Below are 44,016 nucleotides of genomic sequence, written 5' to 3'. Positions count from 1 at the left end.
GGCGGCACCACGGGCACGGCGGGCGCCGCGGGCGGGTTCGACGCGCGCGGCGGCGGGACGTTGGTGTTCGGGCGCGGCGGCGGGGACGAGCCGCTCACGGGCGCGCGCGAGGGGCGCGGCGGCGCCGGGACGCTGCCTCCCGGGCGGGGCGGAAGGGGGCGAGGCGGCGCCCCGTCCACGCTCCCCGCGGCACCGGCGACGCCCGAGACGCCGGGAGGGGGCCCGTCGATCCCGTTCGAGGTTTGCGTCGCCGTGGAATCTTCAATCCCGCGGGGAGGTGTCTCGTTCATCGGCTGTCGGCTCCGTGCAGAGACTCGCCCATCCGGATCGGGCCGCCCTGGATCCCCCAGGGGCGGGCCTTGCCCGGCTCGACGAAGATGACGGCGGTCGAGCCGAGATGGAACATGCCGATCTCGTCCCCGCGCTTGACGACGTAGCCCGGCTCGAGCCGGTGCTCGCCGTACGGGACGTCGCGCGCGTCGATCCCGCTCACCGTGATTCGACCGACGATCATCGCGGCCACCATCACCACGGTCACGCGCCCGTACGCCTCCGTGTCGATGCAGATCGCGACGCGGCGGTTCACCGAGAAGAGCTTCGGCACGTGCATCTCGCCGATCGAGTTCACGGGGAAGTACTCGCCGGGGAACGAGCGCACGAGCGAGATCGTGCCGCCGGCGGGAGCGTGCACGCGGTGGTAGTCGCGCGGGCTCAGGTAGACGATGGCGAACTGCCCGCCCTCGTAGCGGCGCGCGTCCTCGGCGTCGCCGACGAGGTCGAGGGCGGAGTAGTCCTTGCCCTTGACGCGGAAGACGCCGTCTCGCTCGATGATCCCGAACGAGTCGATGCGACCGTCGGCGGGGCTCACGAGGGCGTCCTCGTCGGGGCAGAGGGGGCGGGCGCCGTCACGCAAGGGACGCGTGAAGAAGGCGTCGAAGCACGAGAAGCCCCCGTCGGGGGTCACGGCTTCGGCCATGTCGACGCGATAGGCGCGGGCGTAGATCCCGACCACCGCGGACGTGACCGCTTGGGGCATCGGGAGGTCGCAGAGCCGGCCTACGGCTCGGGTGATGCGCTCGCGCGGGAGCACACGCAGGATCTGGGCGGCAGCGTACGTAGCGATCATCGTCGAGATCGGAAAAAGTCGGCCTGGCGGAGCTTAGGCACCGGGCGGGATTAGGGTCAACGGCGGAGCGCGACCGCTGGACCGGTTTTCACGGGGTTTCACTCGTACGACCCTGCTGCCCGACGCACGGCTGGGTACGCTCGGGCGGCTGGCTCGTGAGGCGCGCGTGTGTTCGGACCAACATGACGGCCCGGCTCCCCCTCGTCAACGTGGACGGGCGCACGCCGATGGGCGCTCGCGCGCGGGGGCGATCCGTTTCGGCGCGGCGCCGCTCCGTCGTGGTGCAGTGCTGGGGGCGCGGACGCGCGATCTGCGGGAAAAGGGCGTGATTTCGCGACGGCACGGCCTTCGCAAAGGGAAGGAGTCGAAGGCAACGACGAGGAGGAATCAGATGGAGATCACGTTCTGGGGCGTTCGCGGCAGCATTGCTTCTCCGGGTCCGGACACGATCGGCGTCGGCGGCAACACGAGCTGCGTCGAGGTGCGGTGTGGGTCGACGAAGATCATCCTCGACGCGGGCACGGGCATCCGCGCGCTCGGCGACAAGCTCCTGCGCGAGGGGTCGGTCGAGGCGACGCTGCTCCTCTCGCACGTCCACTGGGACCACATCCAGGGCATCCCCTTCTTCGTCCCGGCGTACGTGCCGAGCTCGAACATTCAGGTGATCGGCAGCGCGAACGGCGTGATGTCGCTGCGCGACGCGCTCGCCTACCAGATGACGGCGCCGGTGTTCCCGGTGCGGCTCGACCAGCTCGGCGCGAAGATCGACTGGCGCGAGGTTCGAAGCGGCGAGCGCTTCCAGATCAACGACGTCGTCGTGCGCGTGGCCCGCCAGAACCACCCGGGCGGCTCGTTCGCCTACCGCCTCGACTGGAACGGATGCAGCGTCGTGTACGCGACGGACACCGAGCACTTCGCGTGCATCGACCCCGAGCTCTACGCGCTCTCGCGTGGCGCCGACGTGTTGATCTACGACTCGCAGTACACGCCCGACGAGTACCGCGGGACGTCACCCGGCAACTCCAAGGTCGGCTGGGGTCACTCGACGTACGTGGCCGGCGTCGAGCTCGCGAAGGCCGCGGGCGTGGGGCAGTACGTGCTGTTCCACCACGACCCGCGCCGCTCGGACGCGGGGGTCTTGGACCTCGAGCAGAGGACGCGCGAGCTCTTCCCGAACGCCGTCGCCGCGCGCGAGGGCATGGTCATCGGCCTCGACTCCATCGCCAGGGCGGCCTGATGGGCCTGCCCGCGCTCCGCGTCCGGGACGAGCCGACGATGATGACGTCGGAGGCGTGGCACCTTATGCTCGAGCTCGCCCCGGGCTCCATGTCGCGCCTCTCCCTCCTCGTCGATCTCGCATCGCTCCTCGCACGCGAGGTCGACCTCGACGCGCTCCTCGGCACGGCGTGCGAGCGCCTCGCCCAGGCGATGTTCGCCGACCGCGCGACGATCTGGCTCGTCGACGCCGAGCAAGGCGACCTCGTGACGCGCGTGGCGCTCCTGCCCGAGCTGCCTGCGCTGCGCCTTCCGCTCGGCCGCGGCATCGCCGGGTACGTGGCCCGCACGGGCGAGGTCGTGCGCGTCGGCGACGCCTCGACCGACCCGCGCTTCGATCCGACGGCGGATCGGTCCACGGGCTACACGACGCGCTCGATGCTGGTCGCGCCGATCCGCGAGGAGGCGCGCGCGCCGGTGCGCGGCGTGGTGCAGCTCCTCAACAAGCAGGGCGAAGGCAGCTTCGACGAAGAGGACGAGCGCTACCTCGTCGCGCTCGCGAGCCAGCTCGCCCGCGCGCTCACGATGACCACGCTGCGCGCGGCCGACGGGGGCAACCCCGGCCTCGTGCTGCAAGGGCCGTTCAACCGCATCGTCGGCCGCAGCGCCCCGATCACGGCCGTCTACGAGAAGATCCAGCTCGCCGCGCAGACCGACGCGACGGTGCTCCTGCGAGGTGAGACCGGCACCGGCAAGGGCCTGTTCGCCCGCGCGATTCACGTGAACTCCCGGCGCCAGGCGCGCCCGTTCGTCACGGTCGACTGCACGACCCTGCCCGCGCAGCTCGTCGAGAGCGAGCTCTTCGGCCACGAGCGTGGCGCGTTCACCGGCGCCGATCGGCGCGTCCCGGGCAAGGTCGAGCTCGCCGAGGGCGGCACCTTGTTCCTCGACGAGCTCGGCGATCTGCCGCTCGACATCCAGGGCAAGCTCCTGCGATTCCTTCAGGATCGTACATTCGAGCGTGTCGGCGGCCGCAGCACGATGCGCGGCGACGTGCGTGTCGTGTGCGCGACGCACCGCGACCTCGAGACGGCCGTCGCCGAGGGACGCTTCCGCGAAGACCTCTACTACCGCGTGCGTGTCGTCGAGATCGAGCTGCCACCCTTGCGAGCGCGTGGTCGCGAGGAGATCGAGGCGCTCGCGCGGCACTTCGCCGACGTCTACGCGCAGCGCTACGGAAGGCCGAGCCCCACGTTCGATCCGGCCGCGCTCGGCGCCATCGGCAGCCACACCTGGCCGGGCAACGTGCGCGAGCTCGAGCACTGGATCGAGAGCGCCATCGCGCTCGCGCCCGACGGCCGCATCACGCCCGCGCACCTACCGCAACGCAGGCGCCCGACGACGATCTCCGACGGACGATCGAGCGGCGAGGAAGAGGTCCGCTTGCCGCTCCACCTCACGCTCGACGATGCGATCGAGCGCTACGTCGGCGCGATGGTGGCCGCATGCGATGGCAACAAGACCGAGGCCGCGCGCAGGCTCGGCGTCGGTCGAAACACGATCGCGCGCGCCCTTTCGCGCCGCCACGGCGGAGGCCCGGCCTCGCGTGGACCGGACTCGCTGCTCGGCGGCTCGCACAGCCGCGGCGACGACGACTGACGGAAAATCCTAACGAGGCATGCGGCGCGCGGCTTCGCAGATCGCCGCGCGGATCGCGTCCTTTGGCAGCTCCGGCGCGGCCTTCTCCTCGCACGCCACCGCGGGTTCGAGCGGGTCGAGCGCGATGCCGAAGCGGAACGGTCGATCGAGATCACTCGTGTCCGGGTGCAAGAGGCCGTTCAGCGAATGCCACCGCCCGAAGCGGTTGAACACGTCGTCGATGCGCTCCACGAGCGGCGCGGCGTTCTGCGTATCGCCCATCGCGAGGAGCGACTCCGCGAGGTGGCAGCGCACCGAGGCCTCGTGTGGGATGAGCGCATGCGCGCGCGCCCGCTCGATCGACGCCGCCCGCGCGTGCCCTCGACCTTGCAAGAGCTCTCCGAGCCGGATCCTTCGCGCGATCTCCTTCACGTTCGCCGGCATCGCGCCGGGCTCGAGCTCCGTCGGCAGATCCTTCGGCAGGCTCGTGATGTGCCCGCGCCAGCGCTTCACCCACGTCTGGAAGTCCGCCGCGCTCACGTCGGCGATCGCCTGCTCGAAATCCTTCGAGCTCTCGACCGCCTTGAGCCGCACCACGAGCTGCGGCAGCGCCTCCTCGCCGGCTTCGCGCGCCCAGTACCGCACGAAGCTCGCCACCTCGGCGAACGCCACCTGCGCTTGCTCGGCCGACGGCAGCATCGCGATGGACGGCCCGATCTTGTCGAGCTCCACGCCGAGCCCCTTGTCGAGCCCCACGCGCGCGACCACGTCGGCCGACGGGAAATCGTCGAGCGGCTCCTTCTCGCGCCACCGCACCTCCTGCCGCTTCGCCACGCCCTCCTGCAGCCACAAGGGCGCCTTGTCGCGCGTGCCGCGCGTGAGCGCGAGGTGCGTCAGCTCGTGCGCGAGCGTATCGAGCCACGCGTATCCGTTCGTCGTGGCGCGCGGCGAGATCATCGTCACGCGCCCCCACTTCGCCACGGCCACCGTGCCCGTCGTCTGCGCCGCCTCCTCGGGCAAACCCGTCATCGCCGCGAGCGTGAACTGATCACGCACGAGATCGATCCGCATCGGCAACGGCAGCTCCACGCCGAGCTCCTTCGCCAGGTTCTCGCGGGCCCGCAGCGCCACGTCCACGATCAGCGGCACGAGCGCCTGATCTTCATCGTCCTGCAGCCGCACGATGACGCGCTCGTCGCGCACCGTCACCGTCCCGGCCGTCGCGCGCGCGCATCCACGCGACACGTCGCCGAGGTCCATCGCCTCCGGCCGGTTCGTCAGGTCCGGCCGCGACAGCACGGCCACCGCGCCGTCACAGTCGCCTTCGTAGAGCAGAAGACGCGCCGTTTCGAGCGCGAGCGCCGTGTCCGACGTATCCGCGCCGTCCAGGATCTTGCGCGCCGCCGCCACGTCGAGCTCCAGCGTCGCTTCCCGCGCGCGCCGCGCCCGATCGAGATCACCGAGCAGCGGCACGTATGCCTCGCTCTTCGCCGCGACGCCGATCGACGTCACGACCGCGAGCGCACCCAGAAGAACCTTCCGCATCGCGACAGACCTCATCGCAGGAGCCCCTCCGCGTAACGCTTCACGGCTTCCTTCAGCAGCGGATCCGACGAGCCGCCGAGCCCTTCGAGCACGCGCTTGCGGAACGCGTCGGGCCCCTTGTGTCCGTCTTTGCCGGGGATGTCCGCCTTCTTCGCCATCGAGCGCCCGTCGCTCGACTCGGGCCGCTCCTGGCTGCTCTCGTTCTCCTCGTTGTTCCGCTCGCCGCGCGCCATCTCGAGCAGCCGCTGCGCGTTCTGCTGATGTTCGAGCCCCGCCTCGCCGTCGCCCTCGGCGAGTGCGCGCTCCGCGTCGCGCATGCTCTTCTCCGCGCGGTCGAGCAGATCGAGCGTCTCCTCAGGCAGGCTGCCATCACCCGCGGCGCCCTTCTCCCCGAGCTTGCGCGCGCGCTCGGCCATCTGCGCCTCGCGTTTGCCGCTCTTCTCGAGGTCCCCCTTCGCGCGCTCCGCGGCCGATTTCCGCAGCTTCTCGAGCGCTTGCTCCGCCCACGCGAGCTCCTCGCCGAGGCCGGGCCGCGCGCGCTCCGCCTCGCGACCTGCGCTCTGCTCGCCGAGGTTCCACTCCTCGGCCGACTGCCCGCGCTTCTTCGCGTCTTCGAGCGCGCGCATCGCCTCTTTGCCGCTCTGCACCGCGTCGCGCGGACGGCCTTGCTCCAGCGCGTCGGCCATCGACTCGGCGAGGTCACGCGCCTGTTTGCCCGCGGCCGTCGCCGAACCCGGCTCGCCCGCGCGCCTCGGAAGGCCCTTGATCGCCTCGCGGATCGCCTCGGCGTGCTTCTTCGCTTCGTCCTTCAGCTCGTCGAGCTCGTCCTGCGAGAACGCTCGTTCGAGCGCCTGCTCCACGTCTTCGAGCTCGCTCGCGTGCTCGCGGATCAGATCTTCGAGCTCCTGCTCGCCCGCCTCCGCCGCATCGTCCGCGCTCGAAGGATCGCCCTCGCCCGTCCCGCTCCCGCCCGCGGCCGACTCCGTCCCGCTCCCGCTCCCGCCGCCGCCCGCGAACGACGGATCGGGATTTCGCAGGCGCGCCGCGAGGTCCCGCGCCGCGAGCTCCGCATGGAACAGATCGTTCGCCTTGCGCGCCCGATCGATCCGCCGCAGCCCGTTCGCCACGATCTCTCCGAGATCCAGCCCGAGCTGACCGAGCCGTAGAAGCTGCTTGCCGCCCCCGTCGAGCACGCTCACCGCCGCGTCGAGCCGCGCCACGCCGTTCGCCGTATCGCTCCCGCGTTGCCCTGCCGCGACGGCCGTCGCCTCGGCGGCCTCGTCCGCGACCGCCGCGAGCCGCTTCGCCACGCGGCGCGTGTCCGACGTCCCGAGCGAGCGCGCGGCCGCGTCGATCGCGAGCAGCACCTCCTCGCTCTCCTCGACGAGCTTCTGGTGCGTCGTGGCCGACGGCTGCTTCTGCTCCTCCGCGAGCGCGACCTCGAGCCTGCGTAGCTGCCCGCGCGCGAGCGCGAGCGCGCGACGCGGAAACCGCAAACCGCCGTACGTCCCGGCGAGCGCCTCCTCGACCACCTTGAGCGCCTTCTCCTGTTCTTCGCGCTCCTTCTTCACGTGATCGGCGCTCTTGCCCTTCGGCGCTTCCTCCACGAGCCGCATCGCGACGAGGTCCGTCAGCGCATCACGCGCTCGCACGAGCGCCTCGTACCGGAGCGCCTCCGGCTCGCCGACCTGCGGCGGAATCACCACGATCGCCGCGCTCTTGCCCCACTTCGGCCCGACGATCGGATCGTTGTCGCGCGCCTCGACCGTGATCTCCACGGGCAGGAAGTTGCGCTTGAAGAACGCGTCGCCGCCGAAGACGATCCGGTGCGATCCTCGATCCGACGTGGGATCTCCCTGCGGCCGCGACAGCACGCGCCGCGCCTCGCGCCCGCCCGAGCGGTACACGAGGTCCACCTCGCGCAGCCCGTGATCGTCGGTCGCCTCGTACGACACGACGATCTCCGGCTCGTCGAGCATCCGCACCGTGCGCGGCGCGTCCTCGACGAGCACCTTCGGCGCGAGGTCCGGGATCGACGTCACCTGCTGCTCGTCCGCCTGCGGGATCCGCACGTCGCCGAAGCGCGCCGCGATCCGCAGCGTCGCCGTCTCGCCGAGCTCCCACCGCGCCACCACGCCGCCCACGCCGTCGAACGCGAACGGCACCTCCACCTTGCCGTCCGTCAGCACGAGCGTGCGGCTCGGGTACGTCGGACGCCCGTGCACCGTGATCGTCGTCCCGCGCGGCAGCGACGTCGCCTCGAACGTGTCGATCACGCGCCCGTGCTGATGCAGATACTCGGGCGGCTTCGCGACGATGTTCACGTCTTCGAGGTACGCGAGCGGCAGCGGCGCCTCGCCGTTTCGCGCCACGAGCACGTCGAGCCCCTCGATCACGCGTTGCTCGATCGCCGCGCCGAACACGGAAGCGAGCGCGAACACGAGGCCCGCCACGGACCACCTTCGGGCCGCCACCGAAGCGCGCTCCGCGATGCGCTCGATCGACGCGCGGCTCAGCAACCGCGCGAGGTGCAGACGCGCGAGCGACGGTGATCCACGCGTCGCGTCCTTCGTCGTCTGCTCGACGAGCCCGAGACCTCGCACCGTCGCGGCGGCGAGCTCCGGGTCCGTCGGGCCGATCGTCTCCATGATCGTGCGCCGCGGATCTTGCCGGCGCCGATGCAGCACGGTCGCGCGGACCACGAGGAACACGCAAAACGCGGCGAGCAGCGCGGCCACGGTCGCTCGCACGGCTGGGGTCCCGCGGCGGGCGAGGTGGGCGAGACCGATCACCAGGGCGGCGGCGAGCGCGACGAGCGCGCGGCGCGCGGAGGGACGGATCTCGGCTTCCCAGGTGGAACGGAGCTGGGCGAGCAAGGCAACCGGGACGTCGTGCTCCACGGCGGAGAACGTAGCAGACCGGAGGCTCGTCGCTTCTCCCCTCCGTTGCCGCCCTCGGGCGCCTCCCGTACGATGCGGAGCGGCCCTCGTCCTCGCGGCGCCCGGGCACCTCAGCTTGCTCACGCATCCCGACATCCGGGAGATCTCGCTTGGCGAACATCGGCTACATCCAGGTCGTCCGGCATTGCAACCATTTTTGCGGGTTCTGCTCGAACCCCACGACGCCCTACGTGCACACCTTCGACACGATGAAGGTGCTCGTCGACGATCTGGTGAAGCGCGGGTATTTCGGGGTCATCCTCACGGGCGGCGAGCCCACGCTGCACCCGGAGCTCCCGCGCATCGCGGCGTATGCCTCCGCGCAAGGCCTCCACGTGCGCATGATCACGAACGGCTCGCGCCTCGCGGACCCTGAATTCGCGCGCAGCCTGGCCGAGGCGGGCGTGCGGCTCGTGCACGTGTCGGTGTATTCGGTGCGCCCCGACGTGGAGGCGATCCTCCGCGGCACGGAGGGTACGCTGGAGAAGGCGTTCGCCGCCGTGCGCAATGCGCATGAAAATGGGATCGAGGTCAACATCAACTGCGTGATCAACAAGCTGAACGCCGATCACCTCGACGAAAACATCGATCATTGGATCACGCAGCACCCGTACGTGCGCCATTTCGTGTGGAACAACCTCGACCCCTCGATGGGCCGTGCCGAGGTGAACCAGGCGCAGTTCACGCCGCGCCTCTCCGATTTCGAGGTCTCGCTCCAGCGCGCGATGCGCAAGCTCCACGCCTCGGGCCGCACGTTCCGCGTGGAAAAGGTCCCGCTCTGCTACATGACCGAGTTCGCCTGGGCGAGCACCGAGACCCGCAAAATCGTGAAGGGCGAGGAGCGCATCGTGCATTTCCTCGACAACAAGCAAACGGTCCGCCAGACAGACTGGGAGCACATCTACGCGCCTGCCTGCAACCATTGCACGCTCCGCCCGATCTGCGGCGGACTCTTCGACCGCGGCGCCGCGTACGACCCCGAAGAGCTTTATCCGGTCTTCGTCTCCATGGACGCGGTCGTCGAGACGATCATCACGGACCCGAGCGACCCGAGTTATCCGCTGCGCACCTTGCCCGCGTGGAAAAAGGATTTCGAAAAGCGCCTCGCCGCCGCGCGCTCGGGTGAGGACAAACCACGCGCGTCCGCCGAAGAGATGCACCCGCCGGATGCGCCGTCCGTCGGCATGGTGACGGAGAAGGGCCTCCGGCTCTTCGAGGCGAAGCGCAAGAGCGAGGCGAAAAAGGCCGAATCGCTCGGCGTCTCGATGGAGCACGTCGATGTCGCCCTGCCCGACGACGGCCCGAGCGGGCGCTAGGATGTACCGTGCGAAGTAAACTCGATTCGGCGGATCTTGGCGGCGAGCTCTGGGCCGGCCCGTATCGGCTCGACTCGGTCATTGCCCGCGGCGGCTTCGGGTTCGTCGCCCACGCGACGCACGCGCCCACGGGCCGCGCCGCCGCGGTGAAGGTCATGCACGCCGAGCTCTTCGCCGATCCCACGGCGATTCCGCGCTTCGAGCGCGAGGCGGCGATCATCTTCGAGCTCCCCCACCCGAACGTCGTCCGCGTGCACGAAGTCGGCCGCCTCGCCGACGGGCGCCCCTATTTCGCCATGGAGCTGCTCACCGGCCAGAGCCTCGACGCGCGCCTCGCCGCGGCCGGCAGGCTCCCGATCGACGAGGTCCTCGGCATCCTCGAGCCCCTCTCGGACGCGCTCGCCGCCGCCCACGCGCGCGGAATCGTCCACCGCGACATCAAGCCTTCCAACGTCTTTCTCGCCGAGGGCCGCGCCGAGGGCCGCGTCGTCCTCCTCGATTTCGGCGTCGCCAAGCTCCTCGACAGCGCCGGACCCTCGCTCACCGCTTCCCGCGCGACGCTCGGCACGCTCCCCTTCATGGCGCCGGAGCAGGTACTCGGACAACCCCTCGATACGCGGGCGGACGTTTATGCGCTCGGCGCGCTCGCATTCGCCATGCTCACGGGAAAACCGCCATTCGGGGATCAGGCCACCGCCGTCGTCCGCCAGATTCACCTCCATGCCCGCCCGCCCAAGCCGAGCGAGCGCGCGCCCATCGATCCCGCGCTCGACGAGCCCATTCTCCGCGCGCTTTGCCGTGATCCCGCGGGCCGATATCCTTCCGCGCCGGAGTTCGTCCGGGCCCTCTGCGCCGCGAGCGGCGCCCCGACGAGCGCGCAAAACCCGAAGCCCGATGCCGCCTCGATCCGCCCCTCGATGGCCGTCTCCGTCGCGCTCCGCGCCGATCCGGCGGCTCTCGCGGACGGCGACGAGGCGCTCCTCACGGCCCTCGAAACGAGCTTGCCCCTCGTCTCCGCCGAGCTGACCGCGGCCGGGCTCGTGCTCTCCAAGGAGACCGCGACAAACCTGCTCGCCGTCTTGCCCACGCCGCCCGACCCGACCTTCACCCGGCGCGTGCTCGAAGCGTGCGTCCGGGCGTATCGCCGTGTCCTCGCGGGCCCCTTGTCAGGACAACCCGCCGACCTCGGCATCGTCGCGCACGTCGGCGCGCTCCACACGAGCGAAGCCGGCACGATCCTCCCCGGCGGCCTGCTCGACGTCAGCTCGTGGTCGCCGGGACCGGTGCGGGGCGTCGTGGCCACGAAACGAGCACTCGAAAACCAAGATCTCCCGCGTTCGCCATTCCCGAACGACCCACGGTTTTTCTTTCTCGAACGCTGACGAGCGCGGTCACTCTTCCGTGGCCGAGATCCCGTGCCGCCGCACGAGCTCCCGCAGGTGATTCCGATCCATGTGCGCCGAGCGTGCCGCGCGGGACAGATTCCCTCCGCTCTGCCGCACGAGCGCCTCGATGTACCCGCGCTCCCACCGCGCCACGGCGCGCTCCTTCGCCGCGCGGAACGAGCCGAGCGCGAGATCACCCTCGTAACCGCCCGGCGCCGCCGCCTCCGCCTTTGGCTCCGAGCCGGGCGGCGACCCGAGCGTCGCCTCGAACCAGAGCTCCTGGTCCTCCATCAGGATCGCCCGCTCCACCGCCGCCCGCAATTCTCGCACGTTCCCCGGCCAATCCTGCTTCGTGAACGCCGCGACGAGCTCCGCAGGCGGCAGCGGATCCCCCGACCGCGCGAATTGCTCGTAAAAATGCGCGACGAGCGGCGGGATGTCCTCGCGCCGCTCCCGCAGCGGCGGCAATCGAATCCGCACGATGTTCAGCCGATAATAAAGATCCGAACGGAACGTCCCGCGGTTCACCTCCTGCCGGAGGTCGCGGTTCGTCGCGGCGATCACCCGCACGTCGAGCTTGATCGGATCGAGGCTCCCGATCCGCCGCACCACGCGCTCTTCCAGGGCCCGCAGCAGCTTCGGCTGCATGTCGATCGGCAGCTCGCCGAGTTCGTCCAGAAAAACCGTCCCGCCCGCCGCCGATTCGAACGCGCCCGCCCGTGCCTGCAGCGCCGTCGTGAACGCGCCGCGCATGTAGCCGAAGAGCTCCGCCTCGATCAACGTCGGCGGGATCGCGCTGCAATCGATCACCACGAACGGCCCCTGCGCGCGCGCGCTCCTCTGGTGAATCACCTCGGCGAGCAGCCCCTTGCCCGTGCCGGTCTCGCCCTCGATGAGCACCGTCGAGTCCGAGGCGGCGATCCGTGGCATGGCCGCGAAGAGCCTCCGCATCGCCAGGCTGTGGCCGAGGATGCGGCCATAACGCTCCTCGTCGGCGAGCGGCTCGACGATCTCGTCCGCGAGCGGATCGAAATGCAGCGTCGATTTGCCCACGCCGAGCACCGCGCCGGGGCCGAGGTAGGCGCCTTCCACGCGGAAGCCGGCGACCCGCGTACCGTTGCGGCTGCCGAGGTCGCGCACGAGAAACCCGCGGTCCGTGACGGTGATGACGCAATGGTGGCGTGATACGGCGCCGTCGGTCAGGACGAGGTCGTTGCCGGCGGCCGTGCCCACCGAAAGCTCGGCGCCGTCCGAGACGCGCTCGACGCCGCGATTGGGCCCCGCCGTCACCTGGAGGCGAAAGCGGCCGATGGCGCACTCGCGCGGGCGAACGACGAGGGCCACCGTCTCCTTCGCGTGCGGTTCCTTGCTCATGATGGCGGCACGGTATCACGAACTCCCATGCTTGCTCGCCCGAAGCAGTTGCTCTTCGTCGGGCGCTCGGTACCATGCCCCCGGATGATTGGTCGGCAGCTCCTCACCGACTACGAGATCGTCCGCGTGCTGGGTCAAGGCGGCATGGGGACCGTCTACGAGGCGAGGAGCACGAAAACCGGCCGTCCCGTGGCGATCAAGTGGCTGCACGTGCGCCCGTTCGCCCCCGACGATCCGGACCTGCTCCGCTTCGAGCAGGAGGCGCGTATCGCAGGCTCGCTCGCCTCGCCGCACGTCGTCGCGGCCATCGCGGTGGATCACGATCCCGAGACCGGTGTGCCGTTTCAGGTGATGGAGCTGCTCGACGGCGAAGACGTGCGCGCGCTCCTCGGTCGTGTCGGCCCGCTCCGGCCCGAGGTCGCGCTGCGAATCCTCGCGCAGGCGTGCGAGGGGCTCGCGGCGGCGCACGCGGTGAACGTCGTCCATCGCGACATCAAGCCCGATAACCTCTTCCTCGCGCGGGGCGAGGGCGGCGAGGTCACTGTGAAGGTCCTCGATTTCGGGGTCGCCAAGATCCGGCGCACGCCCGAAGCCGTGGCCGAGGGCGGCGCGCTCACGGCGCCCGCGGTATCGATGACGCAGAGCGGGCAGGTCATCGGCACGCCGCTCTACATGGCGCCCGAGCAGATCGAGAATCCGAAGAAGGTCGACGCCCGCTGCGACGTGTATTCGATGGGCGTGACGCTGTACGCGATGCTCGCGGGCGCGCCGCCGCACGCGCACGTGAAGTCGCTCGTGGAGCTACTGTATGCGATCACGACGCAGCCGCCGCCGCCGCTCGCGGAGGCCGCGCCCTGGGTGCCGGCCGAGATCGCTCGTTTCGTGGAGAAAGCGACGGCGCTCGCCCGCGAGGACCGTTTTCCGAGCGTGGAGGCGATGCGCGAGGGGCTCCGCTCGTTCCTGCCCGAGGGTTTTTCCTTGCGACAGGAGGCGCTCGTCGGCGTGACCGAGGACGAGCGCAAGGTTGTCGCGACGTACCCGGCCGATGCTCCGCCGGCGAAGACGGAGCGTTCGGCGCAGACCGTGAAGACCACGCGACGAGGCGCGGCGGGGCGCGCGTGGGCCGCGGCCGTGATTGCGCTCCTGGTCCTCGCGATCGCGGCGTTTTTCCTGTTCGGCCGCTAGAAAACGAGCCTTTCCCTTAGGAAAAACGACGTCGACCCGAGACGGGCGCTCGATCAGGGCTCACTCCAAGCTTCCGCAATCGGAGCCGTACAAGTCGTAATCCTTCACGTGCCTGATGATGTGCTTGTTCCCCGCCGAACCACATTGCAAGACGCCGCTGAGGATGTTGTAGGTGCACGCGGAGTCGCAGCTCCCCACGAGGTTGAGGCTACAATACGGGCTCGTGTCGCAGATGCGCTCGCCGAGCACTTGCTCCACGTTACAAGCATTCGCCATGTCCTCGAAATAACAGACATTGGCGACGAAATTCGGCGCGAACAGGTTCCCCCACGTGCGCGACTCCGCCACCGGAAATGCGGCGCTCTGCTCCGCGGTCGGCTGGAGCTCCGCGCGCGCTCCCTCGAGGAGGATGGGGACCACGACGCCGTATCCATTGAGGTGGTCGAGCAAGCAAGACGTGACCCACCATTGATTGTTGCTGCTCAGCGGCTGTGTCCTCCACTGAGCCGCGAGGCCGAGCCAACCCCGGTACATGACGCCGGTCTCCGGATCCGTCATCGCCGCGCCCTCGGGCAATGCGCACCGGGCGAGGAACTTGAGGGCCTGCGCCCTGCACGTGGCCGAGGCCTGATCGAGGTGCGGGTTTTGGGGGAGCGTGCCCTGCGCATCCGCGGACAGCGGCGTTTGCGCGAAGAGTCGATATGCCGCCTGGATGTCGGGGTTCCAGAAGCAGACGGGATCGAACGGGTTGCTGCTGCCCGGCGGCCTGTCCGGCGGATCGCCGTCCTCCAGCGTGTCGAAGTGCACGACGATGTCGTTACCTTCGACCGGGTTATTGGCCTCGGCTCCGGCGCAGCCGGAGGCAACGACGAACGCCAGGATGGTCAGACCGGCAAAGGAACGTGCTGCGAATGCGAACATGGGGACCTCCTCGTGTCGACGCGGAGGTACTGCACAGGTCGGGCCAACACACACGCCCCCCCGAAACAGCATGTTTTTGACCCCCGCTCGCGCCCCGGGACGGGCAACTGCGGGGGGCGGCATGCAGCAGGTGCAGGCGCGCGCCATCACCCCCCCGCGGGGGTCATGGCACGCAGGACGCCTCACTCGGGGATGACGCAGTCGTAGCCGTACCAGTCATAATCCTTCACGCGCACGCTGATGTGCTTGTTCCCCGACGAACCGCATTGCAAATAGCCGGCGAGTATATTGTAGAAGCACGCCGTGTTGCAGTTCCCCACGATGTTGAGATTGCAGAGCGGGCTCGAATCGCAAATGCGCTCGTCGAGCAATTGTTCCACCAAACAACCCGTCGCCATGTTCGTGAAGTAACATACGTTGGCGACAAAATTCGGCGCGAACAGGTTCCCCCACGCGCGCGACTCCGGCACCTGAAACTCCGAGATCTGCGCCGCGGTCGGCTGGAGCTCCGTGCGCGCTCCCTGGAGCAGAATGGGGACCTCGATCCCGTACCCATTGAGGTGCTCGAGCAGGCAAGACGTGACCCACCACTGGTTGTCGCTGCTCAGCACCTCCGTCTTCCATTGATCCGCGAGGCCGAGCCAGCCGCGGTACACGACGTTGGTCGCCGGGTCCCGCATGATGGAGCCCTCGGGCAATGCGCACCGGGCGAGGAATTTGAGGGCCTGACCCCTGCACGTCGCCGAGACCTGGTCGAGGTGCGGGTTCTCGGGGAGGTTGCCGTGCCCGTCCACGTAGAGCGGCTTTTGCGCGTAGAGCCGGTAAGCCGCCTGGACGTTGGTGTTCCAGAAGCAACCGGGCCAGAGCGGGTTGCTGCTGCCCGGCGGCCTGGTGTCGGGGTCGCCGGGGTCCTGCGTCTCCAGGCCAACCTCGAAATCGTCGGCGCCAAACGGGTTCTCCACCTCGGGCGACGCGCAACCCACGAAGGCAACGCCGGCAGCAACCACGAAAAAGGAAAAGCTATGCGACTTCAGCACGGGTCTCTCCTCCGCCAAGAATGATGCAGCAAACGGATAGCACGACTCGTGCCACGTCCCCCGACCCGGCACATGCGCGACGTTTCGAGGGTTTCTCGCTTCCACGCCGGAGACGTCTGCGGGGAGCTCCCTGCAGGCGGTGCGGGCCACGGCATGCACCTCGCCCCGCGGGCGACGTTCACCGCAGGAGTGCCGCGATCTCCTTCAGCTCCTCCTCGTACTTTCGCGCGAGGAGCGCGTTCTCCCGGAGCGCCGCGTCGAAGGCCTCCTTCGCGCGGCGCGCGGCCTCCACCCGTTCCGTCTCGACCTGCGACGCACGTGCCTGCACGAGGTGGAGCTGCCCCGTCGCGGCCAGCGCCGTTGCCATGTGCGGATTCTTGGCGAGCGCCTTTTCTGCCATGCGAAGCCCTTCGGCGAGATCTGCCTGAAAGCTCCGGCCGGCCCTCGCCGACCATTGCGCTCGCAAACCGAGCACCTCGCTCATGACCTGATAGGGCGTGGGTTGCGCTTTCGCCTCCTCCAGGACCGGGGCCATGATCGCGAGAGCGGTCTCGAAGCTCGACGCGGTCGCGCTGCCGCGCCGCATTTCCGCGCGGATGGCCAAGATCTGAATGCGTGCGTCGAGGATACGCCACGCCATGTTCGTTCCGCCATTGATCGCCGCCGCGTCCCCTACCCACCGCCGTGCCTCCGCGAGAAGAGGGCTCGGATCGAGGCCTTCGCGCAGCCATTGCTCCGCCTCCACCTGCCGGGACTTCGCCGCCTCGACGAGGAAAAACACCTCCTTCGGTGATGGCCCCGCGAAAGTACGAATGGCATCCATGGCGGACTGGGTGAATCGCCGCGGGTCGCGGCCGACGGCCAGCTCGTGACCACCGACGATCCGGTACGTGCGCGCCTTCCAGTAAGCCGTGCGCCACGGATCGACGGCGCTTCGCTCGTCGAGGGCAGCCAAGGCGTCGAGCGCGGCCTTCACGTGCGCGTCGGCGGCCTCCCCCCGCTCGAGGCTGTTGTCCACGAGCATCGCGAGCACCTCCACGAGCATGAATGCCGGAATCGAGAACCCGGGATCGAGCGCCCGAGCGCGCTCGAACTGTCGCCGCGCGTTCTCCAGCGCGCCCGTGGCATTCCGGCCTTTTCGGCGGTCGATATCGGAGGCGAGGATGTACACTTGCCCGAGCTCGTTGTACGACCAGGTGAACAACGGATCGAGCTCCTGGACGCGCACATAGGCCTGGATGACGTCGTCGATGGGCACGTCCTGACCCAGGGTCTCGAGGAGCTTCGCGCGCTCGTGCAAAGCCGTGGCGACCGCATATCGAGCCATCACGTCTTGCGGGCGAGCGCGCAGGGCCTCCTCGGCAGCGTCGACCGCGGCCCGGGCGGTGCTCAGCGACGAATCCTTGGCATTGCTGCCGGATACGGCATTGGCGCGCGCGACGAGGAACAACGCGCGTTGCACGAGCGACCGCCCATCCCTGCTGCTCGCCTGCACGGCCCTGTTGCAAGCCTCGACGCCGGCCTCGAACGGGACCTGCCTGTCCGTGCTGCTGTTCAGCGCCGCCCACCCCCACTTCTCCCACAGCTCACACTCCGCCCGGTGCACCTCCGGATCACTGCGCCCCATGTTCGACGCGGCCGCATAGGCCCGCGCCGCCGGCTCGAAGTACGATTTCATCTTCTCGAAATCGAACGCCGCGTCGTGCCGATACTTGCTCCCCTCGGCGAACAGCGCGTCCCCTTCGAGCTTCCTCGCCTCGTGCATCCACGGCGCCTTCTCGAATGCCTCCCGCGCCTTCGCGGCGGCCTCCTCGTTTTTCCCCTCGTACAGCGCGAGGAGCCCCTCCGCATACGCCGGCACCTCGATCCGCGCCCCCATCGCCGCTCGCAAATGCCCGAGCGCCGGATCCCGCAGATCCCTTTCCAGCTCCGCGACCTTCTTCTTCCGCTCCTCCTCGTTCGTGATCCGCCGCGTCTCGGCGAGCGCCTGCTGGTAGATCTCGCCGATCGCCCGCCCGAGCGCATACTGCAAATCCGCCGACGAATACCCCGCCGCGGTCGCCTTCTCCAGATGCTCCCGCGCCCCCTCCGGATCCCCGAGCGCGAGGTACCCGCGCCCGATCGCGTAATGCCCCGGCCCCTCCCCCACCTCTCCCGCGGCCGCCATGCGCGCTTCGATCTCCGCGAGCCGCGCGCGCACCATGTCCCTCTCCCGCTCCACGTCGTGCAGCGGATACGCATACGCCGCCCGCAGGAACAGCTCCATTTCCTTCACGCCCTCGCCGAGCTCCCGCGCGAGCACCGCCTGCTCCGCCGCTCGCCGCTGGGCCCGCACCCACACGCCGCCGAACACCAGCGACGACGCGGCCCCGAGCATCAGGAGCGACGCGAGCAACTTGTGCTTGCGCGCCTTCTTCCAGGCGACGTATCCGACCGAGGCCCGCTTCGCGTGGATCGGCTCGCCGTCGAGGAACCGCTGCAAATCCTCCGCGAGCGACCGCGCCGAATCATATCGCCTCGCGGGATCCCGCTCGAGGCATTTCATCACGATCGTCTCGAGCTCCGAAGGCACCCCCTTCTGCACCCTCCCGATCGTCGGCGCGTCCTCGTACGCCACCATCATCAAGAGCTTCCACGGGTGTTCCGCGACGAACGGCGGATGCCCCACGATCAAGTCGTACAACGTCGCCCCCAGCGAAAACACGTCCGAGCGACGATCCATCGCCCGCACGTCCCCTTTTGCCTGCTCCGGCGGCATGTACGCAGGGGTCCCGACCACCGCGCCCGTGCGGGTTTGTCCGCGGTCCGAGACCTCGCGCGCCAATCCGAAATCCATGATGTATGGCTTCAGCGAGCCGTCCTCGCGCTTCTCCACGAGAATGTTCCCCGGCTTGATGTCCCGGTGGATGATCCCGAGCCGGTGCGCCTCGTGCACCGCCGCCGCGATTTCGCACATCAGCTTGACCCGCTGCTCCACGGTCAGCCGATCCTTCCAGCGCGACAGCGGCTCGCCGTCGATGAATTGCATCGCGATGTACGGCTCGCCGTCCGCCTGCCCGGCCTCGTACACGCGGCACACGTGCTCGTGCTGAATACGCGCCTGCGCGCGCGCCTCGCCCAGGAATCGACGCCAGAGCTCCGGATCGTCGCCCTTCAAGAGCTTGAGCGCCACGGTCCGGCCGAGGCGCGGATCCATGGCGCGGTAGACCGTGCCCATCCCGCCTTCGCCGACGAACGTGATGTCCTGGTATCGCTCCGAGAGCGACGGCGGCACGCCCCGACGCTCGGCCGGCGGCCCGGGCAGGACGAGCGGCACCGTCGACTCGTGCCCGATCCCCGCGCCTCCTCCGTCCTCCGCCGACATGCCCCGGGAAGATACACGCGCGAAGGCAGCCACGACAGGTCCACGTGGTACCCTCTCCCCCGGCCATGCTCCGCGCCCTCCTCGACCACCTCGCGCGCCTCTTCGCCCCGGCAAAACCGAAAGAGCCGCCCGCGCCCGAAGAGGCCGAGGACGACGAACCGCTGCCCGACCCCGACGCAATCGCCGTGCTCCCGATCGAAGACGCGATCGACCTGCACGGCTTCGCGCCCCGCGACATCCCCTCCGTCGTCGAGGAATACCTGCACGAGGCCCACGCGCGGGGTTTTCCCGAGGTCCGGCTCATTCACGGCCGCGGCAAGGGCGTGCAGCGGCGCGTCGTGCAATCGATCCTCGCGCGCCACCCGCTCGTCGCGTCGTTCCGCGACGCCCCGGCCACGCGCGGCGGCTGGGGCGCGACGATCGCGCGGCTTCGTATCAATCGATCTTGATCGTCACGCCCACGCCGAAATGGTCCGAGGCGAACGCCCGGCCTGCATATTGCGGCGGGCACCCCGAAAGCTCGCCGAGCGGCGCGACGAGCTCCATGTCGATCCGCTCCGGCGCGGCCCGCCGCGACGTCCACACGTAATCGATGAGCGCCCGCTCCGGGCCGCCCTCGTGAAACGCCCGCGCCACGTCGTTCTGCTCCGTATCGTACGTCAAGAGGCCCGCGCGCGCCGTGTGATCCGTCAAGCCCTCGCCGAGTCGAAGCGAAAGCCCCTCGTATTCGCCCGTCCCGCAAGGCACGTTCAGATCCCCGCAGAGCACCGTGGGCACGCCGCTCGAGAGCGGCTCCCGCAACGCGTCGCAGAGCGCCTCGACCTGCGCCTTTCGCACTGCGAGGCACTCCTCCGGCGACACGCGCCCGTCGTCCGCCTGCAAATGCGTGTTCACCAGGAAAAGCTCGCGCCCGCCGGGCAATCGCACCTCCGCGAGCGCGGCGCCCTTCCGCGCGAACCCGTCCGCCCCCACGCCGCGCGGCAATCGCAAAAAGCGCGCTTTCACGGGGAAACGCGAGAGGATCACGAGGCCCGCGCCGACGAGCGTCTTGGTCGCCGCGCAGGGACCCGGCGGATCGTGCCAGAGCTCGGAGAAACCTCCCGCCGCCCGCAACGCTTCGAGCCGCTCGTGCACCCCGCCCACGAAATTTTCCTGGATGCACACGATGTCGAAGCGCGCGAGCGCCTCGATCACCGCCGGCGCGCCGAGGCGCTCGGGCCAGAAAGGCCGGCCCTCCAGGAAATCTTCGAGGCTCTGCGGCGCGCCGAAGCAGTTCCAGGTCGCGAGCCGAACGGACAGGGGCCCTTGGTCGTTCATCGGAAAAGCATTCTAATGCAAGCCACGAGCCCCTGCTGCACCTTCATTTCCTGGAATGGATGTTTTTCCCGCGCTTTCGCTCGGAGAGCGCCCAGCGGATGCCCATCTCCAGCGTCGAGCGGGTCACGATCGTGCCGAGATCGAGCCCGAGCCCGACGATCGTGTGCGCGACGTCCGGCCGCAGGCCCGTGAGCAGCACCTCCGCGCCGAGCAGCCGCGCCGCCTGCGTCGCCGAGACGAGCGCGCTCGCGACCTGCGCATCCACCACGCCCACGCCCGTCACGTCGAGGATCACGACCTCCGCCGCGTGCGCCACGATCCCTTCGAGCAGCGTCTCCAGAACCTGCCGCGCCCGCGCCGAATCGAGCACGCCCACGATCGGCATCGCGAGCACGCCTTGGCCGATCGGCACGAGCGGCGTCGAGAGCTCCCTCAGCGCATCCGCCTGCCGCCGGATGAGCTCCGACGTCGCCCGCTGCTCGGTGATGTCCGTCGCGAGCCCCACGACCCGCGTGATCTGCCCCGACGCGTCCTTCACCGGAAATGCCCGATCCCGAACCCAGCGAATCGTCCCGTCCGGCCGCACGACCCGATATTCGACATCGTATTCGCCCCGCTCCTGCAGCGGCAGCGCCTCGAAAACGCTCGGCCGATCGTCGGGGTGAATCGCGTCGAGGAAATTGAAACGCTGCTCGTAGAGCTCCGACCGCGGCCGTCCCCACACGGTTTCGTAGGCAGGGCTCACGTAAACGAGCACGTTTGCATTTGCATTCGTCATCCAGAAGACGTCGGTGATCGTCTCGGTGAGGACGCGGAACGTCTCTTCCCGCTCGGCAAGCGCGCGCGTGGCTTTTTGCGCCTCGGTGACGTCGCTGAGCGTCACCACGTACTGCTCCACCGCGCCTGCCGGGTCGCGCTGCACCATCACGTTCGCCAGGAGCCACACGCGATCGGCGTGCTTGGGCCGATCGATGCCGATGATCGTGGACGAGACCGACTGCCCCGAAGACAAGGCGCGCGCCGTGGGGGATTGGTCGGGCGGCAGGGGTTTTCCGCTCTCGTCGAGCATCGTCCAGCCCGGCTCGGACGGGGCGCGGCCGTGCATCTGCGCCTCGGTCAGGCCGAGCAGCTCGAGCGCGCGCCGGTTCACGAAGCGCATTTCTCCCCGCGAACCGCGGATGACGAGGCCGATCTGGAGGTTCCGGAGCAGCACGTCGAAGCGCGACTCCATGGCCGTGAGATCCCGCGTCCTTCTGGCCACCGTGTCCTCGAGCTCGCGCCAGCGCGCCGAGGTGTCGGTCATGTCGCGGCCGATCGCCACGATGAACGAAACGCTCCCATCCGCGCCGCGCATCGGCGTGTAGCTCGTGTCGAGGTAGACGACCTCCCCCGATCCGCCGCGGATCTTGTGCACCACCTGCACGACCTCGACCCTCGAAAACGCGCGCTCCACGCACTGCTCGATGCTCGAAGCCCGGTCCCCATAAAGATCCCGCGGCGACTTGCCCACGAGCGCCTCCGGTTCGAACGCGAAGAGCGCGCTCGCCGCCGTGTTCGCATAGACGAACCGACGTGCCGCGTCGTAGACCACGCAAACATCCTTCGACTGCGCGAAAAAAGCAGACGCATCGAACGGCAGCGGCGGAGCGGAGGCGAATGAAGAGGTGACCATGAGCCGATCGTATTCGCAGGATCGCCAAGATACGTGCGCAACGCAACAAGGATCCGAAGACCCGCGGAGCAGGATTTTGCTGTGCCTCCGCCGGGGGCGTGACGGTCTCGTGTGTGGAGGGCGGGCTGGGCCACGTCGACCGGGGCGTTCGTCGGAAAAGCAAAAACGAGGGCGTGACAAACGTGGGGATCCGTTGAAAATGGTGGCAGAGCGCGGCAAGCTCCGCGCTGCCTTCGAGGCACGATGAGCAAGGCGCGCGCAGGATCGAAGCCGAAGCCCACGAAAAAGGCCGCCGCAAAGGCCACGAAGGTCGCTACGAAGACGACCCCGAAGGCCGCCGCGAAAAGGCCCGGGGACGAGCCCGCCCTCGCACCGAACGTGCACCCGATGCCCGAGATCCGGTCCGCACGCACCGAGCCTCCGCCCGCCGCAGACGAGCCGCTCGTCGCGAAGTGGTCCGAGCGCGGGGCCGCGCTGCTCGGCGAGCTCGCCGCGCACGGCGCCGAGGACCACGAGTATCGCGTGGACCTGAAGGACGGACGTTTCGTCTGGCTCGATCCACGCGGACGCGTCTCGGCCGAGGCCCGCGCCCGCGCCCTCTGCAGCTACGCGCCCACGACGTCCTCGTTGACCATGGCCTGGGCCGATCCGCTCCTGCGCGCGGCCTCCGTGCGCCCGATCGACCGGATGCCCACCGAGCGAGACGACGTCGACGAAGAAGGGGCCTGGCACGTGGCGATCGCCGCGGCCGAGGCCTCGGGCGCGGAATGGCTCTACCGCGTGGCCGCGCCGCACTCGTGGTACTTCCTCGCGCTCTCGGAGCTCTCGTTCCAGCCGATCAGCCCCTCGTTCACGCCGGGCTCGCCGGCGGGGCTCGTTCTGTTGGAACTCGAAGCAAGCCGCAAGGCGATCCGCTCGGGCGCGGAGCCCGCCGTGGTGGTGCGCGAGCGCCTCGCGCGCGTGGGCAGCGCGCTCCTGCACGAGGCCGAATACGCGTACCGCAGCACGGACTGGGTTTCGCGCCTCGCGCGGACGGGAAAACGGCTGGAGAAGCTCGCGGGCGAGGTGCCGGTGCCGTCGTTCGAGTCGGTCGCGAAGGGCGCGTCGTCGTCGGAATGGCTGGCGCCGGACCTCGCAGGTAGCCTCGACGAGGCGTTAGGGCTGCTCGTCGACGAGTGGCGGCTGTTCGCCTAAAGCCTGCACGATCGCGTCGACCCCCGCGCCCGCCGCGATCTCCGTGGCGACCTCGGGTTTGTCCGTCCGGATGATTCGTACGGATCCGTTGTTCCCCTCGGCCACGACGTGCGAGAACCGATGGGCCGCCGCATATCGCAAGGCATCCGCCCCCGGCGCGAGGAGCGCCGCCGCGATGCCCCGCGCCCGCAGCGACGACGAAAGCGCCTCGCCGCGTGGATCCGGGGACACGAGCACCCGGATCGGCCGCTCCTCCCGCACGCCCGAGGCCTCCCGCGCCCGCGCAATCGCGTCGAGGTGCAGGCCAAACCCCACCGCCTGCAGGGGCAAACCAAAACGCCCGAGCAAATCGTCGTATCGACCGCCCGCGCCCACGGGCTCGCCCGGCCCCGGCGCGAGCACGTGGAAGATCGGCCCCGTATAATAGGCAAAACCCCGCACCTCGCCGAGATCGAGCCGCAAGACGTCCCCGAGCCCGCTCTCCCCCGTCCCGCGCGCCGTCTCCCAGAGCGCCCGAAGCTCGCCGAGCGGCCCCTCCGCCCCCGTCCCGGCGAACAGCTTTTCGGCGCGGGCGAGAATCTCCTCGCCGGGCCGATCCTCCGCCCCGCCCGAGAGCTCCGGCAGCGCCACGAGCGCCTCCGCCACGCGCGCCGGCACCCCGGAAGCCTCCCGGCCCGAAAGCAGCGCCCGCAGGCGCGATGCGTCCTTCTGCGCCAGCGCGTCCGTCACCTCCACGTCGAGCGGCGACGGCACCACGTCGACGAGCGCGCGCGCGATGAGCGCGTGGCCGAGGTCGATCACGAACGATTCGAGGCCCACCGCGCGCGTCACCGAGGCGAGGAGCCGCAGCGCTTCGAGGTCCCCCGCAGGCGACGGCGCGCCGTAGAGCTCCACGCCGGCCTGCGGGATTTGTCGGTGCTTTTTGGCGCGACCTTGACGGCGACGGACGATGGTCCCTTCGTAGCAGAGCCGGATCGGCACGGGCTCGGCGGCGAGGCGCGTGGCCACCATCCGCGCGATCTGCGGCGTCATGTCGGGACGGAGCGCGCACACCTCCCCCGACTCCGGCTCCACGAAACGCAGGACGTCGCCGGGGTCGAGCGCGCCGAGGCCCTTTTCGAGCACCTCGGCCAGCTCGAACGCCGGAGGCGTCACCAGGTCGTAGCCGTGCAGGGCGAAATGGTCGAGGATCGTACGGGCAAGCGCGCGCCTTCTTCTCGTCTCCTCCGGTAAGAGATCGCGCATCCCGGCGGGCAGCGGATGCGATAGCGCCTTGGGCGGAGAGCCAGAACGGTCCACGCCGGGCTTATACCGCGGCTGGGCAATCCGTGCGCATCGTTTGTGCCCTCGCTGCGATGGCCCACGCGATCCGCGAGGCGCGGAGGCACATCCCTCACGCCCCGACGTGCCAGCGGCGCCAGCCATTCGCGCGGATCCCGACCTGCCATGCCTGGCAGATGACTTGCTAACTCCGACGACCTGCCAGGCGCGCCCACGAAGTGCCGGGAATGCGCTGGTGATGGAGGCTCTCATGGCCGTCCAGGCCGTCACGACGACGCGTACCTCCGCGGCTCTGCCCGCGCCTGCCGGGGCCGAGGCCCGGCTCAGCGAGCTCATCGAGCGCGTCAAAAATGGAGACACCGTGGCGCTCGACGCGCTCACGCGTGCCATCCGACCGCACGTGGAACGACAGCTCGCCCGGTATCCCGTCTCGGACGAAGACAGGCTCGATCTCGTTCAATCGACGCTCCTCCAGGTCATCCGACGAATTCGCTCCTTCCGCGGCGATTCGAGCTTCACGACGTGGCTCTTCCGGGTCACGGCCAACGAAGCTCTGATGCTGATGCGCTCCCAGAGGCGTCAGCGGGCGCGGTTCGTCGGTGGCCTCGACCTCGAGGACCTCAGCGTTCTGCCCACGATGCGCGCCCCGGCGCTCGAAGACGACGCGGCGAGCGTGGCCGAACGCGAGCGGTTCGTCCGGCTCGCCCTGGGCGAGCTGCCGAACGACTACCGGGACGTGGTGATGGCGCATTACCACGAGGACCTCGGGCTCCAGGAAATCGCCCAGAAGCTCATGGTGAGCGAGAGCGCCGTCCGTTCGCGCCTCCACCGCGCGCGCCTGCGCCTGCGCGCCATTTTGAACGCGACGCCTTATGGTCGCGAGCTCCAGGCGGGATTCGGCCCGGTCGAGCGCCGGGGAACGACGGCTGGGTGACGCTCTACCCACCCCACGTCCGTGCGTCTCTCCGTACGCAGCGCGTGACACGGATTTGCCATCGACGAACCCTGCTCGCGTAGGAAATCGGTGGTAAGGTCCGCACTGACCATGCGCCCTTACGCCTTGCTTTCGCTCTTCGCCTCGACCCTCGCCACCCTGGCCATTGCGTGTGCCACCTCGAACGGAGGCGGCACCCCGTGGGACCCTCCTTCGGGACAAGGCGGGACCGGCGGGACCGGCGGCGCGGGCGGATCGGCGGGCCAGGGCGGATCGGCCGGCGAGGGCGGGCTGTTCCAGGACGACGGGGGGACGGGCACGGACGCGCCGCCCCTCTCGGACGACGCCGCGTGCGCCTCGACGGCGTCCGAGGCGACGGTCGAAAAACTGCCCGTCGACATCATCTGGGTCGTCGACAACTCGTCGAGCATGCAGCCCGCGATCGCCGAGATCAAAAAGGGCCTGAATGCGTTCGCCGCGCTCATCGCCGCGAAGAACCTGGACTACAAGGTCATCATGCTCTCGCTCCGGAGCAAGTCGAACACGGTGCAGGTCGGTGGCAGCACGCGGTACCCGATCTGCATTCCGGCGCCGCTCGCGGGCGACGACAACTGCGGCAATGGGGCGCGGTTCTTCCAGTCGAGCGTGGACATCCGGAGCACGCAGCCGCTCGAGCAGTTCCTCGGCACGCTCGGACAAACGAGCGGCTACACGCCCAGCGACGAGAAGGGCGGCGAGCCCTGGAAGCAGGAGCTCCGGCCCCAGGCGACGAAGACCATCGTCGTGGTCACGGACGACAACGCGCGCTTGTCGGCCAGCACGTTCGAGACGTTCGCCGGCGGGAAAAACCCGTTCAATTCGCTCATGTTGCCGCCGGGGATCCTGGACCCGAGCTGGAACGGGCTCTTCAAGGATTACGTGTTCAGCGGCCTCTACGGCTGGGGCTCGGACGCCGATCCGAACGTCATTTGCAAGTACCCGGACGGCACCGAGCCGCCGACCTCGGGCCTGACGTACACGACGCTCGTGAAAAAGACGGGCGGCGTCCGGGCGCAGGTCTGCGACGGGAGCGCCGCCTGGCAGCCGTTCTTCGACGCGGTCGCGCAGGCGGTGGACAAGACGGCGAAGCTCTCGTGCGAGCTCGCCATCCCGAAGCCGCCCACGGGCGAGGAGCTCGACCCGGAGCTCGTGAACGTGGCCCTCTCGGACGGCAGCGCGCCGACGTACCTGCCGCGCGTGAACGGCGCGGCCGACTGCAATGGCGGCGGCTGGTATTACGACGCCCCCGCGGCGCCGCAGAAGGTGATCCTCTGCCAGAGCTCGTGCGATCAGGCCCAGGCGCTGGTCGGCGAGGACAAGACCGGGAAGATCGAGGTCTTCTTCGGCTGCCAGTCGATCATCGAATGACCACGCCGATGCGCTCGAACGGCGCCCGGAGGTCCTCCGGCAGCGCCGCCTCGAACGTGATCGGCTTCCCCTCCCACGGATGCACGAAGCCGAGCGAGCGCGCATGCAGCGCGAGCCGCGCGAGGCCGAAGCGATCCCGATAATCGCGGTTCAGCGCGCCCTTCCCATAATTCGCGTCCCCGATCAGCGGGTGGCTGATGTGCTTCATGTGCCGCCGCACCTGATGCAGCCGCCCCGAATGTGGCTGCGCGTCGACGAGCGACAGGTGTTCGCCGCGCCAAACCCGACGGAACGACGTCGAGGCGGGCACACGCGGGCCGCCCTCGCGGCGGGGGATCGGGTGGTCGATCGTGCCGGCGTCGAGCGTGACGCCGCGGACGAGCGCGAGGTAATGCTTTTCGACCCGGCCCTCCTCGAACATCTCGCAAAAGACGCGGGCGCTCTCGGCGTCCCTCGCGAAGACGAGCACGCCGCTCGTGGCGCGGTCGAGGCGGTGGACGGGAAACACCTTCTGGCCGAGGGTATCGCGGACCTCGTGCATCGCGGTCCGCTCGTCGTCGGACCAGCCGGGGTGGACGGCGAGGCCGGAAGGTTTGTCGACGACGACGAACCGTTCGTCGTGGTGGAGGATCGAGAGCAACGCGCCTAACGCAGCTTGATCTTCGTCGTCGGCTCGCGCCAGCGCTGCACGATGCCGGGCAGCATCGACAGATCCCGCACGGTCACGTCCGGCCCCGCATGCACGAGCGCCTCGACCGTGGAGAAGCCGGACTCGACGCCCACGGCCCAGGTCCCGGCGTTTCGTGCACAAAGAATGTCCTGTGGGCCGTCGCCGACCATCACCACCGCCGCCGGCATCGAGCCGAGCTGCTTGGCCGCGAACAGGAGCGGCGCCGCGTCGGGCTTGCGCTCTTTCGTGTCGCCTCCGGCCACGATCGCGCCGAACCGATCCTCGATCCCGAGCGCCCGCAGCACCACGTCGGTCGTCGAGCGTGGCTTGTTCGTGCAGATGCCAAGCGCCATGTTCTCCATCGACGAGAGCGCCTCGATCGCCTCGAGCGCGCCCTTCGCCCAGCGCGTGAAATCGAGCGGGTGCTGCTTGTAGTAGTCGATGAAGAGGCGGACGAGCTCGTCGACCTCCGGCGCGTCCTCCGGGATCTTCGCCGCCCTCGAACAGAGGGCGCGCGCGCCGTCGCCGACGAGGCGCACGATCACCTGCGCCGGCTGCGGGTTGCGTCCCGTCGTGAGGAGCGCGTGGTTGAGCGCAGCCACGATGTCGCCGCGGCTGTCGAGCAGCGTCCCGTCGAGATCGAACACGACCGCTGTGGGGGGAAGCACGGGGTTCATCCTAGGCGATCGCCGGCCGGATCTGGAAGGGGCAGGAGGGTTTTACTTCCGCGGGCCGGTCACGCGGATCTCCCGGAGGCGCGCGCGCAGGGCCGCGTATCGCTCCTCCATGCCCCGACGCGTGTCGGGCGAACGCCAGAGGTCCTTTCGTTCCTCGGGATCCTGGCCGAGGTCGTAGAGCTCGTAGCCCGCGTTGTTCGAGACGATGAGCTTGAGGTCGCCGTGGATGAGCGCGCGGCGCGCGTCGTTGTACGGGCCGGCCGGCATGTCGATCACGACGTCGCGCTCGGCCGGCGTTTGTCCCTCGGGCAAGAACACGTCGGAGAGGAGCGAGGTGCCCGAGAGGAAATCCGGGCCTTCGGCGGCGGGTTTCGGCGGCTCGACGTGGAAGAGTTCGAGGACCGTGGGCGCGAGGTCGATGAGGCTCCTGCGCGCCTCGATGCGCGCGGGTTTGGCGCCCGGGACGTGCACGAGGAGCGGCACGCGCACGAGCGGCTCCCAGAGCTCGAAGCCGTGGCGGAACATCTTGTGCTCGCCGAAGGCCTCGCCGTGGTCGCTCGTCACGACGATCGCCGTGCGTTTGCCGAAGGGCGCCGCGCGGATGCCGTCGATGAGCCGGCCGATGTGTTTGTCCGTGAACGCGACCTCGCCGTCGTAGAGCCCGCGCTGACCCGCGCCGAAGCTCGGCACGTCGTCGTGGCGCAGGTAGTCGGCGTGCGGGTCGAGGTAGTGCACCCAGAGGAAGAAGCGACCCTGCGTGTTCTCGGGCTTTCCGAGCTGCGCGAGCGCCGCGTCCGTGAGCGCGTCGCTCGACTTCATGTCCGCCACGTCCCAGGGCGCGTTCTCGGGCGGCGCGGCCGAGAGATCGACGACGTCGAAGCCGCTGTCGAGGCCGCCGAACTTGCCGAAGTAGCGGTGCGCATGGACGCCCATCGTGCGGACGCCCGCGCGCGAGAGGCGCTCGGCGAGGAAGGTCTCGGTGTCCTCGAACTTGTTGAAGTGCCCCCAGTTGCGCTGCGTCTCGCTGCCGTATTTGCCGATCAGCATCGGACCAACGCTCTTGCCCGTGTACGAGGCGAGCGAGTAGGCCCGGAGGAACACCGCGCTCTCGGCCGCGAGTTTGTCGAGGTTCGGCGAGACGGGCTGCGGATACCCGGCGTAGCCGAGATCCGCGCGCAGCGTGTCCACCGTGATGAGCACGACGTTGAGATCAGCCGGAACGTCGGCGCTCTTCGGCGCGGGCGCTTGTGCCGCGGGCGTGGGCGCGAGCGCGGCGAGGACCTCGGCGCGGAGGTCCGTGCCCGAGCAATCCTCGTCGATGCCGTTGTCGCGGATCTCCACGCCGAGCGGGCCGACCGACGCGTCGCCCTCGCGGCAATCGCCGCCGCCGAAGAGCGCGCTCGCGCCGTCGTGATCCCGATCGGCGAGCTTGCGCATCGCCGCGAGCGAGAGCTTTCCGAGGGGCGCGTCCCGCTCGATCGCCTGCGCCACCGGCGCGCCTTCACCTCCGAGCGAGACGGCCGCCCGCGGCGTGAGCAGGAGCGGCGCGAGCGCAACGAGCGCCGCGACGAACGATCTGCGCGGCGACGCGAGCGCCGACGAGAGGACCGTGGCGAACGCGACGAGCGAGAGCATCCCGACCGCGCGCAGATCGAGCTCGGGGCGCTTGAGCACGCCGTAGATCCCGAAGAGCCCGCCCTCGCCGCTCGGCCCGCCCGTCGCGACGCCGAGGCCGAAGAGCAGGCCCACGACCACGAGCGCGGCGAAGGCCGTCTTCGCGGGATCGACGAACGCGGGCCGGCCCTCGCTCGCCGTGGCCAGCGCTTGCCGGAGCGCCGGCGTGAGCGCGAGCGAGAGCAGCGTCGCGAGCAGGCCGACGAGCAGCGTGCCCGTCGCGATGGCGAGCCCCGCGAGCGGCGCGGCGACGTCGAGCGCGAGCAGCGCCCGCGCGAGCTGCGCCGAGAGCGTCATCCACAGGAATGCGGCCACGATCGCGAGCGGCACGAACGCGGCCACGTCCGCGGGACGACCTTTGGCGCGCGCTCGCAGCGATGCGACAGCCGACGCGGGCGTCGGCGCCGCCTCCGGGAAGAGGAACACGAGCGACGTCGCCACGACGAGCCCCACGACGAGCGCGACGGGCGCGACGAGACCTGCGTCCGCCACGAAGATCGCGAGCGACTTGGCGGCGTCGATGTGCTCCTCTTCGCCGCCGCGTGCATAGGCCGCGTCGAGCGCGGCGGCGGCGAGGCCTGCGATCGACGCGCCCATCGCCCCGCGGGCGATCCGGCTCGCCCAAGCTCGAACGTACAGCGCCGTCTTCATCCCTTGTTGCGAGCGCGCGGCGCGCCTCTCTTCGCGAGCGGGTGCGCCGCGTCATACACCTTCGTCAGGTGATCGATCGAGACGTGCGCGTACCTTTGCGTCGTCGACAGGCTCGCGTGCCCGAGCATCTTCTGGATCGCCCGCAGATCCGCGCCGCCGTCGAGCAGGTGCGTGGCGAACGTGTGCCGGAGCGCGTGCGGGTGCAGGTCTGCGCGACCCGCGCCGAGCGCGCCGTACCGATGCACGAGGTGCTGCACTTGCCGCACGCTGATGCGCCGACCGAGCCGCGACACGAAGAGCGCTCGCTCGTCGAGCGCGCCCGTCTTCGGGTTCCGGAGCTCCTCGCGCCGCCCGAGCCATCGCACGAGCGCCGCGCGTGCATGCGAGCCGAACGGCACGATCCGCTCCTTGCGCCCCTTGCCGAGCACACGCGCCCGTCCCCCGTCCGCCTCCATGTCCACGTCGCCGACGTCGAGCCCCACGAGCTCCGACACGCGGAGCCCCGAGCCGTAGAGCACCTCCAGGATCGCCCGATCCCGCTGCCCTTCCGCCGTCGCCTCGTCGGGCGCCTCGACGACCTCCGCAGCGGCGTCCGCGTTGACGAACGTCGGCAGCGGCCGCCGCGCCTTCGGCAGCTCGAGCTCGGCTGCCGGGTTCTTCTGGATCTCCCCACGCCGCTCGAGCCATCGCAGGAAAGCTCGCACCGCGGCGATCTTCCTGCCGATCGAGGGCGGCGCGTGCGTCCGGGCGAGCTGCCCGAGGAAACCTCGAAGCACGAACACGTCGAGATCGCCGGGACCTCGTACACGCCCGCGACGCTCCTGTACGTGGGCGACGAGCTGGGCAAGGTCTCGACGGTACGCGGCCACGGTATGCGGCGACGCTCGACGCTCCTCGCCGAGGTGGCGCACGAAACGCGCCACGGCCTCTTCGAGGCCCGCGCTCTTCGCGGCGTTCTCCGGGACCGCGCTCTTCACGGCCCTTCCCGTAGCATCGCCCCCCGCCCCCGGGCAAAGAGACGACGGTCCCCACGCCTCTCTGTCGATCGACCGGCCCGGACCGGAACGTTCCGCGAAAAGATGCCTTCCGCGGGAGGGAACGGGTAGATTGCTCCTCGGGAACCCATGGAAGGCGAGACGCTCGATGGCCGCTACAAGCTCGGGGAGGAGCTCGGCCGCGGGAGTCATGGCGTCGTGTACCGGGCCGAGGACCAGCAAACCGGCACCGAGGTCGCGCTCAAGCTCCTGCGCAAGCAGGTGAAGGACGACCCAGAGCTCCCCGCACGCCTCTTCCGCGAGGCCCAGTCCCTCGCGTCGCTCTGGGGCACGAGCGTCGCGCGCATCCACGCATGCGGGACCGACCCCGAGGGCGCCTTGTACGTGGTCATGGAGCGGCTCGAAGGCGAGACCTTCGAAGCGCACCTCCAGGATCTGGAGTGCTTCGGCGATCGTTTGAGCTCGTACAATCTGCTCACGCTCCTCGATCCGATCGCGCGCGCGCTCCACGCCGCGCATGCGCTCGGCATCGTCCACCGCGACGTCAAACCGGCAAACCTCTTCCTCCTCTCGCCCGAGCGCGGCGGCGGCATGCGCATCCTCGATTTCGGCCTCGCGCAGGTCGTCGGCTTCGAGGCGCTCACGGCCGAGAACAAGCCGGATGGCTCGCCGAACTACGTCGCGCCCGAGGCGTGGCGCGGCGAGCCGCTCGATCATCGCGCCGACGTCTACGCCTTCGGCGCCCTCGTCTTCCGCGCGCTCGCCGGACAAACGCCGTTTTCGGGCGACTCCCTCGCGGACCTCTCCCTCGCCGTGACGACCGCGCCGCGCCCCGAGCTCGCCCAGCGAAGGCCCGACCTCGCCCCCGAGATCGACGCGTGGGCGGCGCGCGCGCTCGCGGCCGATCCGAACCAGCGTTACCCGTACATCCCCACGTTGTGGAACGACCTCATCCGCGTGATGATGAACGGCAAAGGCCCGAGCGCCGATCGGGTGCGACAAACCTTCCGCCTACCCGGCTAGCCCCGCATGTCGCCTACCGAAGAGAGCGCGCAGTCCATCGAGATCGACCACGAAACCGAGGCGGAACAGCCGGTCGACGTCGACCAGGCGAACGCCGAGGCCCATCAAAAAGCGCTCGAACGCGCGCGGGACCTCATCGGCCAGACGATCTCGGAGCGCTACCGCATCCTCGATCTCCTGGCGATGGGCGGCATGGGCGCCGTCTACCTCGGCGAGCACGTGCTCATGCACAAGCGCGTCGCCGTGAAGATCCTGCACCCCGAGAGCGACGACAACCCCGAGATCGTGGCGCGCTTCGAGCGCGAGGCCCTCGTCGGCGCGCACATCGACAACCCGAACATCGCCCACGCGACCGACTTCGGGAAGCTCGACGACGGCTCGTACTTCCTGATCCTCGAGTACGTCGAAGGGAAAAACCTCGCCGAGGTGATCCGCGAAGGCCCGATGAAGCCGCGCCTCGTCGTGCACGTCGCGCGGCAGATCCTGTGCGGCCTGCAAGCCGCGCACGAGCTCGGCATCGTGCATCGGGACTTGAAGCCGCGGAACGTGATGCTCGAAGCGGGCTTCGTGGCGAAGCTCATCGACTTCGGCTTCGCGAAGGTCTCGGTCGGCAAGCTCCCGCTCACGGTGCCCAAGGAGGGCCGGCCGCCCTCGCGCCTCACCGGCGTCGGCGTGATCTTCGGGACGATCAACTACCTCGCGCCCGAGGCGGCGCACGGCATGGACGCGGTCGACGAGCGCGCGGACCTCTACGCGCTCGGCGTGATGATGTACGAGATGCTGACGGGCAAACACCCGTTCGACTCGACCGATCCGGTCGAGATGTTCTCGCACCACCGCACGACGCCGCCGCCGCCGTTTTCGGTGCGCGCGCCGGACGTGAAGATCCCCGCCGAGCTCGAGCCGCTCGTGAAGAAGCTGCTCGAAAAGGACCCCTACGAGCGATTCCAGAACGCGGCCGCGGTGATCGAGGCGCTCGACGCGCTGTCCATTTCGAGCGAGCCCGTCGAGGAAGCGGCCGTTCGTTCGAGGAAGATCACGCCGCCGCCGCCCCCGGTCACGGTGCGCCCCCCGGACAAACCGAGCGAGAAAGCGGACGCGGAGAAGGCTCCGGAAAAGGCTCCGCCGGTCGCAGAGGCGCGCAAGAAAAAGAAAAAGGCGCGGGGCGACGAACTGGCCACCTCCGCGCGGCGCGCGCCCGAGAAGAAGCCGAGCGCCATCAATTACACGCTCGCCGTCATCGCGATCGTGGCCGTGGTCGCCGCGGCGTTCTTCGCGTCGCGCTGAAAACCTCTCAATCGCCCGTCATCGGCCCCGGATCCGGAATCGGATCACGCATCGTGACGAACTCCTCCGCGGCCGTCGGGTGAATGCCGACCGTCGCGTCGAATTGCGCCTTCGTCGCGCCGCATTTGACCGCAATGGCCACGCCCTGGATGATCTCCGGCGCGTCCGCGCCCACCATGTGCGCGCCGACGACCTTCTGCGTCGCCCGATCCACGACGAGCTTCATCATCGTCCGCTCGTCCCGCCCCGAGAGCGTGTGCTTCATCGGACGGAAGCGCGCACGGTAGACGTCGATCTTGCCGTACCGCCGCCGCGCCTCGTGCTCCGGCAGGCCCACCGTGCCCACCGGCGGCTGCGAGAACACCGCGCTCGGCACGTTCTCGTGGTCCATCTCGGTCGGCCGGTCGCGGAACAGCGTCTCCGCCACGGCCCGCGCCTCCGCGATGGCCACCGGCGTCAGGTTGATCCGGTCCGTCACGTCCCCGACCGCGAAGATGCTCGGCACGCTCGTCCGCGAATACGAGTCGACCTTGATCGCGCGCACCTCGTCGAGGGCCACGCCCACGTCCTCGAGGCCGAGACCGTCCGTGTTCGGCGCGCGACCCGTGGCGAACAAGACGACGTCCGTCTCCACGATCTCGCCGCCCGCGAGGCGCACGGACAAACCGTCGGCTTCCCTCGCCACGCTCCGGAGGATCGTCTCGCGCAGGATCTTGATGCCGCGCTTCTGCATGCCCTCGGCCACGGACTCGCGCACGTCCTGATCGAAGCCGCGCAGCACGTTGTCTCCGCGCAGCGCGAGCGTCACCTCCGCGCCCGCGGCGCGCCAGACCCCCGCGAACTCCACGCCGATGTAGCCGCCGCCCACGACGAGCACGCGGCGCGGCACGTACGGCAGGTCGAGCGCCTCGTCCGAGGAAATGCCGAGCTCCTTGCCCGGGATGTCGGGCCGCACGGGCCGGCTGCCCGTCGCGATGAGGATGTGCCGCGCCGTGTAGCGCTTGCCGCCGACGTCGACCGTATGTGGACCGACGATCCGCGCGAACCCCTCGATCGTCGTCACGCCCGCGTCCCGCAGCATGCGCACGTAGATGCCGTTCAGCCGATCGAGCTCGCGATCCTTCGCCTCGATGAGCTTCGCCCAGTCGAGCTTGGCCTCGCCGAACGTCCAGCCGAACCCACGCGCGTCTTCGAGCTCCTCGGCCACGTGCGCGCCGTACACGAGCAGCTTCTTCGGCACGCAGCCGCGCAGGACGCAGGTGCCGCCCACGCGGCGCGCCTCGCAGATCGCGACGCGCGCGCCGTACGAAGCCGACCTGCGGCTCCCCGCCACGCCGCCCGAGCCTGCGCCGATGGTGAAGAGATCGAAGTCGAACGTGGTCATCGCGGGGCCTCCTCGGGGGCAAGTATGCGGGAGGAAGGGCCGGCGCGCGATGCTCGTTTCGGGATGAGGTTCGGCTCGCCCGACCGGACCGGCCTCTACTTGCGACCCGCCTCGCTCGAACGCATGCAGCGCCGGAGCGCCTCGCGCAGCGTCGAGAGCGTGATGATCTTCGTGAGATCGATCCCGATTTGCACCATCGTCTGCGCGACCGCTGGACGAATGCCCGTGATGATGCAGCGCGCGCCGAGCAGCTCGGCCGCGCGCACGAGCCGCCCGATGTGATCGGCCGTCGAGGTATCCACGATATCGACGCCCGTGAGATCGATGATCGCGTACGTCGCGCCTTTTTGCGTGATCGCGTCGAGCAGCCGCTCCATCATCTCGGCGGCGCGCTGGCTATCGACCACGCCGAAGAGCGGCAGCGAAAGCACGCCGTCCCAGACCTCGATGATCGGCGTCGAGAGCGCCCGGATCGCCTCCTCCTGCCGCGCGATGAGCTCGAGTTTTTCCCGCAGCTCGCGCTCGGCCACGGAGCGCTCCTCGACCTCCTTGCGCACGCGCTCGAGCGCCACCGCGAGGTCCGCCTTCGTGGCCTGGTCCGAATGAAAGAGCGCGTCGAGCCGATCTTCGAGGCTCCTCTCCGAGGGCCGAATGACGAACTCGTCGTACGCGTCACCCCGGGCAGCGAACGCCGTCTGCTCGGCCCAGCAGGAAGGCACCCCGAAATAACGCTGGAAAAGTCCGGCGAACTTGCCGCCCACGTATGCAGAGCCCCAATCGGCCTCGATCGCGCGCTGCGCGATGGACTCCCAGCCATTGTGGACCCGGACGCGCGCCTCGCGGGTCTTCAGGTCGGCGGAGACGAGCTCCCAGCGCCCCCAGCCCGCCGAACAGGCGATCGCGCCGAGCGCCTCGAAGCCCTTTTCGAACGTGGGCTCCGCGGCAATGACGGCCCAATCTTCCTCCGTGCTGTCGCGGCCGCCGCCATGGAGCGCGAGCCGGAACCGCTCGGTGCCCACCATCCGGTGAAAGCCGGACAAGAGCCCTGCGACGGACGACTTGGTCCACATCGTCACAGCGGGAGCGCCGGCCCAGGTGCACACGCCTTTGCCGGCGTCCCACTCGACGTCTATCCCCCCGACACGAAACTTGTCGCCCATCTTTCGGACTCACCTCGCAATGACGGACGAGCGTATCGCGGATGCCGAAATCAAGCCAGCAAAAACAAAGTTTCAGCCATAGCGTAGCGCCATACGCCGACCCTCGGCGACAACGCGCTGACGCAGATCTGCAATCGTGACCGTGTGCCTGGAAAACGGAAGAGACGTGCCTCCGCCAGAGCGAGGCGCGGGCGCTCACGCGGCGTCCGCGTGGTCAGGAATTTTTCGGCTTTTGCGAATTCGCCGGGCGCGTGAAACGGCGCAATGCCTCGCGCAGCGTCGAAAGCGTCGCGATTTTCGTGAGATCGATCCCGATTTCGACCATCGTCTGCGCCACCGCGGGGCGAATGCCCGTGATGACGCATTTCGCGCCGACGAGCTCCGCCGCGCGCACGAGCCGCCCGATGTGATCGGCCGTCTCCGCGTCGATCGTGTCGACGCCCGTCAAATCGATGATCGCGGTCCGCGCGCCTTTATGCGTGATCGCGTCGAGCAGCCGCTCCATCATCTCGGCCGCGCGCCGCGTGTCGACCACCCCGAAGAGCGGCAGCGTGAGCACGCCGTCCCAGACCTCGATGATCGGCGTCGAGAGCGCCCGGATCGCCTCCTCCTGCCGCGCGATGAGATCGAGTTTTTCCCGCAGCTCGCGCTCGGCCAGCGAGCGCTCCTCGACCTCCTTGCGCACGCGCTCGAGCGCCACCGCGAGGTCCGCCTTCGTGACCTGATCCGATTGAAAGAGCGCGTCGAGCCGATCTTCGAGCGTCCGGTTCGAGGGCCGCACGATGAATTCGTCGCAGGTCTCGCCGTCCGTCACGAACGCCGTCTGCTCGGCCCAGCAGGTCGGCACCCTGAAATGGCGCTGGAAAATCCCGGCGAGCTTGCCCGCGACGAAGGACGCACCCCAGGAAACCCCGATCGCGCGCTGCGCGATCGATTCCCAGTTGTTGTAGATCCGCACCCGGGCCTCGCGCGCGGCGAGGTCGATCGAGACGAGCTCCCAGCGCCCCCAGCCCGCCGCCGCCGCGACCCCCGAGAGCCTCTGGAAACCCTCCTCGAACGTCGGCGCCGACGCAATCACGCCCCAGTCCCCGCCGATGCTGTCGCGCCCTCCCTGCTGCATCGCGAGCTCGAAGCGCTCAGCCCCGACCATTTTCTGGAACGTCGCGAGCATCCCCGCCATGGTGCTCTCGATCCACGCCGTCATCACCGGGGCGCCGGCCCACAAACAAAGACCCTCGTCCTCCCTCCACTCGATGTCGATGCCGGCGACCTGAAGCTTCGAATGCATGCAAGGCTCCTTCGTGGGGCAACATAACCTCACATAGGATTTTCCGCATCGAGAAACAGGTCAATTCGTTGCTTCGTTACGTTCCGTCATACGCCGCCGTCGAGATGTTCGCGGAAGAACGTGAGGACGCGCTCCTTCGCGTCGAGCGCGGAGGGCTCGTGATAGCCGGCGTGCATCGGCAGGAGCGGGCCGATCTTCTGGAGAATCGCGCCCTCGGTGCGCGTGTAGAACGAATGCCCCGCGTCCTCGTAGACCTTGATGTCCGCGGGGACGCCGAGCTTGTCGAGGCTCCGCCGCAAGCGCGCGGGCGCGTCGCGCAAAGGCTCGTCGCGCCCGCCGAAGCTCGCCACCGTCGGGCACGCGCTCGGCAGATCCTCGGGGACCTCGCCATAGAAAGGTGCAACGGCCTTGTAATGGCCCCGCATCGCGAGCACGATCGCGAAGCCGCCGCCCATGCAAAACCCGACCACGCCGAGCCGCTCGGCAGACACCTCGGGCCGCGACGCGAGATACCGCCTCGCCGCGTCGAGATCCTCGAGCGGGCGGCCACGTTGCTTGATGATCGAACGAATCGCACGCGCGACGCAGAGGAACTTGGGGCCGCGGTGAAAGAGGTCGGGGATCAGCACGACGTACCCCGCCTCGGCGAACTCCCGCGCGACGCGCTTCATCTCCTCGTTCAGGCCGAACACCTCGTAGATGAGCAAGAGCCCGGGCCGCGGCTCCGGCCCGTCCGGCAGGGTGAGGATGCCCCGCATCGAAAAGCCGTCGTCGCAAGGAAACCTGATCTCGCGCTGATCCATGAAGCCCCCTTTTACCATGGGGGACCGATGTGCTCAGCCGAGAGAGCGTTTCTTGTCGGCCGGCGCGCCCTGCCCCGCGGCCGCCGGCATTCGCACCGAAGGCTTGCGCGCGGGCCTTCCCTCCGTGCGGGGAGGCGCGAGGCTGCGCAATGTGGCCTGCACCTCTTCACGCACGTGCGGGCCGAGGAGCCGCTCGGCCTGGGCCACGACACGGCCGGCGAACGCGGCGAGGATGGCCTGGCCTTCGAGGTCGTCCTGTTCGGGGGCGCCCGTCTTGCGCCGATGCTCCTCGTAATCCCGTGCGCACACGCCGACCGGGCCCGGCGCGGAGAGCGCACGACGCACGACCAGGCGCGCGCCCCGCTCGGTCGTGACCGGCGGTAGCTCCGCGGCGATGCGCAGCGCGCCCTCGACATTCCCGGCCGCGGCGAGCATGGGCGCGAGGTATTTCCGGGCGACCTCGACGAGGCGCGGGGCGAGCGCCTGCTCGTCGAGGATCGTGACGTCCGGCGAGAGCAGCCCGACCACGCCGGCCTCGTGCAGGAAGGCGTTGAGGACGCGCGAGCGCGTCGGGGCGACACGCAGATACGTCCCCGAACCCCGCTCGGCCGGACGCACGGCAGGCATGGTCTTGACCGAACGAGGCCGCCGCGCCCGCGCGAGGTGCCGGTCGGCGAGCGCCTTCTGCGCCTCCGGATCGGAGCCCGAGACGAGCTCGGACACACGCTTGGCGGGGCCAAAGGCTGGATCCGACGGAGGAGTGTGACGCTTGCCGCTGGACATTCGACGGGGCGGCTCTCGAAAGGAGCCTGCTCGTCCGTCTACCACGCGGAAAGCGTTCAGGTGTGGAGAACTTGGAGATGCTCGGACGAATATTGTCCGAGCCTGGATCCAGGCTCATTTCTGGAAAGGCTCAAGCGGCGCGGAGCACGGCCTGGATGGCATCGAAGCTCGCGGGCTTGACGAGGTGGGCGTCGAAGCCGGCTTGCAAGGCGCGATCGCGGTCCTCGGCCTGGCCGTAGCCGGTGACGGCGACGATGAACGGACGCGTGGCGCTGTCGTCGCGCAGGCGCCGGCAAACCTCGTAGCCGTCCATGCGCGGCAGGCCAATGTCGAGCAGGACGATCTCGGGCTGGCCGTTCGAAACGGCGACGAGCGCGGCCTCGCCGTCGTGCGCGACGGAGACCTCGTGGCCGAGGGTTTCGAGCAACGCCGCCATGGTCTCGGCCGCGTCGACGTTGTCGTCGACGACGAGGACGCGGCGGCTCTGGCCGGACAAGGAGACCTCGGCTTCGTGCATGGGTGTCATCGGGGCCTCCTCGAGGGCGAGACGGACGACGAATTCGCTGCCTTTTCCGAGCCCGTCGCTATGGGCTTCGACCCTTCCGCCATGCAGCTCGATGAGGCGGCGAACGAGAGAGAGCCCGATTCCGAGCCCCCCTTCCGAGCGGTCGAGGGTGCGCATCGATTGATAGAACGTGTCGAATACATGGGGTAGGTCCTTTGGGTGGATCCCACGGCCGTTGTCCTTGATCCGGATGAATGCTTCGTTTTGGGACCCTCTTTCGGTGCCGAGGTGGATGCAGCCGCCGTCGTCGGTGTACTTGGCCGCGTTGTTCAGCAGATTGGCCACGACCTGCGTGAGCCGCGCCGCGTCGACCTTCACGTGGAGCGGCTCAGGACAAGGCGCAAGGACGAGCTCGTGGCTGCGCGCGTCGATGAGCGGCCTCGTCGATTCGACCGCCTGGGCCACGATCTCGCAGAGCTCGTGCGTCTCCTTGCGCAAGGTGATCCGGCCGCGCGAGATCCGCGAGACGTCGAGCAGGTCGTCGAGCAGGCGCACGAGGTGGCCGACCTGCCGCTCGATCACGTCGCGGGACCGCAAGAGCCGCGGCTCTTCGAGCGCGATCCGCTTCTGGATCTCCACGGCCGTCTTGATGGGCGCGAGCGGATTGCGGAGCTCGTGCGCCAGCATGGCGAGGAATTCGTCTTTGCGGCGATCGGCCTCGTGCAGCGCCTCCTCGGCGCGCTTCTGATCGGTGATGTCCTGGATCACGATGCCGATCCCCACGATGTCGTCCGCGTGGAGCGCCCGGATCGGATAATAGTTGCACAACCATTGCCGGACCTCGCCCGGGTACGCGGGCGTCTCGCCGGAGATGGCCACGTTGAAGAGCCGCTCGCCCGCGAGCACGCGGGCATAGGACGCCTCGACCTTCGGCCAGAGATCGGGGACGACCTCCGCGACCCGGCGCCCGAGGTGCTCGGCCACCGAAAGGCCGTTCGTCGCGGCCAGGTACTCATTGACCCGTACATACCTGCATTCTCGATCGAGCAGCGCGATGCCGACGGGCGCATACGCGAAGACGTTATCGAGCAAGCCGAGCGCCTCCTCGGTCGAGCGCTGCACCTCGCGGAGCACCTCTTCATGATGCTTCCTTTGCGTGATGTCCTCGATCACCGCGGTCGACGTGGTGATCACCCCATGGACGTCCCGCAGAAAAAAGGCGTGCACGCGCACCCAGGCGATGCTGCCGTCTTTGCGGATGTACCGCTTCTCGGTGCGATACACCCGCCCGCCCCGCGCGGCCTCCTGGTAACTGGCCAGGTCCTTTTCACGATCCTCGGGGTGCGTGAGGTCGCTAAAGCGCTTGCTGAGGAGCTCGGCCGCCGAATACCCGGTGATCTCGCAATAAAATGCGTTGACCCGGAGCAAGCGCCCGTCGCTCACGTCCGCCTGCGCCATCCCGAGGGGAATCCACTCGTAGAGCTGCCGGAACAGGTCGTCGGTCCAGCGCGCCGCGCTCTCGGCGGCGTGGCGCGGCGTGAGGTCGCGGATGACCGTGGCGCGCGCCGGGCAGCCCTTGACGTGGACGTTGCCGCCACGAAGCTCGGCCACGAAGCGGCTCCCGTCCTTGCGCTGGAGCACGGCTTCGTACGCGGTCTCGGCGCCGATCTTGATGTGCTCCGCGAGCAGGGACCGAAATTCTTCCGGCGCGAGCATTTCCTTGCGGGTGCCGAGGACCTCCTCGCGGCCATAACCGAAGACCTCGGTGAAGGCCTGGTTGACGTCGAGGATCACGCCCTCGCCATGGAGGACCAGCGGATCGAAGGAGGCCTGCGTCAGGGCGCGAAATCGCTCCTCGCTCTCGCGCAGGGTATCGACCTCGACCAGCGCCTGCACCTCGCGGGCGCGCAGCCGTTCGAGCAGGCTCGTGCAATCGCCGAACTTGCGATCGGAGCGGCGCATGCGCTCGCCGATCCAGGCAATGGCGAGGCCGAGCGCGACGAACGGCACGACGAGCAGCATATCCCCGCCGGTCATCGTCCCGCGGGCGAGCACGGCCAGGCCACAAAGCACCGTGGCGAGCAGGCCGGGCCCGAAGCCGCCGACCACGGCCGGAAAGGCGACGGCGAGGGAAAAAAGGGAGAGGGGTGGACGCTCACCGAGCCACCGTTCGAACGACGCATGCACGGCAATCGCCGCCACCGTCGACAGGACGGCCAGGAAGAGCCCTAGCGACGTGGACCGTTGGGGTTGATGCGTCTGCATTCGGTTCCGTGACGTCACGGATCGTTTCGTACAGACCCCTATTATGATCTAGGCAGGCCGCACGTCACGACGAATGCATTTTCTCGATGCTGTCCGGAAAAACCCGTTTTCCGCGATGATGGGCTCTCGATGGACGACGTTCGGGCTCAGCAGCCCGGCCCGGTCGGGCAGCTCCCCTCGCGGGGGACGGCGCTCGCCGCGCCGACGTCGCACCAGGTTGGGAAGTTGTCGGGCAATCCCTTGGCATAAGGCGATTCGCCGGCGCCGAGCCAGTAGGGGTGGTCGAGGACGAACTGCCACATCGACGCGTAACTCGTGAGCCCGTCGACGGCGTCGATGGGCGGCTCGGCGTGGCCGCAGTTGTGGACGCATTCGAGAAAAAAATGCCCCCGGTCGGCGAGGTTCTTTTCGAGGTCCTTCGAGGCGGTCTCGAAGTTCATGACGCCGAAGCAATTGTCGGTGGGGCCGCCCCAGAGGACGATCGCCGGCATGCGGTGCTCGGGGTTCGGGAAAGGCTTGATGAGCCCGCCCGTGCCCCCGGAGAACGAGAGGATCGACGAGAGGTATTGCCCGCGGCCGCCCGCGAGCTGGCTCGTCCAGAGCGCGCCCGCGCTGACGCCGGCGCTGGCAACGCACTCCTTGTTCACGCTGAACTGCGCCGAGACGCAGGCGAGCATGTCGTCGAAGAAGACGAATTCTTCCTCCATACGCGCGGTGGATTGCGTCGCGTCGAAGGGCCACTTGAAGGTGATGTCGTCCTTCGATTCGGGGATGACGGCGATGAAGCGCTGGCCGTCGACGGCCGCCTGGACCTGGCCCTTTTCGTAAAAATCGTCGGCGCTGCCGCCGAGCCAGTGCCAGAGGAAGATCACGGGGAGGCGCTCGTCGGGCATGATCTCGGTGGGAACGACGAGGCGGAAATCACGGTCGGCGCCGCCGCTCTTGATGAGGTTGTGGCCGGAGACGAGCATGGGACACTCGCCGCCCGAATACTTCGGCGGCTCGGGCGCGAGGGTCGCGCCGGGCGGAGGCGCGTCGCCGCACTTCAAAAAGACGGTCGTGCCGCCCTCGCCGCCCGCGCCTCCTGCGCCGCCCACACCCCCCTCGCCGCCCGCGCCGCCGGTGCCGCCGCTGCCACCCGCGCCCCCCGCCGCGCCGGCGCCCGATCCCGCGCTCCCGCCCGTATTGGCCGACCCGCCGTCGTCACCGCAGCCCTCGGCCATTGCGACGAGACCGAGAAGTGCAAGAAAAATCGCGCCATACTTCATGACGAAGACCTCCCGGAATGGTCTTACACCGGGGGCGGCGCGGCGAAAAGGGAATTGGGGGAGGTTCGTCTTTCAAAACCGCGGGCGCGCCCGCGGGATCATCGGCAGCTCGCCGGCAGGCAGCGACTGCAGCGCCGCCAGGAGGCCCGCGGCGCCGGCCTTCGTCTTCTCGATGCCCGGCGCGATCGGCGCGGTCTCCTCGCGCTCCTCGTAGAGCTCACGCGGCAGCTCCAGCAAGAATCGGCTCGGGGTGCGCGGCACGAGCTTGCCGCGTTGCCCACGCGCCATGCAGCGCGACATGTAGAGTTTTTCCCGGGCGCGCGTGACGGCCACGTAGAAAAGGCGGCGCTCCTCCTCCAGGCTCACCGCGCCGTCCTGATCACCCGGCACGAAATCGGTCGCGCGCTCGGTCGTCGTGCGCGAATGCGGGCAAAAGCCCTCCTCGACGCCGATCACGAAGACGTACGGGTACTCCAGGCCCTTCGCGCCGTGCATCGTGGTGAGCGTGACGCGGTCCGTGGCCTCTTCATCCTGCTCGTCCATACGGAGCGCGAGCAGGCGCAAGAACTCGGCGAATTGCTCCCGTTCGCCCTTCCCGGCCTCGTCGCGGCGCGCGAAGACCTTGAGCAGGCCCTCGACGTTGCCCCAGCGCCGCGCCGCGACCTGCGGGTTCGCCGAGGCCGCCATGATGTCGGCCTTGAGGCCGATCGCCTCGCAGAGCTTCGCCGCGACC

33 protein-coding genes and 1 pseudogene (1 of these 34 only partly in view) are annotated in these 44,016 nt (G+C 69.3%); 11 read left to right on the top strand and 23 right to left on the bottom strand.

Features of this window, described 5'->3' with window-relative positions; genetic code table 11:
• Positions 1 to 290: pseudogene (locus QHF84_RS34995) on the bottom strand (hypothetical protein); the annotation flags it as partial.
• The gene (gene asd / locus QHF84_RS34990; protein WP_281317861.1) at positions 287 to 1,126 is read right to left on the bottom strand and encodes an archaetidylserine decarboxylase; all 840 of its coding nucleotides are present in this window, start codon (positions 1,124 to 1,126) and stop codon (positions 287 to 289) included. The gene asd and the pseudogene QHF84_RS34995, both read right to left, overlap by 4 nt.
• Positions 1,127 to 1,517: 391 nt before the next feature.
• Between asd and QHF84_RS34985 the strand changes: the two genes are divergently transcribed.
• Both QHF84_RS34985 and QHF84_RS34980 read left to right on the top strand, forming a co-directional pair.
• Positions 1,518 to 2,363, top strand: coding sequence for an MBL fold metallo-hydrolase (locus QHF84_RS34985; protein ID WP_281317860.1), 846 nt, complete (start codon positions 1,518 to 1,520; stop codon positions 2,361 to 2,363).
• A gap of 38 nt (positions 2,364 to 2,401) precedes the next feature.
• Entirely contained in the window at positions 2,402 to 4,000 is a 1,599-nt protein-coding gene (locus tag QHF84_RS34980; protein ID WP_281317859.1) for a sigma-54-dependent Fis family transcriptional regulator, read from the top strand.
• Between the two features lie 9 nt (positions 4,001 to 4,009).
• Here the strand turns inward: QHF84_RS34980 and QHF84_RS34975 are convergent, their stop codons facing one another.
• Together QHF84_RS34975 and QHF84_RS34970 are read right to left on the bottom strand one after the other, a co-directional pair.
• Complete coding sequence (locus tag QHF84_RS34975) at positions 4,010 to 5,524, bottom strand: hypothetical protein (RefSeq protein ID WP_281317858.1); 1,515 nt, start codon at positions 5,522 to 5,524, stop codon at positions 4,010 to 4,012.
• A gap of 11 nt (positions 5,525 to 5,535) precedes the next feature.
• A complete protein-coding gene (locus QHF84_RS34970) occupies positions 5,536 to 8,424 on the bottom strand; it encodes a DUF4175 family protein (RefSeq protein WP_281317857.1) in 2,889 nt (962 codons plus the stop codon).
• Between the two features lie 149 nt (positions 8,425 to 8,573).
• Here QHF84_RS34970 and QHF84_RS34965 point away from each other — a divergent pair, with 149 nt between their 5' ends.
• Complete coding sequence (locus QHF84_RS34965) at positions 8,574 to 9,779, top strand: radical SAM protein (RefSeq protein ID WP_281317856.1); 1,206 nt, start codon at positions 8,574 to 8,576, stop codon at positions 9,777 to 9,779.
• Positions 9,780 to 9,787: 8 nt separating this feature from the next.
• Entirely contained in the window at positions 9,788 to 11,161 is a 1,374-nt protein-coding gene (locus tag QHF84_RS34960) for a serine/threonine-protein kinase (RefSeq protein ID WP_281317855.1), read from the top strand.
• A gap of 9 nt (positions 11,162 to 11,170) precedes the next feature.
• On the opposite strand, the gene QHF84_RS34955 is transcribed toward QHF84_RS34960, so the two are convergent.
• Positions 11,171 to 12,538 carry a sigma 54-interacting transcriptional regulator gene (locus tag QHF84_RS34955; RefSeq protein WP_281317854.1) on the bottom strand — a complete coding sequence of 456 codons (1,368 nt, stop codon included), beginning with the start codon at positions 12,536 to 12,538 and terminating at the stop codon, positions 11,171 to 11,173.
• An 84-nt stretch (positions 12,539 to 12,622) separates the two neighbouring features.
• Between QHF84_RS34955 and QHF84_RS34950 the strand changes: the two genes are divergently transcribed.
• Complete coding sequence (locus QHF84_RS34950) at positions 12,623 to 13,723, top strand: serine/threonine-protein kinase (protein WP_281317853.1); 1,101 nt, start codon at positions 12,623 to 12,625, stop codon at positions 13,721 to 13,723.
• 60 nt (positions 13,724 to 13,783) lie between these two features.
• Here QHF84_RS34950 and QHF84_RS34945 read toward each other — a convergent pair whose 3' ends face one another.
• The 3 genes from QHF84_RS34945 to QHF84_RS34935 all read right to left on the bottom strand — a co-directional run bounded on the left by QHF84_RS34945 (position 13,784) and on the right by QHF84_RS34935 (position 19,045).
• The gene (locus QHF84_RS34945; protein WP_281317852.1) at positions 13,784 to 14,644 is read right to left on the bottom strand and encodes a hypothetical protein; all 861 of its coding nucleotides are present in this window, start codon (positions 14,642 to 14,644) and stop codon (positions 13,784 to 13,786) included.
• Positions 14,645 to 14,826: 182 nt separating this feature from the next.
• On the bottom strand, positions 14,827 to 15,681 hold the full coding sequence (locus QHF84_RS34940; protein WP_281317851.1) for a hypothetical protein: 855 nt from the start codon (positions 15,679 to 15,681) through the stop codon (positions 14,827 to 14,829).
• Positions 15,682 to 15,859: 178 nt separating this feature from the next.
• The gene (locus QHF84_RS34935) at positions 15,860 to 19,045 is read right to left on the bottom strand and encodes a serine/threonine-protein kinase (protein ID WP_281317850.1); all 3,186 of its coding nucleotides are present in this window, start codon (positions 19,043 to 19,045) and stop codon (positions 15,860 to 15,862) included.
• Positions 19,046 to 19,110: 65 nt separating this feature from the next.
• On the opposite strand from QHF84_RS34935, the gene QHF84_RS34930 reads away from it, so the two are divergent.
• Positions 19,111 to 19,494: a Smr/MutS family protein gene (locus QHF84_RS34930; RefSeq protein ID WP_281317849.1), complete on the top strand. Its 384-nt coding sequence runs from the start codon at positions 19,111 to 19,113 to the stop codon at positions 19,492 to 19,494.
• On the opposite strand, the gene QHF84_RS34925 is transcribed toward QHF84_RS34930, so the two are convergent.
• Positions 19,481 to 20,362: an endonuclease/exonuclease/phosphatase family protein gene (locus QHF84_RS34925; protein ID WP_281317848.1), complete on the bottom strand. Its 882-nt coding sequence runs from the start codon at positions 20,360 to 20,362 to the stop codon at positions 19,481 to 19,483. The two genes, QHF84_RS34930 and QHF84_RS34925, sit on opposite strands and share 14 nt — an antisense overlap.
• Before the next feature lie 43 nt (positions 20,363 to 20,405).
• Positions 20,406 to 22,034 (bottom strand): PAS domain S-box protein, encoded by a 1,629-nt coding sequence (locus tag QHF84_RS34920; RefSeq protein WP_281317847.1) that lies wholly within the window; start codon positions 22,032 to 22,034, stop codon positions 20,406 to 20,408.
• A gap of 243 nt (positions 22,035 to 22,277) precedes the next feature.
• Here QHF84_RS34920 and QHF84_RS34915 point away from each other — a divergent pair, with 243 nt between their 5' ends.
• Positions 22,278 to 23,228, top strand: coding sequence for a DUF6882 domain-containing protein (locus QHF84_RS34915; RefSeq protein ID WP_281317846.1), 951 nt, complete (start codon positions 22,278 to 22,280; stop codon positions 23,226 to 23,228).
• Here the strand turns inward: QHF84_RS34915 and QHF84_RS34910 are convergent.
• A complete protein-coding gene (locus tag QHF84_RS34910; RefSeq protein ID WP_281317845.1) occupies positions 23,190 to 24,527 on the bottom strand; it encodes an ATP phosphoribosyltransferase regulatory subunit in 1,338 nt (445 codons plus the stop codon). The genes QHF84_RS34915 and QHF84_RS34910 overlap by 39 nt on opposite strands.
• Before the next feature lie 220 nt (positions 24,528 to 24,747).
• On the opposite strand from QHF84_RS34910, the gene QHF84_RS34905 reads away from it, so the two are divergent.
• Both QHF84_RS34905 and QHF84_RS34900 read left to right on the top strand, forming a co-directional pair.
• On the top strand, positions 24,748 to 25,443 hold the full coding sequence (locus tag QHF84_RS34905; protein ID WP_281317863.1) for an RNA polymerase sigma factor: 696 nt from the start codon (positions 24,748 to 24,750) through the stop codon (positions 25,441 to 25,443).
• 111 nt (positions 25,444 to 25,554) lie between these two features.
• Entirely contained in the window at positions 25,555 to 26,850 is a 1,296-nt protein-coding gene (locus QHF84_RS34900; RefSeq protein WP_281317844.1) for a hypothetical protein, read from the top strand.
• Here QHF84_RS34900 and QHF84_RS34895 read toward each other — a convergent pair.
• The 4 genes from QHF84_RS34895 to QHF84_RS34880 are packed head-to-tail and all read right to left on the bottom strand — an operon-like array spanning position 26,840 to position 31,499.
• Positions 26,840 to 27,490 (bottom strand): pseudouridine synthase, encoded by a 651-nt coding sequence (locus tag QHF84_RS34895; protein WP_281317843.1) that lies wholly within the window; start codon positions 27,488 to 27,490, stop codon positions 26,840 to 26,842. The genes QHF84_RS34900 and QHF84_RS34895 overlap by 11 nt on opposite strands.
• 5 nt (positions 27,491 to 27,495) lie before the next feature.
• Positions 27,496 to 28,197, bottom strand: a complete 702-nt coding sequence (locus tag QHF84_RS34890; protein WP_281317842.1) for an HAD-IA family hydrolase — start codon at positions 28,195 to 28,197, stop codon at positions 27,496 to 27,498.
• A 42-nt stretch (positions 28,198 to 28,239) separates the two neighbouring features.
• The gene (locus QHF84_RS34885; RefSeq protein WP_281317841.1) at positions 28,240 to 30,522 is read right to left on the bottom strand and encodes a sulfatase-like hydrolase/transferase; all 2,283 of its coding nucleotides are present in this window, start codon (positions 30,520 to 30,522) and stop codon (positions 28,240 to 28,242) included.
• A complete protein-coding gene (locus QHF84_RS34880) occupies positions 30,519 to 31,499 on the bottom strand; it encodes a tyrosine recombinase XerC (protein ID WP_281317840.1) in 981 nt (326 codons plus the stop codon). The genes QHF84_RS34885 and QHF84_RS34880 overlap by 4 nt, the downstream gene beginning before the upstream one ends.
• A 147-nt stretch (positions 31,500 to 31,646) precedes the next feature.
• Between QHF84_RS34880 and QHF84_RS34875 the strand changes: the two genes are divergently transcribed.
• Entirely contained in the window at positions 31,647 to 32,540 is an 894-nt protein-coding gene (locus tag QHF84_RS34875; RefSeq protein ID WP_281317839.1) for a serine/threonine-protein kinase, read from the top strand.
• A gap of 6 nt (positions 32,541 to 32,546) precedes the next feature.
• Positions 32,547 to 33,827 (top strand): serine/threonine-protein kinase, encoded by a 1,281-nt coding sequence (locus QHF84_RS34870; RefSeq protein ID WP_281317838.1) that lies wholly within the window; start codon positions 32,547 to 32,549, stop codon positions 33,825 to 33,827.
• A gap of 7 nt (positions 33,828 to 33,834) precedes the next feature.
• Here QHF84_RS34870 and gor read toward each other — a convergent pair whose 3' ends face one another.
• From gor to QHF84_RS34830, 8 genes are all read right to left on the bottom strand, one after another.
• Positions 33,835 to 35,211, bottom strand: coding sequence for a glutathione-disulfide reductase (gene gor / locus QHF84_RS34865; RefSeq protein ID WP_281317837.1), 1,377 nt, complete (start codon positions 35,209 to 35,211; stop codon positions 33,835 to 33,837).
• Positions 35,212 to 35,306: 95 nt separating this feature from the next.
• The gene (locus QHF84_RS34860; RefSeq protein ID WP_281317836.1) at positions 35,307 to 36,371 is read right to left on the bottom strand and encodes an STAS domain-containing protein; all 1,065 of its coding nucleotides are present in this window, start codon (positions 36,369 to 36,371) and stop codon (positions 35,307 to 35,309) included.
• 214 nt (positions 36,372 to 36,585) lie between these two features.
• Positions 36,586 to 37,659, bottom strand: a complete 1,074-nt coding sequence (locus QHF84_RS34855; protein WP_281317835.1) for an STAS domain-containing protein — start codon at positions 37,657 to 37,659, stop codon at positions 36,586 to 36,588.
• Between the two features lie 86 nt (positions 37,660 to 37,745).
• Positions 37,746 to 38,462 (bottom strand): dienelactone hydrolase family protein, encoded by a 717-nt coding sequence (locus QHF84_RS34850; RefSeq protein ID WP_281317834.1) that lies wholly within the window; start codon positions 38,460 to 38,462, stop codon positions 37,746 to 37,748.
• A 33-nt stretch (positions 38,463 to 38,495) separates the two neighbouring features.
• Complete coding sequence (locus tag QHF84_RS34845; RefSeq protein WP_281317833.1) at positions 38,496 to 39,185, bottom strand: hypothetical protein; 690 nt, start codon at positions 39,183 to 39,185, stop codon at positions 38,496 to 38,498.
• A 190-nt stretch (positions 39,186 to 39,375) separates the two neighbouring features.
• Positions 39,376 to 42,033 carry a PAS domain S-box protein gene (locus QHF84_RS34840; RefSeq protein ID WP_281317832.1) on the bottom strand — a complete coding sequence of 886 codons (2,658 nt, stop codon included), beginning with the start codon at positions 42,031 to 42,033 and terminating at the stop codon, positions 39,376 to 39,378.
• Between the two features lie 128 nt (positions 42,034 to 42,161).
• Positions 42,162 to 43,283, bottom strand: a complete 1,122-nt coding sequence (locus tag QHF84_RS34835) for a hypothetical protein (RefSeq protein WP_281317831.1) — start codon at positions 43,281 to 43,283, stop codon at positions 42,162 to 42,164.
• A gap of 72 nt (positions 43,284 to 43,355) precedes the next feature.
• Positions 43,356 to 44,016, bottom strand: partial view of a UvrD-helicase domain-containing protein gene (locus QHF84_RS34830; protein WP_281317830.1) — the 3' portion only. Its footprint extends 1,451 nt past the window's final position; 661 of the gene's 2,112 nt are visible here — the last part of the coding sequence; the start codon falls outside the window, past its right edge; the stop codon is at positions 43,356 to 43,358.

Source organism: Polyangium sp. y55x31 (assembly GCF_029946505.1).
Classification (GTDB): Bacteria; Myxococcota_A; Polyangia; order Polyangiales; family Polyangiaceae; genus Polyangium.
The sequence above is the reverse complement of the archived record's forward strand: the minus strand, read 5'-3'. Positions and strand labels throughout refer to the sequence as shown.

What these genes read in the sequence shown, in the direction of transcription:
- asd (WP_281317861.1), bottom strand. Translation starts at nt 1,126, where the DNA reads ATGATCGCTACGTACGCTGCCGCCCAGATCCTGCGTGTGCTCCCGCGC.
- QHF84_RS34985 (WP_281317860.1), top strand. Translation starts at nt 1,518, where the DNA reads ATGGAGATCACGTTCTGGGGCGTTCGCGGCAGCATTGCTTCTCCGGGT.
- QHF84_RS34980 (WP_281317859.1), top strand. Translation starts at nt 2,402, where the DNA reads ATGATGACGTCGGAGGCGTGGCACCTTATGCTCGAGCTCGCCCCGGGC.
- QHF84_RS34975 (WP_281317858.1), bottom strand. Translation starts at nt 5,524, where the DNA reads ATGCGGAAGGTTCTTCTGGGTGCGCTCGCGGTCGTGACGTCGATCGGC.
- QHF84_RS34955 (WP_281317854.1), bottom strand. Translation starts at nt 12,538, where the DNA reads ATGAGCAAGGAACCGCACGCGAAGGAGACGGTGGCCCTCGTCGTTCGC.
- QHF84_RS34950 (WP_281317853.1), top strand. Translation starts at nt 12,623, where the DNA reads ATGATTGGTCGGCAGCTCCTCACCGACTACGAGATCGTCCGCGTGCTG.
- QHF84_RS34945 (WP_281317852.1), bottom strand. Translation starts at nt 14,644, where the DNA reads ATGTTCGCATTCGCAGCACGTTCCTTTGCCGGTCTGACCATCCTGGCG.
- QHF84_RS34935 (WP_281317850.1), bottom strand. Translation starts at nt 19,045, where the DNA reads ATGTCGGCGGAGGACGGAGGAGGCGCGGGGATCGGGCACGAGTCGACG.
- QHF84_RS34930 (WP_281317849.1), top strand. Translation starts at nt 19,111, where the DNA reads ATGCTCCGCGCCCTCCTCGACCACCTCGCGCGCCTCTTCGCCCCGGCA.
- QHF84_RS34925 (WP_281317848.1), bottom strand. Translation starts at nt 20,362, where the DNA reads ATGAACGACCAAGGGCCCCTGTCCGTTCGGCTCGCGACCTGGAACTGC.
- QHF84_RS34920 (WP_281317847.1), bottom strand. Translation starts at nt 22,034, where the DNA reads ATGGTCACCTCTTCATTCGCCTCCGCTCCGCCGCTGCCGTTCGATGCG.
- QHF84_RS34915 (WP_281317846.1), top strand. Translation starts at nt 22,278, where the DNA reads ATGAGCAAGGCGCGCGCAGGATCGAAGCCGAAGCCCACGAAAAAGGCC.
- QHF84_RS34905 (WP_281317863.1), top strand. Translation starts at nt 24,748, where the DNA reads ATGGAGGCTCTCATGGCCGTCCAGGCCGTCACGACGACGCGTACCTCC.
- QHF84_RS34900 (WP_281317844.1), top strand. Translation starts at nt 25,555, where the DNA reads ATGCGCCCTTACGCCTTGCTTTCGCTCTTCGCCTCGACCCTCGCCACC.
- QHF84_RS34890 (WP_281317842.1), bottom strand. Translation starts at nt 28,197, where the DNA reads ATGAACCCCGTGCTTCCCCCCACAGCGGTCGTGTTCGATCTCGACGGG.
- QHF84_RS34885 (WP_281317841.1), bottom strand. Translation starts at nt 30,522, where the DNA reads ATGAAGACGGCGCTGTACGTTCGAGCTTGGGCGAGCCGGATCGCCCGC.
- QHF84_RS34875 (WP_281317839.1), top strand. Translation starts at nt 31,647, where the DNA reads ATGGAAGGCGAGACGCTCGATGGCCGCTACAAGCTCGGGGAGGAGCTC.
- QHF84_RS34870 (WP_281317838.1), top strand. Translation starts at nt 32,547, where the DNA reads ATGTCGCCTACCGAAGAGAGCGCGCAGTCCATCGAGATCGACCACGAA.
- gor (WP_281317837.1), bottom strand. Translation starts at nt 35,211, where the DNA reads ATGACCACGTTCGACTTCGATCTCTTCACCATCGGCGCAGGCTCGGGC.
- QHF84_RS34860 (WP_281317836.1), bottom strand. Translation starts at nt 36,371, where the DNA reads ATGGGCGACAAGTTTCGTGTCGGGGGGATAGACGTCGAGTGGGACGCC.
- QHF84_RS34855 (WP_281317835.1), bottom strand. Translation starts at nt 37,659, where the DNA reads ATGCATTCGAAGCTTCAGGTCGCCGGCATCGACATCGAGTGGAGGGAG.
- QHF84_RS34850 (WP_281317834.1), bottom strand. Translation starts at nt 38,462, where the DNA reads ATGGATCAGCGCGAGATCAGGTTTCCTTGCGACGACGGCTTTTCGATG.
- QHF84_RS34835 (WP_281317831.1), bottom strand. Translation starts at nt 43,283, where the DNA reads ATGAAGTATGGCGCGATTTTTCTTGCACTTCTCGGTCTCGTCGCAATG.